Source organism: Sphingorhabdus sp., assembly GCF_040079335.1.
In the GTDB taxonomy this organism is placed as follows: domain Bacteria; phylum Pseudomonadota; class Alphaproteobacteria; order Sphingomonadales; family Sphingomonadaceae; genus Sphingorhabdus_B.
The window spans coordinates 1-56309 of sequence record NZ_JBEBKL010000010.1; the positions used below are offsets into that span (position 1 = coordinate 1).

Genomic DNA, 56309 nt, shown 5'->3' on the forward strand with positions numbered 1-56309 from the left:
CCCCTAACCCCTCCCGCAAGCGGGAGGGGAAAAACAAAGTCGTTGCGATCGATTATGGCATAAAACGCAATATATTGCGGAACTTAATTGATGCCGGTTGTGAAGTAACCGTCGTCCCCGCGACCGCGAGTTTTGAAGAGATCATGGCGCATCAGCCCGATGGCCTGTTCCTGTCGAACGGCCCCGGCGATCCGGCGGCGACGGGGGTGTATTCGGTGCCGGTGATCAAGGCGTGGCTGGAAACGAAGAAGCCGCTGTTCGGCATCTGCCTTGGCCACCAGATGCTCGCGCTGGCGGTGGGCGCGACGACCGAGAAGATGCACCAGGGCCATCGCGGCGCGAACCATCCGGTGAAGCGCCTGTCCGACGGCGCGGTCGAGATTACCAGCATGAACCACGGCTTTGCGGTCGATGCCGACACGCTGCCCGCCAACGCCCGCGCAACGCACACCAGCCTGTTTGACGGCTGCAATTGCGGCTTTGAACTCACCGACCAGCCCGCGTTCAGCGTGCAATACCACCCCGAAGCGAGCCCAGGCCCGCAGGACAGCCATTATCTCTTCGAGAAATTTGCGGGGATGATGGGGTGATTGATCTGCCTCCAGAACAGGTGATTGAGGAACGGCTCGTCGAATGCGGACTCAATCCGAGTGGCTTGACGGTGAAGTATGAGGATTATTTGCAGAGCATTGAGATCAATATCAAGCCGGAGGCGGGTGCAACTCCCGATAAATTTGGCTGTATTCACAAGGCAGCAGATTTAGAAATTGTCACTTTTTCCGATCTAGAAATGTATCGGAAATACAGCGACTTCACGATGGAATTATACAGACCAAAGATGCTGGAAGATGCACGCCGGTCTTTGGAGAAAATTGGGAAACTTGAAGGTTTTCCAGTCCGCTCTGCCTTTGCAGACGACAAGCGGTTCGCCGAGGCGGTCGAGGTTCACTGCGGAATACCGGCAGGTGAAGCCCTTAAGGAATTTGGCGATGGCATCGTGTTTATGCCACCACCAGAGGAATATCAGGATCATGTGAAATTCATGAACAGATACTCCTGTATCACCTCAGCGATAATGTTTTTAGCGGCCAAGCGTGAGCTAAGCATTGGCTTCGTTGGCAACGAAGCCGTCCGGGAAGAAGAGCAAAAGTAATGTCGAATTATATCAGAATATTTTCGATGTTGATCGTAGCCGCTTTGTCGTTGGGCGGCTGCAACGTTGGCAACAAGGATGATGCTGCCGAAATAAGTAGAATCGAAGAAAAATGTGGTGTGAAGAATGGTACGTTGCGCCTCGATGCGAGTGCAGGCCTGACGACCGATATTGATCCAAACGAAAAATATGAAAACGTCGACTGCCTGCTTGCTGAATTACGATCATCCAGCCTCTCACGTCATATGAAATATGGCTTTGTCGGCAACGAGCAGCCTTCGCCTAAGAAAACGAACAACTAATGCCCAAACGCACTGACATTCACTCCATCCTCATCATCGGCGCTGGCCCGATCATTATCGGCCAGGCGTGCGAGTTTGACTATTCGGGGACGCAGGCGTGCAAGGCGCTGCGTGAGGAGGGCTATCGCATCATCCTCGTCAACTCCAACCCCGCGACGATCATGACCGATCCGGAAATGGTCGGCGAAAATGGCTCTACCTATGTCGAGCCGATCACGCCCGAAGTGGTCGCCAAGATCATTGAAAATGAGCGCGCAAAATACCCCCAAGAAAAAATGGCCGTGCTCCCCACAATGGGCGGGCAGACCGCGCTGAATACCGCGCTGGCGCTGGAGGCCAATGGCACGCTGGCGAAATATGATGTCGAGATGATCGGTGCGACCGCCGAAGCGATCGACAAGGCCGAAGACCGGATGAAATTCCGTGAGGCGATGACTAAGATTGGCCTCGAATCCGCGCGTTCGGGGATCGCCCATACGCTTGAAGAGGCGCTAACCGTGCTCGAACGCACCGGGCTGCCCTCGATCATCCGCCCCAGCTTCACCATGGGCGGCACCGGTGGCGGCATTGCCTATAATCGCGACGAATTCATCCAGATCGTCACCGGCGGCCTTGATGCCAGCCCGACGACCGAGGTGCTGATCGAGGAGTCGCTGCTCGGGTGGAAAGAATATGAGATGGAGGTTGTCCGCGATAAAAAGGACAATGCCATCATCATCTGTTCGATCGAAAATGTCGATCCGATGGGCGTGCATACAGGCGATTCGATCACTGTCGCGCCTGCGCTGACGCTGACCGACAAGGAATATCAGATCATGCGCAACGCGAGCATCGCGACATTGCGTGAAATCGGAGTCGAAACAGGCGGTTCGAACGTACAGTTCGCAGTCAATCCGAAGGATGGCCGCCTGATCGTGATTGAAATGAACCCACGTGTATCGCGGTCCTCGGCGCTCGCCTCAAAGGCCACCGGCTTCCCGATTGCCAAGGTCGCGGCCAAGCTGGCAGTGGGCTATACGCTCGACGAGATCGATAACGACATCACCGGCGCGACGCCCGCCTCGTTCGAACCGACGATTGACTATGTCGTCACCAAAATCCCGCGTTTTGCCTTTGAAAAGTTCAAGGGTTCGGAACCTTTGCTGTCGACCGCGATGAAATCGGTTGGTGAGGTAATGGCGATTGGCCGCAACATCCACGAATCGATGCAAAAGGCGCTGCGCGGCCTTGAAACCGGATTGTCGGGCTTCAACTATGTCGACGCGCTGAAAGGTGCGCACAAGGATGAACTGGCGGCGGCATTGACACGTGCCACGCCCGACCGGCTGCTGGTCGCGGCGCAGGCGCTGCGTGAAGGCATGTCGGTTGCGGATATCCATCAATATTCGAAATTCGACCCCTGGTTCCTCGAAAGGCTCGCCGAAATCGTCGAGGCCGAAAATGAGGTCAAAACCAACGGTCTTCCGCAGGATGCCGAAGGCATGCGCCGCCTGAAAGCGATGGGCTTTTCGGACAAACGCCTCGCCTTCCTCGCGCTCGAATCGGCGCATGTTCGCCCGGGCATGGAATCGGCGATCCGCCGCGGTTCGGGCCTGATCCGCGAAGCCATCGTCGCGATGACTGGCGGGATTACCGAGGCAGAAGTGCGCAAGGCACGCCACAAATTGGGCGTCCGCCCTGTTTTCAAGCGCATCGATACCTGCGCAGCCGAATTTGAGGCGAAAACGCCCTATATGTATTCCACCTATGAGGCCCCGACCTTTGGAGAGCCTGAGTGCGAGGCGCAGCCCAGCGACCGCGAAAAAGTCGTCATTTTGGGTGGTGGGCCGAACCGGATCGGGCAGGGGATCGAGTTCGACTATTGCTGCGTCCACGCCTGCTTTGCGCTGGCGGAGGTTGGTTATGAAACGATCATGGTCAACTGCAACCCGGAGACGGTTTCGACCGACTATGACACCAGCGACCGCCTTTATTTCGAGCCGCTGACCGCCGAGGATGTGCTGGAAATCCTGCATGTCGAGCAGCAGAAGGGCACGCTGAAGGGCGTGATCGTGCAGTTTGGCGGGCAGACGCCGCTCAATCTGGCCAAGGCATTGGAGGATGCAGGCATCCCGATCCTCGGCACCTCGCCCGATGCTATCGATTTGGCGGAAGACCGCGAGCGTTTTGCCGCGCTGATCAACAAGCTGAAGCTCAAACAGCCCGAAAATGGCATTGCGCGCAGCCGTGAGGAAGCGATCAAGGTCGCCGAAACCATCGGCTATCCGGTGCTGATGCGCCCCAGCTATGTTCTGGGTGGCCGGGCGATGGAGATTGTCGACACACAGGCGCAGCTCGAAAATTATATCGAAACCGCAGTGCGCGTGTCAGGTGATAGTCCGGTCCTCATCGACCGCTATCTGCGCGACGCCGTCGAGGTCGATGTCGATTGCGTCGCCGATGGCGATGACGTGGTGGTCGCGGGCATCCTGCAGCATATCGAAGAAGCCGGCGTCCATTCGGGCGACAGCGCGTGCAGCCTGCCGCCTTACAATCTGCCCGAAGACATCATCGCAGAAATCCGCCGCCAGGCCGAAGTGCTGGCGCGCGCGCTGAAGGTCAAAGGCTTGATGAACGCGCAATTCGCGGTGAAGGACGGTTTGGTCTATCTGATCGAAGTCAACCCGCGTGCCTCGCGCACCGTGCCTTTCGTCGCCAAGGCGATTGGTGCACCGATAGCCAAGATTGCCGCACGCGTCATGGCGGGCGAGAAGCTGAAAGACCTGCCGACCATCGATCTCGACATCGATTATATCGCAGTCAAGGAAGCCGTTTTCCCGTTCAACCGTTTCCCCGGGGTCGATCCGGTGCTCAGCCCCGAAATGAAATCGACCGGCGAAGTGATGGGCATCGACAAGGATTTTGCGATGGCCTTTGCCAAGGCGCAGTTGGGCGCCGGTATGGTGCTGCCGCAATCGGGCAAGCTGTTCGTTTCGGTGAAAGACAGCGACAAGCAGCATATCGTGCCTGCGGTCGCCAAGCTGATCAAGATGGGCTTTACCGTGTGCGCCACCGGCGGGACTGCCGATTATCTGCAAGGGCAGGGAATTGCAGTCGAACGCGTCAACAAGGTTGCGCAGGGCCGGCCGCATATCGTCGATAAGATAATCGATGGCGAAATCGCTTTGGTGTTCAACACCACAGAGGGTTGGCAGAGCCTGAAAGACAGCGAAGACATCCGCCGTTCGGCGCTGGTCAACAAGGTCAGCTACTTCACAACGGCGAGTGCATCGCTTGCCGCGACAGAGGCGATTGAGGCGCTCAGTGTGAGAAAACTTGAAGTTTGCACGCTTCAGGACTATCATAAGCTCTGACAGCACTTCCCCAAATGCTGAAAATCCGTGGGCTGGCCCTCCAGCCTGCAAGGAAGTTTTGACTACGAAGGACGTGAATACGCATGGCGACAATGGATAAAATGCCGATGCTGGCCGAGGGCTTTGAAAAGCTGACGACCGACCTCAAGCGGCTGCGCGAAGAGCGCCCGACCATTATCGATGCGATCGAAGAAGCCCGTGCGCATGGCGATCTTTCGGAAAATGCGGAATATCATGCTGCCAAGGAACGTCAGGGCCAGGTAGAGGCCTCGATTTCGGATATCGAAGACCGGATCAGCCGCGCGCAGATCATCGATCCGACCACGCTTTCGGGCGACAAGATTGTTTTCGGCGCGACCGTCACCCTGCTCGACGAAGATGATAAGCCGGTGCGCTATCAGATTGTCGGCGAGGCAGAGGCGGACGCCAAGGTTGGCAAGATCAGCTATAACTCGCCGCTCGGCCGTGCGTTGATCGGTCGTCAGGTTGACGACGAGGTCGAAGTGACCGTGCCGTCGGGCGACAAATATTATCTCGTGCAGAAGATCGAGTTCATTTGAACCCGATTATCTGGCAGGGATAGGCGATGCAGGTAGCCGCCGGACCCGTGACCAAAACGATAGCCGCGATCAACATCGCATTGGCAGTGCTCGTGCTGATTCCGGGGCTATATGCGCCGGTGACGGTGGCAGGTGCGTTGATCCCTGCGCGTTTTTCGCTGAGTGACGGTGTGTTCGGCGAAGTTGGCTATATGTTGCCTGTCTGGCTTACACCGTTGAGTTCGGCCTTTTTGCACGGCGGGATTATGCACGTTGCGCTCAACATGCTGATGCTGTTGATGGTCGGGGCGAACCTCGAGCGGGTGCTAGGCAGCAAGAGTTTTGCCATTCTCTATGGTGCGGGGATCATCTGCGCTGCCATCGCCGAGGTTGTAGCGCATCCGCAATCGCCCATGCCGGTGGTTGGTGCGAGCGGCGCTATTTCCGCGCTGTTTGCCGCGCATATGCAGCTTTTCCCGCACAACCGGCCCAAGGATTGGGGGCGGGTTTCGGGCAAGCTGGTTCACGCGGCGCAATTGCTCGTCGCGTGGGTTGCCTTCAACCTGATGCTGGGCTTTGTCGGGCCGGGGATTGGCGTCAATATCGCCATATGGGCGCATATTGGCGGGTTTATTGCTGGACTGGCGCTGACCTGGCCGCTGCTGAATTGGCGCTATCGTAAGGCTTGAAGATCAGCCTTGCTGATCAGGCTCGAGCAGCTTGTGCAGATGCACGACGACATATTTCATTTCGGCATCGTCAACGGTGCGTTGCGCCGATCCGCGCCATGCTTCCTCAGCCTCGGCATAGTCCGCAAAAATGCCGACGATATCGAGCTTGTCGAGTTCGCAGAAATCGACCGTTTGCGGGTCCTTGACGCGACCACCGAATACCAGATGCAATTTGGCCTGAGCCATTGCCAATTTCCTTGCCAGAGAGAGGGTGCCGTTACGGCTTGGCGGCGCCCTTAGCGAGTTCGGCAGGGAAAGGCTAGCGCGAATTAGTCGCGTTTGCGGGCTTCGCTGGCTGCGGCCTGACCGGCGGCTTTTACCGCCTCGCTCGCCTTGCTGACCAGATCGCGAAACTGATCGCGAATGGCGTCACTGCCAAGGCCTACCTCGGCTACCTTGGCCTTGCCGGCATCCTTTGCAGCATTGGCGGCGCGCTTGGCGGTATCGTTGATCGCTTTGCCAGCCTTACCCAACACCTTGGTTTCACGTTCGGTCTTGGGGAGCAGCATACCGATGATCGCGCCTAGGGCGATACCGCCTGCGACAATGGCGAGTGGGTTTTTATCGATGCCGTCGCTGGAGGCTTTGCCGGCCTTCTTTGCGAGTTGCCTCGAGCTTTCGACACTGCGTGCTGCGGCAGCCTTGCTTTTTTCGGCGGCAGCAGCGGCTGAACGCTTGGCTGCAGCACTGGCTTCGCGCGCCTTTTCGCCAGCCTGAGCGATGTTTTCGCGTGCAGTGTCAGTCGCGGTTTTCAGATTGTCGCCAAGCTTGCTCATCACTCATCGCCTTCTTCATGCGGCTTCCGATTGCGGAGCCGCTCTATCCAGTTTGAAATGGGTTTTCGCGCAGCAAATAGCAAGCCAGCGGCAGCCACAATCCCGATAAGCGGTGCATTTTTTGCAACATTTTGCTTTGCCGACGCGCCTGCGTCCGCCAGCTTCGATTTCTGCTTTGCCGTCCAGCGCGTGGTTATGGTGCGCGGGTGCAGATCATGTTTGGCCTGTTCGACATCGGAGACAAGCGTTTGGCGCAACTGCTTGCGCGCCTGATCGCGCTGCACAATGGTTTCGCGCTCCGGATCAGTCATGATCTTCGCCTTCGTCAAACTTCAGATTGTTGGCAGTGCGTCGGGCAGCCAATCCAGCGCCCCAAGCTGCGAGGGCGAAACCGACCACCACAATCGCGGTTGCCAGCCAAGGTCCGATATAATGATTGAGGATCAATAACAGGCCGAGGATCAGCGCGATGATCGCTCCAGACAGGAAAAAGATTGCCAAAAAGGCCCAGATCCCGGCCTTGCGGATGATCCCACCGCTATAGGTGAGCCGGGCCTTGGCATAGTCGATTTCGGCCTCTGCAAGCGCGCGCACATGGGCCACCAGCGTGCGAACCTGTTCGGCGGGCGAGGGGGGCGCGGTATCTAAGTCGCTGGCGGGAGAGGTGTCTTTTTCCATCACTCCCCCGCCTTTAATGCGGCATGCGGCTTTATAGAAGCCGTTTCAGCGTCAGTCGCGTCCCGAACGCACGAGGCGTGCCAGTACAAAGCCGATCGCGGCTGCGGCGCCAATCGCGACACCGGGGCTCTTGCGGATGAACTGGCGCGTATCTTCGAGGATATCGTCGACCTGCTTGGCATCCATCTTGCCTGCAAGATCATCCACTGCATCGGCGGCCTTGCGGGCATAATCGCCGTATTGTGCGCCGACTTTTTCATCAATCTGCCCAGCACTGTCGCGCAATATCTTGCCAAAGCCGCCAAGGGCTTCACTGGCTTTGTCCTTGCCGCTTTCGGCGGCTTCGCGAGCGCGATCGGTAGCTTTGTCCTTCATGTTTGCAAATTCGGTCTTCATCTTGGTTTTGACCTCTGTCTCGACCTTGCCAGGATTGGGCTTGGCCTTTGTAACAGCCGTTTTGACGGCGGTCTCTTTGGGCGTTGCTGTTTTTGCAGTGGCAGGTTTGGGTTTGCCAGTAGGCTTCTTCGCTGCGGCAGCGGGTTTCTTGGGAGTAGCCATTTCAATCCTCCTTTCGGGACCATTTCAACACATATTGGTATTGCAGGTGCTTTAGTCAACTAGGACAGCATGATTTTGCATCTCTGACCATGCATTCATATTCCATCGTCGGAAACGGACCCACCGATTGCCAGCGCCAGAAATAGCGATTAAGGGCGCGGCGAACCATTCTCCCGGGAGCCAGCCATGACCGCCATCATCAATATCCACGCCCGTGAAATCCTCGACAGCCGTGGCAATCCGACGGTCGAAGTCGATGTATTGCTCGAAGATGGCAGCTTTGGCCGGGCCGCTGTGCCTTCGGGCGCGTCTACGGGCGCGCACGAGGCGGTTGAAAAGCGCGATGGTGACAAGGGCCGCTATATGGGCAAGGGCGTGCAGCGTGCCGTCGAAGCCGTGGTCAATGAAATCGAGCCTTTGCTGACCGATTATGAAGCCGAGGATCAGGAAGATATTGACGCCGCGATGATCGCACTCGACGGCACCGAGAACAAGTCGCGTCTGGGTGCCAACGCTATCCTTGGTGTTAGCCTTGCCGTTGCCAAAGCCGCCGCAGATGCACGCGGCCTACCGCTCTATCGCTATGTCGGCGGCGTCAACGCCAAAGTTTTGCCGGTGCCGATGATGAACATCATCAATGGTGGCGAGCATGCCGACAACCCAATCGACTTTCAGGAATTCATGATCATGCCGGTCGGCGCAGACAGCCTTGCAGAGGCCGTGCGCTGGGGTTCGGAAATCTTCCACACGTTGAAAAAAGGCCTGCACGAAAAGGGCCTCGCGACTGCAGTAGGCGACGAAGGCGGCTTTGCTCCTAATCTGTCATCGACCCGCGCAGCGCTCGATTTCATCATGGCTTCGATCGAAAAAGCCGGTTTCAAGGCTGGCGAAGAGGTCGTGCTCGCGCTCGATTGCGCAGCGACCGAATTCTTCAAAGGCGGCAAATATGAAATCAGCGGCGAAGGCCTTTCGCTCGATCCGCACACCATGGCGCAATATCTGGCAGATCTGTGCGCCGACTATCCGATCAAGTCGATCGAGGACGGCATGGCCGAGGATGATTTCGAAGGCTGGAAGGCCGTCACCGATCTGATCGGCAACAAGGTTCAACTGGTCGGCGATGATCTGTTCGTTACCAATCCGAAGCGTCTGGCGATGGGCATTGAAAAGGGCCTCGCCAATTCTTTGCTCGTCAAGGTCAACCAGATCGGCACATTGTCTGAAACGCTTGCAGCCGTTTCGATGGCGCAGCGGGCGTCCTACACCGCCGTCATGTCACACCGCTCGGGTGAAACTGAAGACACGACCATTGCCGATCTCGCAGTCGCAACCAACTGCGGACAGATCAAGACGGGCAGCCTTGCGCGTTCGGATCGTTTGGCAAAGTACAACCAGCTCATCCGCATCGAAGAAGAGCTGGGATCGAGCGCAATTTACGCAGGCCGTTCGATCTTCAGGTGATTGCACCGGTTGACGCCATGATGGTATAGACCCTTATGGCCAAGGCAAAGCGCAAGACGAATCCGGAAGAATTTCGCGCCAAATTGGTGACAGCAGCGGCTTTGGTGGCGCTTTTGCTGATTGCTTCTTATGCCCTGCTCGGCCCGACAGGAATTCTTGCCTGGGCGGAGTATCGGCAGGCTATTAATGAGCGCGGCAAGGAACTTGCCAAATTGGAAAAGGAACGCGATGCGCTGCGCAACCGCCAGCGACTGCTCGATCGCGACAACGTCGATCCTGATCTGGCAGGCGAATTGATGCGCAAAGAATTGAATGTCGTTGCACCCGACGAAATTGTTATCCCGCTGAAGGATAATGAATAGCTATGTCTTATGGATACGTCGCATAAAGGCACTTCCATCTGTTCGCGCGATTGACTAGGCGCTTTCCCTAACGTCAAACAACATGCCCGTGAGAGGACGACGCATTGGCCAAATCCCCAGCAAGCAAGCCGAGCAAGGCAAAGGCTGTTTCGGTCTCTACCGACGCCATCGCAAACCGCGAGCGTCCGGCAACACCGGTGCCGTATAGGGCGAGCAAGGAAGAGCTACTCGAATTCTACAAGCAGATGCTGCTGATCCGTCGTTTCGAGGAAAAGGCTGGGCAGTTATATGGGCTCGGGCTTATCGGCGGTTTTTGCCACCTGTATATTGGACAGGAAGCGGTCGCCATTGGCCTGCAATCGGCACTGACGCCGGGCAAGGACAGTGTGATCACAGGCTATCGCGATCACGGCCATATGCTCGCTTATGGTATCGATCCGAACATCATCATGGCCGAACTGACGGGCCGTGCTGCAGGCATTTCGCGCGGCAAGGGCGGGTCGATGCATATGTTTTCGACCGAGCATAAATTCTATGGCGGCCACGGCATTGTAGGGGCACAGGTTTCGCTCGGCGCTGGGCTCGCTTTTGCGCACAAATACAACAATGACGGCGGTGTGTGCCTTGCCTATTTCGGTGACGGAGCCGCGAACCAGGGGCAGGTGTATGAGAGCTTCAACATGGCGGAACTCTGGAAACTGCCGATCATTTTCGTGATCGAGAATAACCAATATGCGATGGGCACCAGCGTCAATCGTGCCTCGGCCGAAGACCAGCTTTATCGCCGTGGTGAGAGCTTCCGAATTCCCGGCCTGCAGGTTGATGGCATGGATGTGCTCGCCGTTCGCGGGGCCGCCGAAGTTGCGCTTGATTGGGTGCGCAGCGGCAAGGGACCGATCCTGCTCGAAATGAAGACCTACCGTTATCGTGGCCACTCGATGTCCGATCCGGCAAAATATCGCAGCCGTGAGGAAGTGCAGTCGGTGCGCGAGAAGTCCGACCCGATCGACGGTTGCAAGGAAGATTTGCTCGCTATGGGTGTCAAGGAAGATGATCTGAAAGCCATCGAAAAGGAAATCCGCGCAATCGTGAATGCGTCCGCCGAATTTGCCGAACAGGCGCCTGAACCTGATCTTTCCGAACTATATACCGACGTGTTGGTGGAGACATACTGATGGCAATCGAGCTCAAAATGCCCGCTTTGTCGCCCACCATGGAAGAGGGCACGCTGGCGAAATGGCTGGTGAAGGAAGGCGATACTGTGTCGTCTGGCGACATCCTCGCTGAAATCGAAACCGACAAGGCGACGATGGAATTTGAAGCGGTCGACGAAGGCACCGTTACGCAAATTCTGGTGGCCGAAGGCACAGATGGCGTGAAAGTTGGCACAGTGATCGCATTGATTGCTGGTGAAGATGAAGCCGCCTCGCCCGCGCCAGTTGCAAAAGCTGAACCAGCGGAAGTCGCAGTCGTCGAAGCACCAAAGCCTGTCGTTGCTCCTCCAAAAGTTGCAGTCGAACCCTCAGTTCCTGCCGGCACAGCTATGGCGACGGTTACGGTGCGTGAAGCGCTTCGTGATGCGATGGCCGAAGAAATGCGCGCCGATGACCGCATTTTTGTGATGGGTGAGGAAGTCGCCGAATATCAGGGTGCCTATAAAGTCACCCAAGGCTTGCTCGAAGAATTCGGCCCGCGTCGCGTCATCGATACGCCAATCACCGAATATGGCTTTGCCGGGATCGGCACGGGGGCCGCGATGGGCGGCCTGCGCCCGGTGATTGAATTCATGACCTTCAACTTCGCGATGCAAGCGATCGACCACATCATCAATTCGGCTGCGAAAACCAATTACATGTCGGGCGGCCAGATGCGGTGCCCGATTGTATTTCGCGGTCCTAATGGTGCGGCGGCGCGCGTCGGTGCGCAGCACAGCCAAAATTATGCGCCGTGGTACGCCAGCGTACCCGGCTTGATCGTGATTGCACCTTATGATGCAGCCGACGCTAAAGGCTTGCTCAAAGCCGCTATTCGCTGTGACGATCCGGTCGTCTTCCTCGAAAACGAATTGATGTACGGGCGCAGTTTTGAAGTGCCCGCAGTCGACGATTTCGTCCTACCGATCGGCAAAGCACGCATCGTGCGTGAGGGCCGTGATGTCACCATCGTGTCCTATTCGATTGGCGTCGGATTTGCGCTTGATGCTGCTGAGAAATTGGCAGGCGAGGGGGTTGATGCCGAAGTCATTGACCTGCGCACCATCCGTCCGCTCGACAAAGCGACAATACTCGCCAGCCTTGCGAAAACCAATCGTTTGGTCATCGCAGAAGAAGGCTGGGCTACTTGTTCGGTTGGTAGCGAGATTGCAGCAATCTGTATGGAGGAAGGCTTCGACGACCTCGATGCACCTGTGGTCCGCATCGCCAACGAAGACGTACCAATGCCCTATGCGGCCAATCTGGAGCGCGCCGCCCTGATCACCGCCGACAAGATTGCAGGCGGTGTCAGGAAGTTATTGGGTCGCTGACGTTTTTAAATTGTCAGGAGCAACTCGACGCGGTTACGCTGGTCGTCGGATAGACGCCGTCGCCGCCGGTCGGCCCGGTTAAATCGCGCGAGTCACGAACGATCATTGCCGACGTTGCGATAATGTCTTTGGCTACCAAATTTGAAAAGCCGATGTCGAGCATCGGTGTGAAATGGTAGTGCATTTCGGCAAACATCACCGCACCATAGTCCGGCGCTGTAATTTGACGACCTGTCGGGCCGATTCCATTGACATTCCCGTGTGTGCCGGGTTTGCCGTAAAGTGGTACAAAATGTGTACCAGGGCCCGAGCAGCGCTGCCACTTTATCTTGAACTTGTTTGAATTATTTGGGCTATTTACCGGTTCCACACTGGACAGGAAAATCCGCGCATTGCCGCGTGAAACTGTCTGGTGGGTGCCGGGATCTACATAGGGGTGAAAACCATCGAGCAGCAATCCGCGCCCTTCGTGACGGGCGCCGGTAAACACATCGTTGATGTCGATTTCCTCAACACGTTTTCGACCCTCGAGATTGCTGGTCCCCATTCGCGCAGCGTTGTCAGCAACGTGCACAACGATCTGGTTAACTTGCATTGTTGTGGCCGCAAAATTTGCGGTCTCGACACTTGCGATCGCCAGCCCCATGAAAAATGGAAGCGAAACCGCAAATTCGACCAGCGCCAGACCGCTGCGATCCTTGCCAATATCCGCTGCAAAGCTGCGGATTTTTTGGAAGCGTTTTGTGGTATCAATCATCGCAGTTCCTCGTCTGTGGTGCTGCATAGCTGGCCTGTTCTGCATAGGGCTGGTTCGCCAGAACGGTGTTTGCGGAAATGGTGATCTGTTCGGGAAGCCCGATCAACCCAGCAACTGGAAACAGGCGATCATAGGTCACCGTGACGGTAACAATCGATACGTCCTTTGCGCCGCCCTGGCCTTCGTCACCACCGTCGGAGTCCCAGCTTTCGTTCAAATTGGCATCGATATAGGGTTCGCCATTGTCGCAGACACCATTGTCATTCGTATCGGTATAGTCCTCTTCATCGGCATTGAACGCACCTGTGAAGTTGCGATAATATCGACGCTTAATAACGATATCACTAGCAGGATTGATGCTTTTATTGAGGTTGCGAATCTGCCTTTTGATGCGGGCATCAATCGCCTGTTGTTTCGCCAGAATGCCGCCGTCTTCAAGCGATGAATCGCGCGCCACTTCCTGAATGGCACCATCGATAACGGTGCGCATATACAAGGTGTGGCCGACGTCCATCGTCCCAAGCAGCATGGTGAACAACGCAGGGGCGATCAGTCCGAATTCGGTGACAGATACGCCGTCTTGATCGGCGAATATCTTGCCAGGATTGACGTGTTTCATTGCAACAATCCTTATGTGGTCAGACGAAGAGCTGCGATCTTGCCAGCGATCTGTTTGAACTGTTCGGTCAGACTGACGTCGGGGTCATAGGCGAAGAATTTGCCGGGTGAGGCGCACTCCTCAAGACGCTCGTTGGTCGTGCTGTTGACGTCCTCACCGTAAGACACCACCCACAAGGATATGTTCATATTCTTGATGGCCGTGCAAAGTGCAGCAGTACGTGCATCGGTCAAAGCATTCAGATCTGAAGTGGTTGGCACACCGTCAGTCTGAAGTCGATCGAACCACGGAACATTGTAGGCCGAAAGTGCTGACCAGTTAGCATTCGTGTCACCGTCGGTCATGAAAATCAAATGCCGCTGCACATTGTCATTCGCGACTGCATTGTGCGTGGCGAAAATTCCCGTAGGTGAAATCAGACGGGCACCCCACAACATGCCAATATCGTGGAAAGTGTAACCATCGGTGGTCAGGCCGTTGATATAGTTTTTATAATCGGTCGGCGACCAGACGTTCAAAAGTTTTGCAGGCGACGGGCATGCGGTGGTCGTGTTTCCTGAGGTCGGGCGACCAAAATTGTCTGTTGTCGTGACAGGATCCAACGTCCAGTCTCCGTTGCTATCTTCGCGCGCATACAACACGTCCTTCAGACGAGGGCCCCACAAGGTAGCTGGATTCGACGCATCGGGAATCAGGTCGATTGCCATGTCTTTCTGAGCCGACGTATTAGACGTATCCCAAGTCGATACATTTTTCTGGGTTTCACGTTCCAGAATGCAGCCATCCCAGTTAATCGTCGTGTTGGCCCCGTTTGCGCCGATCGGAACCTGAAGCGAGCTGTTCCAGCTGTTGTTTGCCGAATTTTTCAATCCTGCAACGTTCAATTCAATGCGATCATAGGTCCAGTCATCGAACGTCCTGCGCGGGGTCCAAGTGACCGGACGGGTTGCAGTATATTGAGTTGTGGTAACAGAAGAGTCGGTTTTGCGTTGCAAATAACACTTCTTGTTCTTTGTCACGTCCGTCTTGTCGGGGACATATCGATATTTGACAGCACCACTTGTTACGGTCGATTCATAATCGACAGTAATTGAAGCCGCCGGGTGAACCGGAGTAGGACTATTTGTGACATAGGGCCCATTCGTCGTCGGGCCAGACGACTGATCAGGCGGCGCTGATATGGTAGTGCAATCGAGAGGCGCATTTTTGACCTCCACCGTTTTCAAATATTTGGTGCCGTCAATGGTGATGCTGTTGGACATATAGTTCCAATCACCGGTCGAATCATCGACAGATGGATCTCCGACTTGCGTCAATTCGCTCGGTTCACCAAGTGTATAATCATATCCGGTAGCGTCGGAGAAATTGGCGCGGCGTGTCTGATAGAACCAGGTGTTCGCCATATAGTCCAGCGGCAGCAAACGACCGACATTGACGTTGATCGAATAGGGCACGAAGCCAAACCGTATCTGCGACGTGTTGGACGATGTTTCCGAAGGATCGGTTGTCTGGTCGCACTGTTCTTTAGTTACGTCCGTGATGTTTTTCTGCGTCAGTATCTCATAGAAACACTTGGTGGCGATCCTCAGTTCCGTGATTTTTGCAGGATTGGAAGAGCTCACACTTTCACCATTGGCCGCAGAATCCATCGACCCCGTGGTATCGAGCACAAACATGACGTCCGAATTCGGGATGCGCATTTCGGCGCTGCAGTTGACGCGGATTGTTCGCTGGTTCTGGCCGAGGGCCTTCATCAATGTCATCGGGATAGGGACCGAAGCCGTGCCCGTCACTTTGCCCCCTAACTCCGTGAATGATTTTGTGACCGCTCCCGTCCCATAAGCGCCGTTTTCAAAGTTTGCGGTAAAGGCCTGAACGGCTTTTGTGTTCGCCAGTCCGCTATTATCTGCCCAAGCGCCGCCGGCCATGACTTTCCGGCCCATCAAGGCGCCCGCATCGCAGGCGGACTGAAGGCGCGACTGCGTTAGATAGATCCGGCTCATATCGACACTGCCGCCAACAAGACCGATTACCGGAATGACAGCCGCCGCCATGATCGCGATGGTATTGCCAGCCTCGTCCTTGCACAGTCGTGAAAGCACGCCAGTGAGACTTTTGGTCTCCAGATTTTTCCTCACGGTCACTATCCCCTGTCAAATCCATTTGGACTTATCGTGTCGTTTACGAGCACGGATGTAACCGTCACTTGAAGAAACAGGGTTAGGAACACGTTAATTTGGCAACGCATAAAGAATGCTAAGCATTGAAAATTTGTAACTTCTCTCAAATTGCAGCGCCTCCGCGTTAACCTTCCGGTTCCATAGCGACAATTCGTGCAGCAAAATCTTCGCACTTGTGCGGCGCTGCATTTACGTGTTTTGGAATGCTCGGAATGGATGCCAAACGAAATCTTTCTCCCCCGCAACGCTTGGCTGTCGCCTATGCCCAACGAGATCTGCGTGAAGCATTTTCGTTGCTGCTTGAATTCGACAACCGCTTGATGGCGATTGCTGCAAAGGGGCAGGAGAGCTTGATCAAGCAATTGCGGCTCGCTTGGTGGCGTGAGCAAATTGGAAGGCACCGCGATGTCCGCCCGACTGGAGAGCCATTGCTGGCAAGATTGTCGGCTTGCGAGAATGCCGAAGGGTTGGATTCTGCGCTGCAATCTCTGGTTGATGCGTGGGAGCGGATTGTTTCGGCAGAAGGCGATCCGGCAAGCCCGGAAATCGCTGCCGCCAACCAGACGCGTGCCGATGCCATTTTCGGTAACTATGCGCATTGGGCGACCGACAGTTGCAATTCGCCAGAAGCTGTCCGTGTTGCAGGAGAATGTTGGGCTAGAGGAAGTCTGGGGCTCTTGATGTCTGACAATGACGCAAAACTTCTTCCGGGCCTGAAACCGTTGAACCTGCTGCAGCTCGCATATACAGTCGACGGCAATGCAAATGGGCTCGCACGTTTTCGAATATTTCTCCGGATGAGCTGGCACGGCTTGACGGGAATGTGATTTTTCGCACAATTGCAGTCTTCACACAGGGTGGTGCCGGAGTGTTGAGCCATGCGGAAGCTTTTGGCTGGCGCGGGGATTGCCCTGATAACCTCGTCATTGGGATATTGGTTCTGGCAGAGTTGGGCTGCTGACGACCCTATCATCCCGCAACCACCGCCTGAGGAGCCAGCGCCTTTGGTGCTGCCTGTTGCGGGCAAGGATGCACCAGCATTTGGCGCGCCGCCGCCCGAGCCGCCCAAGGCGGCGAAGCTGAGCCGCGAGGAAGTGCGTTTCAACCGATATGATCGCAACCGAGACGAGCTGGTTTCGCGCATCGAGATGATGTCGAGCCGCACCAAGGATTTCAAAAAACTCGATCGCGACGGCAATAATTTGCTGTCGTTCGAGGAATGGGCCGCGGCGACTGGAGAGCGCTTCGCAAAGGCAGATGGCAATCGTGACAGCTTGCTGACGCGCAAGGAATTCCTGTCAACGCGTCCCAAGCAAGCAGCCAAGCCTAACTGCCGTTGTTGAGGCCAAATTCGGTCATCCAGCGTTCCAGATCAGACCGCGCCCGGTTGGTCATGAAAGCCTTGCGCTCCTTCTTGTGTACCTTTCCCTCGGGCGGCGGGAAGAGGCCGAAATTGATGTTCATCGGCTGATAGCTTTCGGCCTCCGCGTCGCCAGTGATGTGGTGCAGCAAGGCGCCAAAGGCGGTCGTTTCGGGCGGCGGCGTGAAGTCGCGCCCAGCCAACTCGCTCGCCGCCATGATGCCCGCCATCAGGCCGACCGAAGCACTTTCAACATAGCCTTCGCAGCCGGTTATCTGCCCGGCAAAGCGGATATGCGGCGCAGATTTCAGCCGCAACTGGCGGTCGAGCAATATCGGCGAGCGGATGAAGGTGTTGCGGTGCAATCCGCCCAGCCGCGCAAATTCGGCATTCTCCAGACCGGGGATGGTACGGAACAATTCCACCTGCGCGGCATGCTTCATCTTGGTCTGGAATCCGACCATGTTCCACAATGTGCCCTGCTTATTATCCTGTCGCAATTGCACAACCGCATGCGGCCAGCGCCCGGTCTTGGGATTGTCGAGCCCGACTGGTTTCATCGGCCCAAAGCGCAACGTATCAAACCCGCGTTCGGCCATCACCTCGATCGGCATGCAGCCTTCGAAATAGGGGGTGTCGGTTTCCCACTCCTTGAACTCGGCCTTGGGAGAATCGAGCAGGCCTTGATGGAAGGTGAGATACTGGTCCTTATCCATCGGGCAGTTGATATAATCCTTGCCGTCGCCCTTGTCCCAACGCGAGGCGTACCAGGCGACGTCCATGTCGATGCTGTCATGGTAGACGATCGGCGCGATGGCATCGAAAAAGGCGAGGCTATCCTGCCCGGTTGCGGACAACACGCTTTGCGCGAGCGATTGCGCGGTTAGCGGACCGGTCGCGACAATGGTGAGCCCCTCTGTTGGCAGCACATCTACCCGTTCGCGGACAATTTCGACATTAGGCAGTTCGGAAAGCAGCCGCGTAACTTCACCGGAAAACACATCGCGGTCGACAGCCAGCGCTGAACCGGCGGGTACCTTCGCCACTTCCGCCGCGCGCATTACCAGCGAGTCCAGCTTGCGCATTTCCTGATGCAACAGGCCAACCGCATTATTATCGGCATCGTCCGAACGGAAGCTGTTCGAGCAGACCATTTCGGCGAGGCCATCGGTCTGGTGGGCGGGAGTCATATCGCCGCCGCCGCGCATTTCGGACAGACGTACCCGTACCCCGCGCTTGGCAAGCTGCCACGCCGCTTCGCTTCCGGCGAGCCCGCCGCCGATGATATGAACCTGATGATTAGACATAGGCCGCGCCGCTATCAAAAAAGCATGGCGATGCACAGGCAAAAGCGGCATGCTTTGCAGCATGAGCTTTCGCTGCACCCTTTCCGACGAGCATGTGATCGAGCGACCGGTGCTGCTGGTTCCACCCGCCGACACGCACAAATATGCGCGGGGGAGCGCTATGGCGTTCAGCGGCCCGGCCTTGCGCACCGGCGCATCGCGGCTGACGGCGCAGGCAGCGCTGGCGGTTGGTGCCGGGCTGGTGACATTGGTAGGCGAGTATGAAGCACTCAAAGAACATGCCGCGCATGTCACCGCGATCATGTTGCGTGAGGCGGATGCGGATCTGACCGTGGTGGATGATCGGGTGCGCGCGGCGGCAATCGGTCCCGGCGCAGGGATATCCAGCGAGACGCGCGAAACGGTGATGCACCTGCTCACGAAAGGGCTGCCGCTGGTGCTCGATGCCGATGCAATCACCAGCTTTGCCGATAATCCGGCCGAACTGTTTGAGCAGATCCACGACCAGGTGGTGCTGACGCCGCATGAAGGCGAATTCGCCCGGTTGTTTCCCGCCATCGATCTGGCCGACCGGCTGACGGCGGCGCGCTTGGCGGCGGACGTCAGCGGTGCCGTTGTGCTGCTGAAGGGGCCGGAAACGGTGGTCGCCGCACCCGATGGTCGGTTGGCGATCAACCGCCATGCATCGCCTTGGCTGGCGACCGCCGGTTCGGGCGATGTGCTTGCCGGGCTGATTTGCGGCGTGCTGGCACAAGGCAACACCGCGTTCGAGGCGGCGTGCATCGCGGCTTGGCTGCATGGTGATATTGGCGTTCGTGGCGGGCCGGGGTTGACCGCGGACCGGATGGCGGATTTGATTCCGCTTGTATTGGCTGGATGCCTCGGCGATGGGAATGCGCATGACACAAGACCTCGCCCATAAACGCCCCTGGCTGTTTGGCAGCCTGCTGTTCGGGCTGACCTATCCATTGTCATGGCAGCTCCAGATGCCTGAAATGGCCGCGATTGCGTGGAAGATGGGCGGGGTGGGGTTGCTCACCGGATTTGCCTTGCGCAAACATCACACTGGCGAATTTCTGCTGCTCGCGGCGGTCATGGCCTTTTGGGCGCTGGGCGACGGCTTGCTCGAGATCGACATGATCTGGGGCGCGATTGCCTTTGCCATTGGCCATGTGATTGCCATTGCGCTGTTCCTACGCCACCGGCGGGTGCATCCGGTGTTCAGCCAGAAATTGCTGGCCATCATGGTTTTCATTCTTGCGCCGGTTATTGCCTATTACTTGCCCGCCGAGCGGGAACTGGGAATGCAGGCGGCGGTCTATACCTTGTTTGTTGCGGGCATGGCGGCGTGCGCGTGGAATAGCAATTTCCCCCGCTACCGCGTCGGCCTCGGCTCCATGGCCTTTGTCGCCTCTGACCTGCTGATCTTCGCGCGGGCAGGGACCTTGGCCGAGGTGGGCTGGGTTAGCCTTGCGATCTGGGTACTGTACTATGGCGGCGTGCTGATGATCGCGACAGGGGTGGTGACGACCTTGGTCAAGCGCGGGCATTTCGCCGAGGGGTAGGCTTTTCCCTCTCCCGTTGGGAGAGGGTTGCGCAGACTTACTGCCTTTGGCGGTTAGGCGTAGCTGGGTGAGGGGCTGTGCACTATCGACAAGGCAGAACCCCTCACCAACTCCGGCTAGCTCCCCCGGATCAAGTCCGGGGTCCCAAGCCTTCATATCCTCTCCCAATGGGAGAGGGGACAATGGTGTTGTTGGCCCATCCATCGACTTATACTCGATCGGGGCTTCGTCCTCTTGATCCTCCTCCTCCTCAAAACCCGCGGATTCTTCACAAAGTAGAAGCGATTGGCGTACCCTTGCCCGGGTCTCGCGGTCGCTGGTGGGCAGGGCTTCGTTGAAGAAAAGCTGCCACAGTTCCTCTCCGTTCAAGCCTTCGTCGATCATCTGCAGAAAACAGTCGAAGCGCACCGCCACGGCCAGCACTTCGGGTGCGGCCAAGGCGGGATTGACGCGGTCGAGCAGGGCGAGTGAAAGTTTCGTATTTTGGCGCGTATAGGTGGTGACATTGTCCTCACGCACCCAGCGCGCTTCTTCGCCCTTGATCGCGGCGGTCATCAGCCGGTCGGAAATCACCCGCCGTGCGATAATCAGCGCCGCCTCCCACCCCAGATTGAAGGCATAGCCGCGCGATGTGCGGCGCAGCGAATAACCGCCCGATACGCTCATCCCGACACTGCGCGCCGCATCCTCGACCAGACCATTGTCGGCAAGATGCGACAAAAACGCCGCCTGCCGCCCGGGGCTCCAGCCATCGGCGCGGCTTTCGTAGCGGAGGTAAGCGGCGGCGGGCAGTTTGGCGTCGGTATCTTGGTGGAGGGGGGAGGGGTGGTTCATGGCATGCGTCCTTTTTCGAAAAGGCACAGGGCATAAGCGAGCGAGGGGCGTGTAGGACAGAATAATTGTCTTCTCTGTAGTTGACCCACGCTCACACTAGCGTCATGTCTATTGCTACTGGAAAGCGACCTCAGATGTTTATCAAGAGCTTCAAACTTAAAAATTGGCGAAATTTCAGGGAAGTCGATGTTCCAGTCGGCGACACAACCTACATTCTTGGTGCTAACGCATCAGGGAAATCTAACTTGCTAGATGTGTTTCGCTTTTTGCGTGACATCTGCAAGACTGAGGGCGGAGGCCTTCAGAAGGCTATCGCGCAAAGAAGAGGACTCTCGAAATTACGATGCCTTCATGCTAGAACAGACCCTGAAGTCGCGATAGAAATCACGCTAGAAGACTCCGATGGCATAGATTGGCGCTACGCATTAGCGTTCAAATCAGAGGGTAAAGGGGCTCAACGAGTTTTGATCTCTAAAGAAGAGGTTTGGCGAAAGAAGAAACTGTTAAGGCAACGCCCTGATAAAGAAGATAAAAAGGATGTGGCAAGGCTAACGCAGACACACTTGGAGCAAATTCAAACCAACGAGCCTTTCCGCGAAATCGCGGAGTTCTTTTCAGATATAAACTATCTTCATCTGGTGCCGCAGCTCCTAAAGTTCGGCGATGAGATCGGAGGACGTCGGTTAGAAGATGACCCCTTCGGTCAAGGTTTCTTGGAGCGTCTTGCTCGTACCACGACGCGCGTAAGAGATTCTAGACTGCGGAAAATTAGAGATGCTCTCCAAAAGGCTGTGCCGCAGTTTGAAGAACTTGATTTTGAAAAGGATGATATCACAGGGCGACCGCACTTGAAGGCGCTTTACAAGCATCATCGACCTCGCGGTGCATGGCAACGGGAAGATCAGTTTTCCGACGGAACACTTCGTCTTATTGGGTTACTTTGGTCGTTGTTGGAAGGTGACTCACTTCTCTTGATAGAAGAGCCGGAATTGTCGCTTAATCCGGCTATAGTTGCAGAGATACCATTGATGATTCAACAGGTTCGAAAGTCTGCGAAACGACGTAGACAAGTTTTTGTTACGACCCATAGTGAATCTCTATTGAGCAATCCGGGGATCGACGCCAATAGTGTGCTCATCATCGAACCAGGACCTAATGGATCAACAATTCGTGGCCCGAGTGTTCGGGAAAAACAAAGTGTTGAAGACGGCTTTTCAATCGCGGAAATAATTTTGCCTGTAACAAAACCTAAATTAGCTGAACAGTTGGCATTGGCGCTGTAACTTTGTTTGTTAACGTTGCCACGGAGGATGAGCTGAGCGAAGCCGTTGCAGTGCGACTGGTAACGGAGGTATTTGGAGATGGAAAAATTGGCAACCGTTTAGGACGCAAAGGAAACGGATACCTACGTACCAAAATTGGTAACTTCCGGCAAATGGCAAATCGCGAACCTGTGTTAATTCTAACCGATTTGGACGACACGAGTTGTGCACCAAATTTAATCGAACAATGGTCGGGCGGGATAGCCAATCCAGAAAATTTGCTTCTCCGTGTCGTTGTTAGAGAGACCGAAGCATGGCTATTGGCTGACAGAAAAGGGATTGCCGACTTTCTTGGAGTAAGTCCAAACAGGATACCTCTCAATCCAGAAAGTATACAAGATCCGAAACGATTTTTACTCAACCTGGCGCGCAGTGCAAAGCGCGATGTTCGCTCAGAACTTATTGTTTCTAAGGGCGTTGTCGCATCGCAAGGGCTCGGTTACAATCGCTTGCTGTCGGCGTTTGTTTCGACGGATTGGGGGCTAACGAATGCAGCCGAGAGTTCGAATAGTCTTTACAGGGCAATGACTAGACTTGTCGAACTCGCAGCCCGAATACCTGATTGATCATTAGCTATTTCTGGGCCGCTTACATATTCGGTTCAATGCATCTACTTTTCTATTCAGCTGACCGCTCCATTTGACGCAACAATGTCATCTTCATTCATTGGTTCGCCATCCTCATCACTCTCCTCAATCCGCGCAGCGCCAACGACATGTTCATTGTCATCAACATTGAACAACCGCACCCCAGCCGTCCCGCGGCCCAGCACACGCAGGCTATCCAATGGCATGCGGATCAGTTTGGCCTGGTCGGTTACCAGCATCAACTGATCGCCCTTGGTGGCAGGGAAGCTCGCCACTACCGGGCCGTTGCGTTCGATGTTGTCGATATTGGTGATCCCCTGACCACCGCGACCCGTGCGGCGATATCCGTAAGCCGACGACAGCTTGCCATAGCCATTGGCGCAGACGGTGAGGATGAACTGCTCGCGTTCCGCCATTTCGGCGAGGCGTTCTGCGGACAGCGTCGGTTCGCCTTCCTTTTCGGGCTTCCACGGAGCAAAGCGCAGGTAATCCTCGCGCTCCTCGGGCGTGGTGCCGACGCGTTTCAGGATCGAGAGCGAGATGACCTCGTCACCCCCTCCATCCTTTTGGGCGCCGAGCTTCATTGCACGCACGCCGGTGGAGGCGCGGCTCTGGAATTCGCGGATGTCGTCGGCGGCAAAGCGGATCGCCTTGCCCGCGCGGCTTGCCAGCAGCACATCATCATCAGGGGTCAACAGTTCGACGCCGATCAGCTTGTCGTCGGCATCCTCGCCCTCAAACTTCATCGCGATCTTGCCGTTGGACGGCACATTGGCAAACGCGTCCATGCTGTTGCGGCGGGCATAGCCTTTGGCGGTGGCAAAGACGACCGAAAGGCCGCCCCATTCGGCTTCATCCTCGGGCAGGGTCAGCACGTTGGAGATGACTTCGCCTTCGCCGAGCGGCAACAGATTGACCATCGGGCGGCCCTTGGTTGACGGCCCGCCTTCGGGCAGGCGCCAGACCTTGAGGCGATAAACCTTGCCGATGTTGGAGAAGAACAGCACCGGTGTGTGCGTGCTCGTCACGAACAATTCGGTGACGGCATCCTCATCCTTGGTCGCCATGCCGGCACGGCCCTTGCCGCCGCGATTTTGCGCGCGGAAGGTGGCGAGCGCGGTGCGCTTGATATAGCCGCCATGGGTCACGGTGACGACCATCTCTTCGCGTTCCATCAGGTCTTCATCGTCAAGACCATCCCAGCTCGGCGCGATTTCGCACAGGCGGGGGGTTGAGAATTCGCGGTCGATAGCTTCGAGCTCCTCGCGCATCACGGCGTAGAGTTTGACGCGATCACCCAGGATGGCGAGATATTCTTCGATCTCGATTGCCAGTTTCTTCAGCTCGTCGCCAATCTCATCGCGGCCCAGCGCGGTGAGGCGGTGGAGGCGCAGGTCGAGGATGGCGCGGACCTGGATTTCGGACAGCTGATAGCTGTCGCCCTCCACCTCGGTCTCGATCGCTTCGACCAGCTTGATATATTGTGCAATCTCCGCAACCGGCCATTCGCGTGCCATCAACGCAGCGCGCGCAACTGGCGGAGAGGATGACCCGCGAATGATCTTCACGACCTCGTCCAGATTGGTCACGGCAACGACAAGGCCGAGTAAGATGTGCGCGCGATCACGGGCCTTGTTGAGCTCAAACTTTGTGCGGCGGGTGATGACTTCTTCGCGGAAGCGGATGAACGCTTCGATAAAGTCACGCAGCGTCAACACTTCGGGACGACCGCCACGGATGGCGAGCATGTTTGCGGGGAAGTTCGACTGCGCCGGGGTGTGCCGCCAGAGCTGGTTGAGCACGACTTCGGGGGTCGCATCACGCTTCAGTTCGATGACGACGCGGACGCCTTTGCGGCTCGATTCGTCGCGAATGTCGGAGACGCCCTCGATCCGCTTGTCCTTCGCGGCCTCGGCGATCTTTTCGACGAGGCCGGATTTGCCAACCTGGAAGGGAATGGCGGTCAGCACGATCGAGCGGCGTTCGCCTTTGCCTTCCTCGATAATATGCCGCGCGCGCATCACAATCGAACCCTTGCCTTCACGATAGGCATTGCGCGCGCCGGTCTGGCCAAGGATCAGCGGGCCGGTCGGGAAATCGGGGGCAGGGATGATCTCGACCAGTTCGTCGATCGTGATCGCGGGGTTTTCCATATAGGCCAGACAGGCGCGGATAACCTCTCCCAGATTGTGCGGCGGGATATTGGTCGCCATGCCGACCGCGATGCCGCCAGCGCCGTTGACGAGCAGATTGGGGAAGCGAGCAGGGAGGACCTGCGGTTCCTGACGCGAACCATCATAATTGGGCTGGAAATCGACCGTGTCCTTGTCGAGATCATCGAGCAGCGCATTGGCGACTTTTTTCAGGCGCGCCTCGGTGTAACGCATTGATGCCGGTGGGTCGGGGTCCATCGAGCCGAAATTGCCCTGACCGTCGATCAAGGGAACGCGCAGCGACCAATCCTGCGTCATGCGGGCGAGCGCATCGTAAATTGCGCTGTCGCCATGCGGGTGGTAATTGCCCATCACGTCGCCGACGATCTTTGCCGATTTGCGATAGGGGCGGCCCGCGACCATGCCGCCTTCCTGCGACGCAAAAAGGATGCGGCGATGCACCGGCTTCAACCCGTCGCGCACGTCGGGCAGCGCGCGGGCGACGATCACCGACATGGCATAGTCGAGATAGCTCGACTTCATCTCGTCGACGATATCTACTGGGGAAATATCAGTGGGTTCGATCGGTTCGATCTCTTCGCTCACGCCGCAAAAATCCTTATGTTTTTATCTAGGCGGCAACCCTAGCCCAGCGGGGTGGAAATAGCCACCCGAGCGCCCCTGAAATGCGCGTTTTTCACCAGTTTATCCACAGATTCGGCAGGCCAAGACCAGTTTACAAAGGCATTCAACCACAATTCATCTAAACACCGCTATCCCGATTGCGAAACAGCGGTGAGGCGCGTAAGGATGGCGGCAATTCAGGGCCGCCTTTTGTGCGATTGGCCGGTCTGTTTTCTAGTTGGAGAGTAGAATGAATCGCATTTCTAAATTTGCCGCTGCGCTTGCTCTGGGTGCTTTTATTGCTGTTCCTGGCGCTTATGCCGCAAAGGAAGATAAGAAAAAGGCTGAGGCTGCCAAGCCGGTTAAACGGAACTTTTCCAAGGAATTCCAGAAGGCTTATGCGCCCGCCGTTGATGCGTTCGCCAAGAAAAAGGATATGGCTGCAGCAGCAGCCGCGTTCCCGGCGGTTGAAGCTGCGATCATGAATGCGGACGATCGCTATGAAGCCGGTGTTTTCGCTTTCAATCTCGGCGGCCAGATGAAGGACGCCGCGATGCAGCGCAAAGGCGTCAACCTGATCGTTGAAAGCGGAATGGCACCAGCCGAGGTCAAGCCGGCATACGCCTTCCAACAGGCGCTCTATTTCTACAACGACAAGGACTATCCCACCGCCACCACCAAGATGCTCGAAGCCTATAATATGGGATATCGCGGCAACAATGTTGAGGTGCAGATCTCGAACGCCTACCGCCTGCAGAACAATTATAGCGAAGCGATCAAATGGCTCGATACTGCTGTCAAGGCAGCCAAAGCGTCTGGGACCAAGCCGGATACGCAATGGTACGCACAGGCTCTGAACTATGCGACCCGGGCCAAGGACAATGCCCAGATCCTCTATTGGGGCAAGGAAATGATCAAGGTCGATCCGCGTCCCGAAACCTATCACGACGCGCTTTTCCAATATCAGCGCATCGCCGACCTCGATAATCTGGAATCGCTTTCGGTGTTGCGCCTCGCGCGGCTGAACAAAGCCCTGATGTTTGAACATGAGTTCAAGCAATATGTCGAATATGCGGACCCCCGTCGCTATCCCGCCGAGGTTGCAGCCGTGCTCGATGAAGGCTTCGCCAAAGGCACGATTTCGAAGAGCAACCTGACTTTTTCGGAAATCTATTCGAGTTCGCAAAAACTGATCCCCGAATTGTCGGGTAGTTGGGCGCAGGATGAAAAGGCGGCGCTGGCGTCACCCAAAGGCTATTCGGCGATGTTGACCGGCGATGCATTACTCTCGTTCGCCCAATATGGTCGTGCAAAGGCGATGTATGAAGCGGCGCTTTCAAAAGGCGGGATTGTCGATCGCGATGGCATCGACCAGACCGACCGCGCGCTGACCAATCTTGCCATCGCAAATGTCTATCTGAAAGATTATGCCGGTGCCAAGGCTGCGCTCGCGAAAGTCGCAAGCGCAAAGCGCAAGGGCATTGCCGAATATTGGACGATCTACATCGATCAGCAGACAGCAGTGCCAGCCGCTTAATCAATATGGTTGATCGACGCTAATCAGGGCCTGCGCAATGCGCGGGCCCTTTTTAGTCCGAGATCGGGACGCCCGGCTGATCCTTGGCTGTCCTGATCGTCAAGGATGTTTTGACGCTTGATACATTGGGGGCAGAGGTCAGCTGCGAAGTCAGGAACTCCTGAAATGACTGCAGGTCATGCGCGACAATTTTCAGGATGAAGTCGATTTCGCCGTTGAGCATATGGCATTCGCGCACATTGGGCAGCGAACGGACATGGTCTTCAAACGCCCGAAGATCGGCCTCGGCCTGGCTCTTCAGGCTGACCATCGCAAACACCATGATCGAATAGCCAAGTGCTGCAGGATCGATCTCTGCGTGATAGCCTCGGATTGCGCCCGATTGTTCCAACGTCCGCATCCGCCGCAAGCAGGGCGGCGCAGTCAGCCCAACCTTGCCAGCCAGCTCGACATTGGTGATGCGGCCATTTTCCTGAAGCTCGGCCAAAAGCTTCAAATCGATCGAGTCGAAACTAATTGCTGCCATATTATGTTATTTCCCTAACCAGATCACAGCTAACCATAAAATAAAATTATAGGCAATTGCAATTGTTCCAAAGCCGGACAGGCCCTTTTGTCAACCTTGTGGATAAGTGCTGTCCCATAGTGTGACGCAGCGAAAATGCTGCTTTTGCGGCTTCTCTACCCCCGCTATCGATAGGCCGGACCAAATCAATTTTGATCAGAAGAAGTTCCTTGCGCGTAGATGATCGCCTTGCCACTGCATTGCAGAATATTGACGCTTCTTCGGAGCCGGCACGCATTGGACAATGGCGCCAGCTGATCGACATATTGGCGCAAAATCCGCGTGATTTTGCAGGTGAGCTGGTTGCCAAGGGCTTGGTCAATGCGCATGCGCTGGGAAGAACGCTCGACGTCAACGAAAGACTGGCTGGGGTCCATGCGCTGGCAGGACGCATTCGTTCAGCACCGCTGGTGCAATTACTAGCCGGAGATGTGCCAGCGATTGCGGCTGCCGCCATTTTTGGCGCCGATCTTTCTGACACCGAATGGAGCGAATTGGTTCCCGAGCTTCCCGTTCGGGCGCGCGGCTTTCTGCGCAGCAGGTCGGATTTGGGGCAGAAGACCCGACTTGCCTTGTCCAACTGGTCAGGGGCAGATTTCCGCATCGCAGGAACGATCGCACCGACAGTTGAAACGGCCATTCCAGAGATTGCGCCATCGGGCGAAATTGGTGCGATTGTCCGTCGAATCGAACAATGGCGAAAGGACCGCGAGGCTGGCGATTCACCGCGTCTTCCGCTGGGCGACGATTTCGTCGACAGCGAACTGGCACCGCCGAGCGAAATCAGTTTCGAAACCGACGACAATGGAACGATCATCTGGGTCGACGATGTGCCGCGCGGTGCGGTCGTTGGCGTCGATATCGCAAGGGCGGCCTATGATGACGGTCCGGGGCCGGATGCTTATGGTGCTGCTGCCTTCCGCCAACGCATGCCACTCGAAAATGCGCGCATGCGGCTTCGGGGAAGCCCGCTGGTCGATGGCGACTGGCGGGTCAATGCGGCGCCATTTTTCGATCCATTGACCGGGCGTTTCCGTGGCTATCGCGGAATCATGCGCAGGCCGCGTCTGTACGAAAAGCCCGAAGCCGGTGCCGCTGGCGAAGAATGGCGGCGCCAGCGTGGCGAAGGCATGCAGCAGGTTGTGCATGAACTGCGAACGCCGCTGGGCGCAATCGCCGGATTCGCCGAAATCATCGAACAGCAGCTATTTGGTCCGGTAACCGAGGAATATCGCCAGATGGCCGGCGCCATCCTTTCCGATGCGCAGCGGCTGTTGGCGGGATTCGAAGATCTCTCGGTGGCATCGCGTCTCGATGCGGGCAATTTTGAGGTTGAACCGGGAGTGACCGATTGTCGCTGGCTGGCCAACCGGCTTGCCGAACGACTTGAGTCTGTCAGCGATGAAAACCGGATCGTGCTTAATCTGGCGATTGCCGATCCGGTCAGGGCCTTTGCCATTGATCGTGCACTGGCCGAGCGCATTTTTTCGAGGTTTCTGTCAGCGGTTATGATGGGGTGCGAAGAAGGCGAAAGCCTCAACGGGCGCTTCAAGACAGAGCCCGGCGTGTCGACGTGCAATCTGTTTCAACTCGAGCTGCCCGCCAAATTGAAGCAATGTTCGGATGATCAGTTGTTCGGGACAGATCCTTCATTCAACGAGTTTGAGACATCTGCCGATACGTCCTCACCGCTGCTCGGGCTCGGCTTTTCACTAAGGCTGGTCAGGAATTTGGCGCGAAAAGCAGGTGGTGATTTACGCTTTCAAAAGGAAAGTCTAGTATTGGCTATCCCGGCCGTTCAGGACGGCGATATGGATTTCAGGGATATCGGGGGCGACTAGCATGGGACAGATTGGGGAGGCGGCTCGATTGTCCGATCCTCAATGCTTTCCCAAAAGCGGACCATCGGTCGATATTGCGCAGCAGGCCACACCCTGTTTTCTGGTGACAGTCGATACCGAAGAAGAATTTGACTGGTCGGCTTCATTTAGTCGCGACCGTCATGGCCTGACGCATCTCAAGGCTATCGAACCCTTTCAAAAATTGTGCGAACGCAACGGCGTTAAACCCGTCTATTTGCTCGACTATCCAGTTGCACAAGACGGCTTTGGTGCCGAACTGTTCGCCGACTGGATTCGCAGCAATGTTGCAGAAGTCGGGCTGCAATTGCACCCTTGGGTCACGCCCCCCTTTGATGAGGAGGTCAATGTCCACAACAGCTATGCCTGCAATCTTGCGCCCGAACTGGAACGGGCCAAGCTGTTTGCGCTTTATGAACTGGTCGAAAAGAAGATCGGCTGCCATCCGGACAGTTACCGGGCTGGCCGTTATGGGGCAGGGGCGCACACCCCGGATATTCTTGTTGAACTCGGGATTCGGGTGGATTCATCGGTTCGGTCGTTGTTCGACTATCATAGTCAGGGTGGCCCGAATTATGCGCGTTGCCCGCTTAAGCCCTATTGGGCACGCCCGGGCAAGCTGATCGAATTGCCGGTAACTTCGCTTTTCGGTGGTGTCTTCCGGTCGATGGGGCCTCTGCTGTTCGATCAGGTATTTGGTTCGGAAACCATGCGGTCGTTGCTCGCCCGAAGCGGAATGCTGGAGCGGATTGCGCTCACGCCAGAGGGCATACCCGTCGATAAAGCGATTCAGGCTATCGACCTAGCAGTGGAACAAAATCTCCCGGTGCTGACTTTCTCATTCCACTCTCCGTCACTGGCCGTCGGGAACACACCCTATGTCCGGACAGAAAAGGAACTGGAAGATTTCTATCTCTGGTGGGAACAGGTGTTTGCGCATCTGGCAAAGCGGAACATCACGCCATCGTCGATAAACGAGGTTGCGACAGCGGCCTTTGAAAAGTGAATTGCAGGGCAAGTGATTTGTTGCTTGCCATTCGCGTCGTGCATCCGCTATCGGCGCGGTGCTTAGGGGGCCTGTAGCTCAGTTGGTTAGAGCTGGCCGCTCATAACGGCTAGGTCGGGGGTTCGAGTCCCTCCGGGCCCACCACCTTCAAAACCCGTCGGGTTTTGAACAACGAGTAAACTTGCTCCACGTCGGGGAGTAGCGCAGCCTGGTAGCGCATCTGCTTTGGGAGCAGAGGGTCGCAGGTTCGAATCCTGTCTCCCCGACCATTTTCCTACTTTGCCTGATCTGCCTTCATTTGCTCAATTTCTTCGCGAGTCTCTTCCTCAACCAGTTTCGCGGCGGCATCCGCAGCTTCTTCGATGCTTTTCTGTTCGGCTTTTAGTGCAGCAGCATCGTCTTCGGCAGCGACGACGGCAGATGCCTTTTCATTCTCTTTGGGTGTCGTCTCTTCGACGCACCCCATCAAACAAAGCGGCAGGAGGAGGAGCGGAGCCGGTTTCATGGCTTGGGTGCAACGGTCAGGTCGCCCTCATAATTGGCCAGTTCGGACAAGACGGACGTCCATGCCGCGACATTTTGCCGCAACTGCGCCTTGTCGATCATGCTGAGCGTATCGTCGGGGGTATGGTGCAGATCGAAATAGCGGGTGCCATCCTGCTGCAGGTCGATAATGCCCAGATTTTGCGCGGCAATAATCGCACCGACATCCGCCCCGCCGCTGGCTGGGTCTTTGCCGCGAGCGATGCCCAGCGGCGCGAGTTTTGCCGCGATCCGGTCGGCCAGCGGTTTCGCACTATCAGGCAGTTTGAAATCGACACGCCAGACGCGATCCGCGCCGAAATCGGATTCCATCGCGAGCGCGTGAGGGACGGATTTATGGGTTTCGGCATAAGCCTTGCCGCCCCAGATGCCTACCTCTTCGGCCCCGGCCCAGAGCAAGCGGATGGTCCTTTGGCGCTTCATGCCCTTGATGGCGCTGGCTGCCGCAGTGATAATCCCGCAACCGGCTGCGTCGTCAATCGCACCTGTGCCCAGATCCCAACTGTCCAGATGGCAGGCGATGACGATCGGGGGAAGGGCAGGGTTGCTACCCGGCAGTTCCGCAACGACATTGCCCGATTTTTGTGTGCCGATATTTTGCGGTGTCAGCAGAAGGCGCAGCTTGACGGGTTTTCCGCGCTCGATCATCCGCACCAGATTATCGGCGTCCGGGATTGAAAGCGCGCCCGCAGGGATGGGCGTTATCCCGGCTTCGAAGTTGGTGTTGCCTGTGTGCGGATTGCGGTGGCTATGGTCTGTGCCGACCGAACGGATCACGATCGCCGCCGCACCTTTTTTGGCGGCAATATTCGGGCCGACAAAGCGGGCTGGCCCGAATGCACCATAGCTTGAGCCATCCTGCGTCGGCTTCATCGCGTGGCTGACAAAGGCGATCTTGCCCACAAGGCTGCCATCGGGTGCGGCGCGCAGGGCTTCGATTGTCGGGAAATAGACCACCTCTGCCTCAAGGCCAGAGGCTCCTGTGCTGCCGCTGTTGCCCAGTGCAGTAATCGCCATTTTCTGCGGGAAGGGGCTGACGACCGAGGCGCGTTCCTCTCCGCGCACCCAAGTCGGCATGTCGAACGCTTCTTCGCGAACATTGGCAAAGCCTGCCTTGCGCAGATAGTTCAGCGCCCATGCCCGCCCGCGCGCTTCGGCCTCGGTCCCGCCCTGACGCGCGCCGACTTCGGTGGTTAGTCCTTCGGTGATCTCCCAAGCTGTGGGGTCATGGTCCAGCGCCCACATCGCCGGATCGGTCTCGGCAGGAGCGGCTGCAAAAGCGGTTGTGGAGAGGATTGTCGATGCGCCCAAGGCTAGCAATAGTCGTTTTGTCATGATGCGGGCTTAGCCATCGCAAAGCCGCTTGCCAATCCTGCCTTGCGACAAATGCACAGCTTGGCTAGTAGGCGCGTCGAATTCCGCATTTATTGCTTTTTGAGAAAGTGACCATCGATGGCCGCCCAATACGCCTTTGTCATGAAGGGGATGACCAAGACTTTCCCCGGCGCGCAAAAGCCCGTGCTCAACAACATCCACCTTCAATTCTATCAGGATGCCAAAATCGGTATCGTCGGCCCAAATGGTACGGGTAAGTCGACGCTGATGAAGATCATGGCCGGTATCGACAAGGATTTCACCGGCGAGGCATGGCCAGGGGAATATATCACCGTCGGCTATCTGGCGCAGGAGCCCGAGCTTGATCCGACAAAGACGGTCAAGGAAAACGTCATGGACGGCGTCCGCGAGGTCGCCGATCTGGTCGAGCGCTTCAATGAAATCAGCATGATCATGGCCGACCCGCCCGAGGACGTCGATTTCGACGCGCTGATGGAAGAAATGGGAACGCTGCAGGAAAAGATCGACGCGGTTGATGGCTGGACGCTCGATAACCAGCTCGAAATCGCGATGGACGCGCTGCGCTGCCCGCCGGGTGACTGGTCGGTCGAAAATCTGTCGGGCGGTGAAAAGCGCCGCGTTGCGCTCACTCGCTTGCTGCTTGAAAAGCCGGACATCCTGCTGCTCGACGAACCGACCAACCACCTTGACGCTGAGTCGGTGGCGTGGCTCGAAAAGCATCTGGTCGACTATAAGGGGAACGTCATCCTCGTCACCCACGACCGTTACTTCCTCGATAATGTGGTGAACTGGATCCTCGAACTCGATCGCGGCCGCTATTTCCCCTATGAGGGCAACTATTCGACCTATCTGGAAAAGAAGGCGAAGCGCCTCGAGCAGGAAGCGCGCGAAGATGCCGGTCGCCAGAAAGCGATCAAGGACGAGCTGGACTGGATTCGACAGTCACCAAAAGCGCGACAGACCAAATCCAAGGCGCGTATCAAGAGCTTTGAGCAATTGGTTGAAGCGGCCGAAAACCGCACAATCGGTAAGGCCCAGATCGTCATCCAGAACCCCGAACGCCTTGGCAGCAAGGTGATCGAGGTCAACAATGTCACCAAGGCCTATGGCGACAAGCTGCTGTTCGAAAACCTGTCCTTCACTATCCCGCCCGGCGGCATTGTTGGCGTGATTGGCCCGAACGGTGCAGGCAAATCGACGCTGTTCCGTTTGATAACCGGGCAGGAGCAGCCCGATAGCGGCGAAATCGTGATCGGCGATACCGTCCATTTGGGCTTTGTCGACCAGAGTCGCGATGCATTGGACCCCAACAAGAATGTCTGGGAAGAAATTTCGGGCGGTGCTGACTTTATGAAGGTCGGCAAGCACGAAACGCCGACCCGCGCCTATGTCGGCGCGTTCAACTTCAAGGGCACCGACCAGCAGAAAAAGGTCGGCCAGCTATCAGGTGGTGAACGCAACCGCGTACATATGGCGAAGATGCTCAAAGAAGGTGGCAACGTCCTCCTGCTCGACGAACCGACCAACGACCTCGACACCGAAACGCTGGCGGCGCTTGAAGAAGCGCTGGAAAGCTTCGCCGGTTGCGCCGTGGTTATCTCGCACGACCGTTTCTTCCTCGATCGTCTGGCGACGCACATCCTTGCGTTCGAAGGCGACAGCCATGTCGAATGGTTCGAAGGAAACTTCGAATCTTACGAAGAGGACAAGATCCGTCGTCTGGGAGAAGAAGCCACCCGTCCGCACCGGACGAGCTATAAGAAGATGACGCGGTAAGCGTCAGGCGGGTCTGGCGGCCTTGGTCGCCAGACTCACCAACATAATCGTAGCAAAACTGGCCAGAAAGCCGGGTACGATTTCATACATCGCGCCGCTCCACCCCAGCGCGATCCAGCCAATAACCACCAGCGCGCCGGTCACCATGCCGGCAAAGGCACCGGCGAGCGTCATGCGCTGCCACGTCAACGCGAGGATGATGACGGGGCCGAAAGCTGCACCAAAGCCTGCCCATGCGTTGCTGACAAGGCTCAACACGCTGCTTTCCGGATTCTGGGCGAGCACCATCGCGATCGCTGCGACCGCGACGACCGAAAGCCGACCAACGGTGACCACTTCCTTCTCGCTCGCATCGCGGCGGATGAAGAGGCGATAGACATCTTCGGTCAGTGAAGAGCCAGTCACCAGCAGCTGCGCCGAAATCGTGCTCATGATCGCAGCGAGGATCGCGGCGAGCAGGAAACCGACAGCGACCGGCGCGAACAATTCACCAGCAAGCAGAACGAAGATGGTTTCGGGGTCGGCAACGGTCAGGTCTTTGCTTTCCGCATACACCCGCCCGATCAGCCCGACCAGTAAGGCACCGCTAAGTGTGATGGCCATCCACACCATACAGATATTACGCGCAATCGGCATTTCCTTGACCGAACGAATGGCCATGAAGCGCACGATGATATGCGGCTGTCCGAAATAGCCGAGGCCCCAGGCAGCGGTCGAGATGATGCCCAAAGCAGTGGTGCCCGCGAACAGGCTGGTCATCTTGGGATCAATGCTGTTGAGCGCTGACGTTACCGACACGCCATCGGGCAAGCCTTGCCAGGCCATAAAAGGCACCACAACCAACGCGATGGCCATGATTGTACCCTGCACAAAATCGGTCAGGCTGACCGCGAGAAACCCGCCCAGCACGACATAGGCGACGACAACCGACGCCGTGATCCAGAGACCGGTCTGATAATCTGCACCAAAGGCGCTTTGAAACAGCTTGCCGCCCGCGACGAGGCCCGAGGCCGAATAAAGCGCAAAAAAGACTATGATCACAATGCTGGCGGTGAGGCGAAGCAGATGTTTTTCGTCATTGAAGCGATTGCCAAGAAATTCAGGAATGGTCAGGGCATTGCCATAGCGCTCGGTCTGCTCGCGCAGGCGCGGGGCAACGATTATCCAGTTGAGCAATGCGCCGATAAACAGCCCGATCGCAATCCACGCCTCTGCCAGACCCGAAGCATAAAGCGCGCCGGGAAGGCCAAGCATCAGCCAGCCGGACATGTCCGACGCACCCGCAGCGAGTGCCGTGACGGCAGGTCCAAGTTGTCGTCCGCTCAACATATATTCACTGCTGTTCGCGGTAGACTTGCGCCAGGCGTAGATGCCTATGCCGAGCATCAGCGCGAAATAAACCGAAAGGCTGGCAATCACACCCGGTTGCATCATGGCTTCCCCCTCTTGTTCGATAGCGCCGCGCTTCGGGGCTGTTATCTCATCGGCAATGCTATAAGCAGTCGGCATGCGCATTGCACCCTATCTCTTTGCACTGGCACTTTATTGTTTCGCTCCAGCGGGTCAGGCGATGGAATGGCGGTCGGTCGACAAAGCGATGCTGGCCGCGCTACAAGACGATGATATCAATCGGTACAGCGATGACTCCGCTTTTCTGGAAGGTATCAGCGTTAGCGAAATTCGCTTTTCGGAAAAAGGTTTCGACTGGCATCTGATCCGTTTTTCGAACAATGCCAAAAGCGACGGCCCGTTATGGGTCGTGCCGCATGATGATGAAAATGCGGCGTTCGAATCGATGATCGCGGCACTCCGCCAGCATGGCGGTGTCGGAATTGCGGTGAATACAGGGCCAGCCAGCACAAGGCGACAGGCCGGCTATGGTCTATGCGGCGTACGTTCGGCGATGGTCTCGGCCTGTGATCCCAACCGCAATTTCGATGCACGCACACCAGTCTTCACACGAGCCATCCTTGACGCGTGGAAGCCGGGACGACCCGTGATCGCCTTGCACACCAACAGCCACGGCTTTGGCGGCGATGGTGCGGGTGGGCGAGGGGATATCACCATGCTCGATGCGAAGGCCTATGCGCGCGGTGAAATCATCGCACGTTCCGATGGCTATTTCGGTACCCGCAGCGTGGCCATATTGGATAACCCGGATGTTTACGCGATCCTGCCATATTCTGCGACCAAGGCTGTCAGCGACGGCGAAACCCTATGTCGCAATGCGATGAACGAGGCGGGCATCAATGTGTGGCACGAACGGGTAGGGCTCAGCGACGGGTCGCTTTCCAACTTTGTGGCGTTGCAGCGACCCGAAATTGCCTATGTCAATTTTGAGGCGAAGCGCGAAGATGATCTGTCGACAGCAGCCAAAGCGCACGGGTTGATGATCGACCCTTATCTGCAACAATGTGCTGCAAAATGGATGGCTCCATCGGCCAACACCGATGCTGGCAAATGAGGGCTGCCGGGGCCCTAAATTACATCAACGAACCGTCAAAAATCAGGCCAACCGGCAGCCCTGACCGGTCGAACGCCGCCAGTGCAGTGAGATCGATATAGCATTCGAACCCGCACTCGTTTCCGGCAGTTTCTAGCAAAGCGGTAACCTGATAACGGTCAGTAGCCTGACGGCAGCCGTTCTGGGCTGCGTTGCGTGCCAGCTTTTTGCTGAAATCCGCCTCCTTCGCTTGCTCCATGCCCTTCATGCCGGACACCACCAATTTGGCAGCTTCGGGGGTTTTGCACCGATAGAATGTCGCCACAGTCTGAGCTCCACGGGCATCGAGCCAGCCATTGCTGGTGCGCTCCGACAGCCAGCGGGCCAGATCGGTTCTGGGGAAGCTGTTATTGCCATCTTCACTGACAATGCCTGCAATGATTTTGCCAGTTTCGTCGCGGCCTTCATAACGCAGCATCCGTTCGGTGCCGCCAGCCAGTTCCACGGTTGCGCGCGACTTGGCTGAAAGGATCGTAACCACGCCTTTGCGTTCTGCATCTTGCGAGCAGCCAGTGGCGCGAAGACCGGCAAAGAAATGCTCGATATCGATGGTGTGGTTGTTCGGCGCGGGTTGCACCCGGTAATATTGGTTGAGCATGGTTTGCGCTGCCGCTTGATTGGGGCAAATCACGGTCGAATGCTCGTTCGGAATGTCGACATGCTCCGGCAACGGCTCGGCGGTTGCGGCGAGAAACAGATATGCGAGCAGCGCGTTCATTAATTGTCCTTAAACCGCGGAAAAGTCGCCAGATGTCTCATCCAATACGCGCAATAGCCCGTCCGAAATCGCGAACACCGCCCCGTGCAAAGTCAGTTCGCCCGACTTTTCCTTTTGCCGGACGCAAGGGAAAGTTCGCAGATTGGCAAGGCTGACCTTGACGGCTTCCATCTCCATCGCTCGCTCTGCGGCATCGCCATGCGTGCCGTGGCTATGCGCGACCTTTGCTTGTGCTTCATCGAGCAGGCTGATCCAGTTGGCGATGAAGCCGCCTTCGCCGGGCTCCATTCCATCCATCGCCCTGCTGAGTGCGGCCTGGCAGCCGCCGCAATAGCCGTGGCCCATGACCAGGATCTCCTCGACCTTCAGGAACTGCACCGCGAACTCCAACGCCGCCGAAACGCCGTGGCGACCGGGTGTCGTTTCAAAGGGCGGGACTAGCGCCGCCACATTGCGCACGACGAAAATCTCGCCGGGGCGTGTGTCGAAAATCTGCGTTGGGTCGACTCGGCTGTCGGAGCAGGCAATGACCATCACCTTGGGGCTTTGCCCTTCTCCCAATTTCTCCCACTGTTCGCGTTCGGACACCCACTCGCTGGAGCGGAAACGGGCATAGCCCTCAAGCATGTCTGAAAAGTGGGTCATGGCGCTTCCATAGCAAGCAAAATGGGGGTGGCAAGATACAGGCTATCGTCCTAAGGGCGGCGCATGAACAATCCCACCCCTGTTCGCACCGCGCCGCGTGAGCGCAAGCCTGACTGGATTCGGGTTAAGGCGCCGACCAGCGCCGGTTTCAACGAAACCCGCAAGCTGATGCGTGACTTGAAACTCAATACGGTGTGCGAGGAAGCGGCTTGCCCGAATATCGGTGAGTGCTGGACGAAGAAGCATGCCACGGTGATGATCCTTGGCGACGTCTGCACCCGCGCATGCGCCTTTTGCAATGTGAAGACCGGCATGCCGCGCGCGGTCGACCCGCTGGAACCCGAACATGTCGCGATTGCGGCCGCCAAGATGGGGCTTGAGCATATCGTCATCACCTCGGTCGACCGCGACGACTTGCCAGATGGTGGCGCGAGCCAGTTTGTGAAGGTGATACAGGCGCTGCGCAAGAATACGCCGTCGACAACGATAGAGATTCTGACCCCTGATTTCCGCAACAAAGTGGAAAGCGCGGTGGAGTCGATCATCGAGGCGCGGCCCGATGTGTATAACCACAATCTCGAAACCGTGCCGCGGCTCTATCCGACGATCCGCCCCGGTGCGCGTTATTATGCGTCGCTGCGGTTGCTTGAGTCGGTCAAGCGCCATGATCCGTCGATTTTCACCAAATCGGGCGTGATGCTCGGGTTGGGCGAGGAGCGGATGGAGGTGCACCAGGTGATGGATGACATGCGTTCGGCCGACATCGATTTCCTCACTATGGGCCAATATCTGCAGCCGACGCCCAAACATGCCAAGGTTGCCGAATTTGTGACGCCGCAAGCGTTTGATGCCTATGCCGCAATTGCGCGCGCCAAGGGCTTTCTGCTGGTGGCGGCCACACCGCTGACGCGGTCGAGCTATCATGCGGGTGACGATTTCGCAAAGATGAAGGCGGCGCGCGAGGCGCAACTCGCCAAGGCGGTTTGATCGAAAAAGCGGGGTAGGGGCATGCCGCATCATCACGAACGCCGGTCGCTGCCCTATAGTGCAGACCAGATGTACGAACTTGTCGTCGATATACGCCGTTATGGGGAGTTTTTGCCTTGGGTGGCGGCGGTGCGCGTCCGGACTGACAGCGAAACCGAAACAATGGCCGACCTCATCGTCGGTTTCAAATCGCTGCGCGAATCCTTCAGTTCAAGGGTGCTGAAAACGCCCAAGTCAAAGATTGAAGTCGACTATCTCGACGGGCCTTTGCGGCATCTGCATAATCAATGGCTGTTCGAAGAAACCGCAGACGGCTGCATCGTCGACTTCACCGTCGATTTCTCCTTCCACAACCGCGTGTTCGAGGCTTTGGCCGGGCAGTTTTTTGATCACGCACTGCGCAAAATGACCGACGCCTTTATCGAGCGGGCAGGCGTGCTTTACGGAGATGGTATCAGAAGCTGAAGCGCGTGTAGCGTAGCCGCCTTGCGGATTTCAGCGCGGCTTTTGTCTTCACCAAAGTGGATCTTGTCGGCCACGACATCTTCGGGGTCTTTGCCGCGTTCAGCGACCGCAAAGACCACCGTGCCGACGGGCTTTTGCGGGGTGCCGCCATCTGGCCCTGCAACGCCGCTGATCGCGACCGCTATATCGGCGCTGCTGCGTTTTAGAGCGCCCTGGGCCATCGCCCATGCGACCGCGATGGACACCGCGCCGAAGGTGTCGATCAATTCTTCACTGACCTTGAGCGTCTTGATCTTGGCTTCGTTCGAATAAGTCACAAAGCCCGCCTGCAAAACGGCGCTGCTTCCCGCGATTTCGGTAATCGCCGACGCGACGAGGCCCCCGGTGCAGCTTTCGGCGGTGACGATCATCCGGCCCGCCGCCTTGTTTGCCGCCACGACCTCGGCTGCCAACTTATAGACTTCTTTGGGAAGCATGCTGTTCACGAACCGGGTGCCTGCGCGGTTGCGACATAGGGGCAAACGGCAAAATCGTCGAAAGAACGGCGGTCCGATTTGTTCTTGCTATCCTTTGCTTTGTCTTTCGATGCGGCCAAAAGGATCGCACCCAGTGTCGAAGCAATATTCTCGGGCGGCAACGGCGCAATGGCAGTCCATATGTTGTTCGCGACTTCGCAGGCTTCTGCGTCAATCTCTTGCGCCAGCATGGCAGGCACCATGCCTTCGATAAAGGGCAGTATCGCCGAACCGGACATGGGAACCGGCATTTCCTTGGCCAGTAACCGCGCCAATATGTCGCCGGCAGCGGTGCGTTCACGTTCCGCCGACGTCGCATAGCGCGCGGTTAGCTCAGCGGATTGGACCAGCAGGCCTGCATTGGCTGGCAGAAACGCCTTGCAGCTGGTCACCGCTTGGCTGTGGAGCGCAGGTAGCAGCACAACAGCTACGCTCTGAAACTCGCTGTTGGTCATGCATGGTTTGGTGGCTTGAGCAGCCAAGGCACCTTGATGGCTGCACATGGCAACCAAAGCAGCGGCACTTGCGAGAAGTTTTTTCATATCAGGCCTTTCATTTGACCAAAGTGGCTATTGCCTGCGCCGCGATTCCTTCGCCGCGACCGGTAACGCCGAGTTTTTCAGTTGTTGTGGCTTTTATCGAAACCCGGTCGGTTTCGATAGCCGCGATCTCTGCAACACGCGTTTTCATCGCCTTTTTGTGCGGACCGATTTTCGGCGCTTCACAGATGATAGTGACGTCAAGATGCGCAATCCGGAATCCTTTGTCCGCCGCCAGCTTGGCGGCGTGGGCGAGAAACCGTTCGGAACTGGCGCCTTTCCACTGCGCATCGCTGGGCGGGAAATGGTCTCCGATATCTCCCAGCGCTGCCGCCCCCAATATGGCGTCGGTCAGGGCGTGGAGCGCAACGTCGGCGTCGCTATGCCCGGCAAGGCCATATTCATGGTCGATACGAAGCCCGCAAAGCCACAATTCCTCACCTTTGGCGAGGCGGTGGACATCATAGCCGGTGCCGGTGCGGACATCATGCATGTTTTCCGATTGGCCCAACTGGCGATCAAAGTCATCGGCAAAGGTGAATTTGGCGAGATTTTCGTCGCCCTCGACAATTTTGACCTGATGCCCAGCGGCCATCACCATCCGGGCATCATCGGTGGACACCTGACCTATGTTCCAGTCTTTATGGGCCTTTGAAATGACGTCATGACGGAAGGCTTGGGGAGTCTGGATTCGATAAAGTTGTTCACGATCAACAACTTCTGTCAAGCTGCCTTCGGCGTTGCCGCGCGAGAGGCTGTCGACGACAGGCAGTGCGGGAACCGCGCCCTCGGATGACGCCAATGCTGCAAGCAAGCGATCAATCACCTGCCCCGACAAAAATGGCCGGGCAGCGTCATGGATAAAAGTGTTGCCACTAAAACCTATCTTATCAAGATAATGGATCGCACATCTAACACTATCTATGCGCTCTTTTCCGCCTTCGACCAAAATCACGTCTGGAATGCCCAACAATGCATCGCGGGCAAGTGTATCCTGACTCTTACCAATCACTACAATGATGTGCTGGAAAGCCGGATGCGTGACAAAGGCCTCGACGCTGTGTCGCAGCATCGCTTTGCCGCGGACCAGCCGGTATTGCTTGGGAATATCGCCACCTGTGCGGCTGCCCGCCCCTGCGGCAACGATGATCGCGGCTGAAGGCAAATCGCTTTGCATGGCGAGCGCCCTAATCGCTGCAGACTTGCGCGCCAAGGCGAATATCGCTAGGGCGCTGCCTAAATTTTAGGCAGCTTTGTGCTGTACGACATATTCTGAGACGCAGATGAAACTTAAACCCATCCAGATCGGTCCGCTGGAAATCGCATGCCCGGTGGTGCTCGCCCCGATGACAGGCGTGACCGATATGCCGTTCCGCACGCTGGTCCGCCGTTTCGGTTCGGGCCTGAACGTTACCGAGATGATCGCCAGCCAGGCGATGATCCGCGAGACGCGCCAGTCGCTGCAAAAGGCGGCCTGGCATATGTCCGAAGAACCGGTGTCGATGCAACTTGCCGGTTGTGGCCCCAAAGAAATGGCCGAGGCAGCCAAGCTCAACGAAGATCGCGGCGCTGCGATTATCGACATCAATATGGGTTGCCCGGTGAAGAAGGTGGTCAATGGCGATGCCGGATCGGCGCTGATGCGCGATCTGCCACTTGCTGCCAGCCTGATTGAGGCGACGGTGAAGGCGGTTTCGGTCCCTGTCACGGTCAAAATGCGCATGGGCTGGGATCATAGTAGCCTGAACGCCCCCGAACTCGCGCATATCGCCGAAGATCTGGGCGCCAAGCTGGTCACCGTCCACGGCCGCACGCGCAACCAGATGTATAAAGGCCATGCCGACTGGGCCTTCGTCCGCAAGGTCAAGGACGCCGTCAACATCCCCGTGATCGTCAATGGCGATATCTGCTCGATCGAGGATGCCGACAAGGCGCTCGCCGATAGCAGCGCCGACGGTGTGATGATTGGCCGCGGGGCCTATGGCAAGCCGTGGCTGCTGGGGCAGGTGATGCACTGGTTCAACACCGGCACGCGCCTGCCTGACCCGTCTATCGATGTGCAATATGATCTGATCGTCGAACATTATAAGGCGATGATGGATCATTATGGGCGGCAGGTCGGCGTACCTTGCGCACGCAAGCATATTGGCTGGTACACCAAAGGGCTGACGGGATCGGCCGAGTTCCGCAATATGGTCAACCGCATCGATGACGCCGACCAGGTGCTGGGCGAACTCGCGCGCTTTTACGAGCCACTGTTGATGCGCAATGCCGCCTGAGGCGACGACGATCGCGGCGAACCGCCCGCCCGACGGGCTGTTGCTGTCAACGATATCCCTGCCATTGCTGTTGTCCGGCGCGGACAATCTTATCCTCTATGCCAATGAAGCAGCCGAAGCCTTTTTCGGTAGGAGCAGCCGTCGTATCATCGGTGAACCCTCGCAATCGCTGCTGCGTTTCGCAAGCGAACGCCTCAACGGCGCGGTTGCGGTGCGCGAGAGCGATATCAGCGCACAGAATATGCGCTTCCTGACGCATGGCGCGCAGACAAATTATGTCGATCTGAATATCACCACACCGCTGGGCTATCCGGACTGCCGCCTCTACATCCTCGTGCCGAGGCAGGCCGACCGTGACCAAATTGGCGAACAGACCGATGGCGGCAAACAGCAGGCAATGGGCGCGCCCGCCATTCTTGGTCATGAAATCAAAAACCCGCTGGCGGGCATCAAAGGCGCTGCCCAATTGCTCGCGCGCAAGGTCGATCCCAAGCAGGCACCGCTCACCGACTTGATCGTGCATGAGGTGGATCGCATCGCACGATTGCTTGACCAGATGCAAAATCTGGGACGCGTGATGCCAGGCCAGATGCAGGCCGAGAATATTCATGAGCTGATCGAACGGGCTATCCGCTCGGTTCGTGCGGCGAACAAGGCGATGCCCGCAATCGACATCAACTATGACCCCTCGCTGCCCGATGTGCAGATAGAGGCTGACGCCATGGTGCAGGTTTTGATCAACCTGATCCAGAACGGCATCGACGCGCTGGCGCATACCGAAGACCCGCAAATCGGCATCTCCACCCGTTTCGTGATGGGGGCAGCACTTCGCAGCGAAGGCGACAAGGGTGTGCGCCTGCCGGTTGAGGTGGCGATCAGCGACAATGGGCCGGGTATTGCGCAACATATAGAAAATGAACTGTTTTCGCCCTTTGTCACCACCAAACGTGAAGGGCAGGGGCTAGGCCTCGCCATTGTGCGCAAATATCTGTCGCAGATGAACGGTCGCATTTCCGTGGAACGCGACCCTGAAAGCCAGCGGACGATTTTCCGCATTTTCCTTCCTGTAGCCGAAAGAAAGACCAGCGCATGAGTGCCGACAAGGTATTGATTGTCGAGGATGATCTCTCGATCGGCATGGTGGTGCGTTCCGCGCTTGAGGCGGAGGGTATTGAAGTTGATGTCTGCGAAAGCGCGAACGCGCGCGACGCCGCGCTCGCCGGAAACCGCTATGATCTGATGCTGACCGATGTCGTGCTGAAGGATCGCGACGGCATTTCGAGCCTCGAAGAAGTGATTGCAAAATCACCCGACATGCCGATCATCATCATGTCGGCACAGAATACACTCGATACCGCGGTGCGTGCGAGCGAGATCAACGCCTTCGAATATTTCCCCAAGCCATTCGATCTGGATGAGCTGGTTCTCGCGGTCAAACAGGGGATCGAGAAGCGACGCTCCGACAACCAAGGCGAGAGCGGCACGCTGCTGGAAGCGACCATGCCGATGGTTGGGCGCAGCCCGGCAATGCAAGATGTCTATCGCATGGTCGCGCGGCTTTTGCGCAACGACCTGACCGCGCTCATCCTCGGTGAATCGGGCACCGGCAAGGAACTGGTCGCAGAAGCGATCCACAATCTGGGCCACCGCAAGACCGGCCCCTTTGTTGCGGTTAACATGGCCGCTATTCCCTCAGAACTGATCGAGGCTGAATTGTTCGGCCATGAAAAGGGCGCTTTTACGGGCGCAGTCGGACAGGGGATCGGCCGCTTTGAGCAGGCGCAGGGTGGCACGCTGTTCCTCGATGAAATCGGCGACATGCCCTATCATGCGCAGACCCGCCTGTTGCGCACGCTGCAGAGCGGAACAATCAGCCGCATCGGCGGCAAGGCGAGCATCCGTCTGGATGTACGCATCATCGCAGCGACCAACCAGGATCTGGAGGCGCTGATCGCCGAGGGCAAATTCCGCGAGGACCTATTCTACAGGCTCAACGTTGTGCCGGTGCACCTGCCGCCACTCCGTGCTCGACCAGAAGACATCGGATTGTTGACCCGCCATTTCCTCAATCTTGCTGCAGGGGAGGGGTTGCCTTCCAAGCAGATTGACGAGGATGCCATCGCGCGCCTCACGCAGATGCCGTGGCGGGGCAATGTGCGCGAGTTGAAGAATTTCATTTATCGGCTCACGCTGACCGCGCGCGAGGATTGTATTTCAGAGGCAACCGTCATGCAAATAGCGGGGTCAGCCGATGCCGAGCCCATGCTTGCGGGTGGTATGTGCAGTTTCGAAGCTGCGGTGGCGCAATTCATGGCCGAGCAGCGACAGCGTGGTCATGGGCGGGAGCGCATTTATGTGCGCGCGCTGGCGGCCTTTGAAAAACCCTTGCTGCAGGCAATCATGCAGCAGGCGCGCGGCAACCAGTTGCAGGCAGCGGCGATATTGGGGATCAACAGAAATACGCTGCGCAAAAAGCTGAATGACTATGGTCTGGCGAACAGCAAGTTAGGCGAAACGCGTCGCTAATGCGGCCAACTGGTTAGTTTGCCGACTGATTGTGCTTTTCTTGCCACGTTTTGCATGGCACAAGTTGCTCAATGGCAACAGTCCCAGACTCTCACGCCGACGGCAACGTTTCTATCAGCGCATCGCGCTGGGTTGAGGCGATACGCTGGCTGGGCAAACCCAATGTCGTCAGAATATTAGAATATGGCTACGCTCTCATCCTGTTGGTCATGGCAGGGTTGACCGCGTGGATCCTTATTGGGCAGGGTCCGGAAACCGAGCCCCTTTCTCCCCCATTTGCCGCCGCCTTGCTGATCGCCAATCTGTTGCCGGCCACCACTTCGATAATGCTCGCCGGGCGACGTATTGCGATCAAGCGGGCATCGACCGTCGGGGAAAGCGAAGGGCAGTTGCACGTTAGACTCGTAGCGATTTTTTCCTTGCTCGCTGCGGTCCCGGCTCTCTTGCTGTCGATATTCGCATCGGTGCTGTTTCAAAGCGGGGTGCAGTTCTGGTTTTCCAATTCCGCGCAAGGCATGCTCGAAAATGCGGGTGCGTTGGCAGAAGGCTATTATGAAGAAAAGCTGCGCGATGTCGGCGATGAAACGATTGTCATGGCCGGTGATATCCGCTTCGCTCTTGAGCAGGCGAGCGCAACCGATCCGCAATTTCTGAGCTTTTATTATGATCAGGTTTTGCGACGGAAATTGAGCGAGTCGGCAATTGTTTCCGTGACTGGTGGAGGCGAGCAACGGACGGCTGCGCTCGTTTCGCCCGAAGAAAAGCCAAAGCCGCAATGGATCAGTGCCGTCGATTTGAAACGGTTGCGTGGCGGGCAGGACCTTGTGGTGACGGCACAGTCAGACAGGATTGTGGCCGTTAGCCGACTTTTCGACAAGCCCGAAACCTATCTCTACGCAAGCCGCACCGTCAGTGTTCCTTCGTTCATGCTGGGCGAAAAGGCGCAGAGCGTATTGGAAGACTATAAGGCGATGGAATCGCGTTCGCGAAGCCTGCAGTTGCAGTTCAACGCCTTGCTCTACATTGTTTCGCTGCTGATTATCGGTGTCGCCGTGTGGGTGGCACTGTTTGTGGCCGACAGGCTTGTTCGCCCGGTCAACAATCTGGTCGATGCGGCGCAGCGTATTGCCAATGGCGACCTCTCAATCCGCGTTGCCGAAGAGGGGCTTCGCAAGGATGAAGTCGGTTTTCTGTCACGCTCGTTCAATCGGATGACCGAGCGGCTGCAATCACAAACTGAGACTCTGCTGGCGGCCAACCGGCAGCTCGACGATCGCCGTGCCTTTATCGAAACGGTGCTGGAATCGGTTTCTGCCGCTATTGTGAATGTGGATCGTGATGGCACGATCCGCCTGGCCAATGGCACAGCCGATCGGTTGCTTTCGAAAGGGGAGGGCACAATTGTTGGCCGCAAACTGGCCGAGGTCGCACCTTTTGTGAAGGACCTGCCAGCCGATGGCCGCTCGCACGCCATTTTGCAGGTGGGCGATGGCACCGAACCGCAGACGCTGGCGATCAAGATTTCGGATGGCGAAGGCGGGCAGGTTGTCACCTTTGAGGATATCACCCAGCAGCTTTCGGACCAGCGGCGCGCGGCATGGTCCGATGTGGCGCGGCGGATCGCGCATGAAATCAAAAACCCGCTAACCCCGATCCAACTGGCAGCCGAACGGCTGCGCCGTCGCTTTGGCAAACAGATCGATGACGGCGCCGACGTTTTTGAACAACTGACCGGAACGATCATCCGGCAGGTGGGCGATCTGCGCAATATCGCCGACGAATTTTCATCCTTCGCACGCATGCCCAAACCGGTTTTCCGCGACGAGGATATGGCCGATATAGTTGGCCATGCGGTGTTCCTGTTCGAGGTCGCGAATACGGATATTGAATTTGACTATCAGCCGCCAAAGGGCCCCGTGTCGATGCTGGCAGACCGGCGGCAACTTGGCCAGGCGGTGACCAATATCCTCAAAAACGCGGTAGAATCGATCAAGCAACGCGAGGCGGCAGCCAAAGGGCGTGTCGAAGTGCGGATCGAGACCGGCGACGGAAAAATATCGGTGCAGATCGCGGATAATGGCATCGGCCTCCCCCCCGAGCGCGACCGGATTGTCGAACCCTATGTTACCACGCGGGCGACCGGATCGGGGCTGGGGCTGGCGATCGTCAAGAAGATCGTCGAGGAGCATCAGGGCGTGCTGATGTTCGACGATAATGGCGAAGGCGGTGCGACGGTGACCATGAGTTTCGATCTACTCCGGCTCGATGCAGTTCTCTCCGGTGGCGCTGGGGCGCGATCTGACAGCAAAAATGATAAGACAGAATAGGATCTGACGATGGCACTCGACATTCTCATTGTCGACGACGAGGACGATATTCGCGAACTGGTGGCCGGTGTCCTGTCAGACGACGGCTATGAAACCCGCACCGCGGCAACCGCCGAAGCGGCGCTGGAAGCATTTGACGACCGTTTGCCCTCTCTGGTCTTGCTCGACGTCTGGCTACGGGGGTCGAGCATGGATGGGCTCGAATTGCTCAAACTGTTCAAGGCGCGCGATGCCAATGTGCCGGTGATCGTCTTTTCCGGACATGGCAATATCGACACGGCTGTTGCGGCGATATCCTCGGGCGCTGTGGATTTCCTCGAAAAGCCGTTTGAGGCTGAAAAGCTGCTCCATCTGGTCGCGAGAGCAACCGAAACGCAGCGTCTACGGCAGGAAAATGCCTCGCTGAAGGCGCTTGTAGGGCAGGCAGAGGAGCTGACCGGCACATCGGCAGTGATCAATGCGGTGCGGGCAACGCTGAAAAAGGTCGCAGGCACTGGAAGCCGCCTGTTGATTACCGGACCTGCCGGGGTGGGGAAGGAAGTGGCCGCGCGTTTGCTTCATAGCTGGAGCCCGCGGATGGATGATCCGTTCATTTCGGTCAGTGCCGCGCGTCTATCGCCTGACAGGTTTGAGGAAGAATTGTTCGGCGTCGAAGAAAATGGGCAGTTGATCCAGGCAGGCATGCTCGAACGCGCGCATGGTGGCACGCTGTTCCTTGACGAAGTGGCTGACATGCCCTGGACGACGCAGGGCAAGATTTTGCGCGTGCTGACCGAACAAAGCTTTGTTCGCGTAGGCGGCAATCGCCCAGTCAGGGTCGATGTGCGCTTCGTTTCGGCGACCGCGCGTGATTTGCAGGACGAGATAGCCAATGGCCGGTTCCGCGAGGATTTGTTTTACCGGCTCAATGTCGTGCCAGTCGCCATCCCGCCACTGGCGGAAAGGCGGGAGGATATTCCCGCGCTGGCCAGTCACTATGCCGCCCGCTTCGCAGTCGAACATCGCGTCCCGGCGCCGACCATATCGGACGATGCCGTTGCTGCCCTGCAGGCATGTGACTGGCCCGGAAATGTGCGGCAGTTACGCAATATCATCGAGCGGACAATCATCCTCGCCCCAGCAGACCGGTTACGCCAGATCGATGCGGATATGCTGCCTGTGGAAATCAACGGCATCAATCCGGGCTATAGCAACCAGATGACGTCGATCATGGGGTCACCTTTGCGTGAGGCGCGCGAAGCCTTTGAACGTGAATATCTGCAAGTCCAGATACGCCGCTTTTCCGGCAATATTTCCAAAACGGCTACCTTTGTCGGGATGGAAAGATCAGCGTTGCACCGCAAACTCAAGCTGCTCGGCATCGTTGTGCGCAAGGGCAGCGAGGGTGGAGAAGAGGAGGAGTTTTGAAGCGCACGCGCACGCGCAATGATGCAACTTTGTGAACTGGTGTAGCACAATTTTCATATTCGCGGCGCAGAAATATCATGTTATAGATTGCGAAAGTCGCCAATTTGGCGGCGTTGGTACGTTCTCCCGACCCAAAAACATAACAGGAAAGCATAATGACTGAAAAAAATAACGGCCTCCAGGACCTGTTCCTGAACTCTCTCCGCAAATCCAAAACACCGGTCACAATGTTCCTTGTCAAAGGCGTCAAGCTGCAGGGCGTTGTCACCTGGTTCGACAATTTCTCCGTGCTTCTCCGCCGCGACGGCCAGTCGCAGCTGGTGTACAAGCACAGCATTTCGACGATTATGCCCTCGCAGTCGCCCGATCGTTCGATGTTCGATGCGATGATGTCCAATGTGCAACACCGCCCGGGCATGCTGCAGGATGTGTTCCTTTACGCCATGCTCGACAAGAAGGAGCCGGTGACGACCTTCCTTGTCAACGGCGTGATGTTGCAGGGAACCATTGCCGCTTATGACCTGTTTTCGCTGTTGCTTGAGCGCGATGGCACAATGCAATTGGTCTATAAGCACGCAGTATCGACGATCCAGCCTTTGCGCACGGTCAACCTTGCCGAATATAACAAGGAAGCCGACGGAGGGGATGATTGAGCGTCTTCAACCGGAATGAAGATGACGGTTTTTCCCGCGATACACCGACTATAATTGCCTATCCCGAATTGCCCGGCACCGCGTCGGGCAATGCTGAATACCGGCTTGAGGAATCGATCGGGCTCGCGGCCGCCATTGGTCTCGACGTGATCGAAGCACGCCATTATCGCGTTCGCTCCCCGCGCGCAGCGACGCTGTTGGGGGGAGGGCAGGTTGATGAACTCGCCGCTCTGGTCGAGGATAAGGGTGCGGAACTGCTGATCATTGACGGCGCTTTGTCGCCTATCCAGCAACGCAACCTGGAAGACAGGGTGAAGGCAAAGGTGATCGACCGGACCGGCCTGATCCTCGAAATTTTTGGCGAACGAGCGGCAACGGCGGAAGGGCGGTTGCAGGTCGAACTGGCGCATCTCGATTATCAGGCAGGGCGGCTTGTGCGCAGCTGGACCCACCTTGAGCGCCAACGTGGCGGCTTTGGTTTCCTTGGTGGTCCCGGCGAAACCCAGATCGAGGCAGACAGGCGGATGATCCGCGACCGCATGGCGCGGCTTCGCAAGGAACTGTCACAGGTGCAGCGCACACGCGGCATCCACCGGGCGCGTCGCAAAAAGGCCCCTTGGCCCACAATCGCGCTCGTCGGCTATACCAACGCCGGAAAATCTACGCTTTTCAACCGTCTGACCCACGCTTCTGTGCTCGCCGAGGATCTTCTATTTGCCACACTCGATCCGACGATGCGGCAGGTCAGACTGCCCGGCGTCGAAAAGGCGATCCTGTCCGACACGGTGGGCTTCGTCTCAGATTTGCCGACGCAGCTGGTAGCGGCTTTTCGGGCGACGCTCGAGGAAGTCACCAGCGCTGACTATATCGTCCATGTCCGCGATATCGCGCATCCCTCTACCGAGGGGCAGCGCGCCGATGTGCTGTCGATCCTGCGCGAGCTTGGCATCGGGGAGAATGGGGAAGGGGATAGCCCCCCAATCATCGAAATGTGGAACAAGTGCGACAAATTGCCTTTTGAAGAAAAGGCGCAATTGTCTGAACTGGCCAAACGTACTCCCAATTGCTTCCTGATATCGGCGCAAATGGGAGAGGGCGTCGATCAATTCATCGAGCAACTGGCCGCCCGGATCACGGCGGAGGGAATAGAGCGCGAACTGGTGCTCGATGCTGCACAAGGCGATGTATTGGCGTGGCTGCATTCAAAGGGGCAGGTTTTCTCGGTCGAGGAAAAGGCAGGGAAGCTGCATATCATTGCCAACCTGACCCCGCGTGGCTGGGGCAAGTATGATAAGCTCTACCCCCACGCCTAACCGCGTTCGGCTGCCTTTACCTGCTGCCACAGGCCTTCCTTGGCATCCAGATCCAGTTGTTCGAATTGATCGCCCGCGATCGTTTCCATCGCACGGAAGCGGCGTTCAAATTTGAGGTTCGCCGCCTTGAGCGCGGTTTCTGCATCGACGCCAGCCAAACGACAGACATTGACGGCGGCAAACAGCAGGTCGCCGGCCTCTTCGGCTTTATCAGCAGCCGAGGTCGCTTCGCGCAGTTCGACGACTTCTTCTTCGAGTTTTGCGATAGCATCTTCGACATTGTCCCAGTCGAAACCGGTGCGCGATGCGCGCTTTTGTAGTTTCTGTGCGCGCAGCAGCGCTGGTAGCGCGTAGGCGATATCGGCAAGCGCTGATGCATCCGGCGACTTACCCTGCCGCTCGGCAGCTTTGATGGCCTCCCAATTGGTCACGACCGCATCGGCTGTATCGGCATCTGCATCTGCAAAGACATGCGGATGACGACGGATCATCTTGTCGCTTATGCTGTCGATAACGTCCTGCAGATCAAACAGGCTAGCTTCTTCGGCCATGCGGCTGTGGAATACGACCTGCAGCAACAGATCTCCAAGCTCATCCTTGAGCGCTGCCATGTCATTGCGTTCAATCGCGTCGGCGACTTCATAAGCTTCTTCGATTGTGTACGGCACAATCGTGGAGAAATCCTGCTCCAGATCCCATGGGCAACCGGTTACCGGCGTGCGCAGCTTTGCCATGATTTCCGCCAGTTTCATGATTGAAGGGGGTGTCATAGCTTATCCATCTTTAAGTGCGATAATATATATTATGTTAAATCGAGTTTAATACGTATTCGGAGAAGACCCCCTCAGGGCTTGAGCTCCATGATATCGCCCTTCACCGTCCAGCTATCAAAGCTATCCAGGAAGTTCATGCCGACGACATTGGTGTCGCCAAAATTTTCGGCGATGACGACGCTATGATTGTCAATCTGCAACTCGCCAATGCGGAGCGCACGGACTTCACCGAGTTTCGCTTCGATTACACCATTGGCGGTTTCCAGTTCGGTCGACCGACCGTCCAGCTGCACTTTGGCTTCTTTGGCCAAGGCTGCGCCGACTGCTGTTGTCGATGCTCCGCTGTCCACCATGAAATCGGCTTCAACGCCATTTATCGACGCACGAAGCCAGAAATGCCCGTCATCCTGCCGCACAAGGCGGAGCGTTTCGCCTTCAACGCTTTGCCGCGGCGCACCGGTCAGTTCGCCTTTGACGCGGTTCCAAGCCATCGACAGTTCGGGGCGGAAGCTGAAGCCGACAAAAAGAACTGCAAATATGCCGATCCAGGCTAAGATCATCTTGGCATATTGTTTAAACGGAAGCCGTCGTGCGATCAGGCCGCTGGCGATGACGATCAATATGATAATCGCATAAACGGCTTCGGGCGTCGCCAGCCTATCCATCGCGTGAGGCCTTGCTGAACAGATTGAAGAAGTTTTCCGTACTCTTCTCTGCAAGCTCTTCGACTGGAACGTTTTTCAGGTCCGCTAAAAACTGTGCCGTATTGCTCACAAAGGCTGGTTCGCAGGTTTTGCCGCGATGCGGAACCGGCGCGAGAAATGGCGAATCCGTCTCGATCAGCAAGCGGTTTTCGGGAATGGTCTTTGCAATATCCTGCAAATCCTTGGCATTTTTGAAAGTCACGATGCCCGACAGCGAAATATAGAGCCCCAGATCAAGTGCAATCCGCGCAAATTCTGCACTTGCGGTGAAACAATGGATCACGCCGGGATAGGCGCCCCGCTCCATTTCTTCACGCAGAATTTGCGCTGTATCTTCTTCGGCATCGCGCGTGTGGACGATGATCGGCAGTCCGGTTTCACGCGCTGCGATGATATGCTGGTGGAAACAGGCTTTTTGCTGTTCACGATCGCTATAATCATAGTAGTAATCGAGACCGGTTTCACCGATACCGATCACGCGTGAATTTCGCGATTTTTCGATGAGTTTTTCGCTGGTTATCTCGCCATGCTGATCAGCTTCATGGGGATGGATGCCAACAGAGGCCCAAACGCCCTGCTCGCGTTCTGCCAGACCAATCACCGCATCCCATTCGTTTTCGCGCGTCGAGATGTTGAGCATCGCCCCCACCCCTGCCGCACGTGCACGCTCCAGCACCCCCCTCTCCTGCTCGACAAGGCCTTTGTAATTGAGGTGGCAGTGCGAATCGACGAACATGGCTCAGGCCTCTTCGGGCAGTTCCAGCCGGGGGAATAGCCCTTGCGGTTGTTCAAGCCTGAAATCGGCCTCTGCAAGGGGTGAGTACCAGTGGCTGGCAATTCCCTTGAAATTGCGCAATTCAGCCGGAACACCCATGCTATCGAGCAGCTTTTCAGCGCCTGCCGGGATGATCGGCGAAATGGCGACCGCCAATTGCGCAATCGAGATATAGAGAGTCGCCAGCACGGTTTCCATACGGGCAAAATCGGTCTTTTTCAGCGTCCACGGTGCTTGCGCATCGATATAGGCATTGCAGGCAAAAACGGCTGAAATCCACGCCTCTACTGCCTGCGACAGAGCAAGATTTTCAAGAGCTGCCGGAATAGTCTCAGAAACGGTTTTGCCGACAAGTTCGAACAACGCATTGTCGTCCTCTGTATGGCCATGAATTGCGGGCAGATAGCCGTCGCAATTTTTGAAGATCTGGCTCAGTGTGCGTTGGGCCAGATTACCAAAACTGTTGGCGAGTTCGGCGTTTGACCGCGTGACAATCGCTTCCTCGCTCCAGCTGCCATCCTGCCCGAAATTGACCTCGCGGAGCAGGAAATAGCGAAACTGGTCCACGCCATAGCGTTCAGCCAGTTCGAGCGGATCGGCGGCATTGCCCGCTGACTTGCCCATCTTGGCGCCATCGCGGGCAAGAATGAAGCCATGCCCGAACACTTGTTTGGGAAGCGGAAGACCCGCCGACATCAGGAAGGCCGGCCAGTACACGGCGTGGAAACGCACAATATCCTTGCCGATGATATGGACATTTGCTGGCCAGTAGCGGCCGAATTCGCCTTCCATATCGGGATAACCGATGCCCGACAGATAAGTCGTCAGTGCGTCGACCCAGACATACATGACATGTCCTGGAGACCCCGGAACCGGCACCCCCCAGTCGAAACTGGTGCGCGAGACGCTGAGATCCTTGAGGCCGCCTTCGACAAAGCGCAAAACCTCATTCTTGCGCCTTTCGGGGCGGATGAAATCCGGATTGTCACGATATAGCGCGAGCAGTGCATCCTGATATTTGGAAAGACGGAAGAACCAGCTTTCCTCGACAGTCCATTCGACTGGCGTGCCCTGGGGCGAGAGTTTGACACCCCCTTCCCCTTCAGTCAGCTCTTCCTCGCCGTAGAAGGCCTCGTCGCGAACAGAATACCAGCCTTCATAGCGATCCAGATAGAGGTCATCGCTCGCTTCCATCGCCTTCCAGATGGCGATGCTCGCTTCGTGATGTTTATCGTCGCTGGTGCGCATGAAAACATCATTCGAAATGTTCAATTTCTCGCACATATCCCTGAAATAGGATGACATTTCATCGGCGAATTCGAGCGTATCGCGCCCGGCGGCACGCGCCGTCTGCGCCATTTTCAGGCCATGCTCGTCGGTGCCTGTCACCATCCGCACATCGCGGCCCATCAGGCGCTGGAAGCGGGCAACGGCATCGGTGGCAATCGCTTCGTAGGCATGGCCGATATGCGGGCGGCCATTGGGATATGCGATGGCAGTTGTGATATAATAGGGTTCCGACATGGTCTTTTCTGTTATCAGCAAGGAAGGCTTATCAGCCGCGCTTTTGCAGGCCGGCCAGCAGGTTGCCCATTTGGAGGAGAACCGCCTGTTTATCAAGTGTCAGCCCGATGGCGCGTGCCGCCAGCCTGTCGGCTTCATGAAAGGCGTCAACCGCCTTGATAGCAGCCCCGGTATCAAGAGTGCGGCCAATGGCTGCGATCCGCACCGGAACAAAGCGCAAAAAGGCCTCATAGCTTGCCTGTGCGTTCTTCAACGATAGAGTCTCGGCCAGCTTGTGGCGCAGCTTGTTGGTCGGATCCCCACTTCGTATGATCTCGTCAGCCATGTCTTCGATTGCGCCGAAATCCATGCCCGCGAGCATCATCGCCTGCCCGGGAAGCCCGCGGCCTGAACGGACCAGCGCATCGACCTCGCTTGTCGACGCCTGCGGCAATGCCTGCAATAGTGCTTGCTGCATTTCGGCATCGCCCAATGCTTCGAAGCGCATGACCTGACAGCGCGAGCGGATCGTGGGCAGCAACCGGTCGCTTGCATGGCTGACCAGCATGAAATAGGTGCCGACCGGCGGCTCTTCGAGTGATTTGAGCAGCGCATTGGCCCCACCGCGTTCCAGATCGTCCGCCGCATCGATGATGACGACACGTTTCGGCCCCATTGAAGGCCGCGTTGTCAGGCTATGCTGCACGCTACGTATCTGGTCGATGGCGATGCTGCGTTTGAGTTCGGCATCGGGATCGGCGGCTTCCCCCTCTTTGGGCACTTCCTTGGGCAAGCGTTGCACCCAGATGATGTCGGGATGGGTGTGGTGATCGACCATTGAGGCATAGCGGTTGTCTGGATCGACCAGCAACCGCGCGGCTTCCTGCGCAAAACCCGCCTTTCCTACTCCGCGCGGTCCCGCCAAAATCCAGCCATGATGCAGCCGCCCGCTCGCTATCGCCTTGGCGAAGCTTTGGAAATGCGTGTCATGGCCGAAAATGCGCGTCATGGCAGCAGGTCGGCTATCTCGGCAAAAATGCGCGCCGAAACCTCGTCCGGCGTGCCGCTGGCATCGATCAAGCGGACACGTTCGGGCTCGGTCTGCGCGATCCGATGGAAGGCATCGCGCACCCGCTGGTGGAACGCATCATCGCGTCCGCCGATGCGGTCCGCACTGTCCCCATCGCGCGCCTGTGTCCGCTGGCGCGACGCGTCGAGTGGCAAATCCAGCACAATCGTCCGATCAGGCAGATAGCCGCCGCTGCCGACTCGGTGCAGATCCATGATGAC

56 protein-coding genes and 2 tRNA genes (1 of these 58 running past the window's edge) are annotated in these 56309 nt (G+C 57.1%); 33 read left to right on the plus strand and 25 right to left on the minus strand.

Annotated elements, in window-relative coordinates; all coding sequences use genetic code 11:
• From ABL922_RS04695 to ABL922_RS04720, 6 genes are all read left to right on the plus strand, one after another.
• The coding region (locus ABL922_RS04695; RefSeq protein ID WP_349023051.1) for a carbamoyl phosphate synthase small subunit at window positions 1–590 on the plus strand (590 nt) is incomplete at its 5' end.
• Complete coding sequence (locus ABL922_RS04700; RefSeq protein WP_349023052.1) at window positions 587–1153, plus strand: hypothetical protein; 567 nt, start codon at window positions 587–589, stop codon at window positions 1151–1153. The genes ABL922_RS04695 and ABL922_RS04700, both read left to right, overlap by 4 nt.
• Window positions 1153–1455, plus strand: a complete 303-nt coding sequence (locus ABL922_RS04705) for a hypothetical protein (RefSeq protein ID WP_349023053.1) — start codon at window positions 1153–1155, stop codon at window positions 1453–1455. The genes ABL922_RS04700 and ABL922_RS04705 overlap by 1 nt, the downstream gene beginning before the upstream one ends.
• Window positions 1455–4808 carry a carbamoyl-phosphate synthase large subunit gene (gene carB, locus ABL922_RS04710; RefSeq protein WP_349023054.1) on the plus strand — a complete coding sequence of 1118 codons (3354 nt, stop codon included), beginning with the start codon at window positions 1455–1457 and terminating at the stop codon, window positions 4806–4808. Before ABL922_RS04705 ends, carB begins: the two co-directional genes overlap by 1 nt.
• Before the next feature lie 83 nt (window positions 4809–4891).
• The gene (gene greA, locus ABL922_RS04715) at window positions 4892–5368 is read left to right on the plus strand and encodes a transcription elongation factor GreA (protein ID WP_349023055.1); all 477 of its coding nucleotides are present in this window, start codon (window positions 4892–4894) and stop codon (window positions 5366–5368) included.
• Between the two features lie 47 nt (window positions 5369–5415).
• On the plus strand, window positions 5416–6036 hold the full coding sequence (locus ABL922_RS04720) for a rhomboid family intramembrane serine protease (RefSeq protein ID WP_349023056.1): 621 nt from the start codon (window positions 5416–5418) through the stop codon (window positions 6034–6036).
• A 3-nt stretch (window positions 6037–6039) separates the two neighbouring features.
• Here ABL922_RS04720 and ABL922_RS04725 read toward each other — a convergent pair whose 3' ends face one another.
• From ABL922_RS04725 to ABL922_RS04745, 5 genes are all read right to left on the minus strand, one after another.
• Window positions 6040–6264: a DUF4170 domain-containing protein gene (locus tag ABL922_RS04725; protein ID WP_349023057.1), complete on the minus strand. Its 225-nt coding sequence runs from the start codon at window positions 6262–6264 to the stop codon at window positions 6040–6042.
• Window positions 6265–6347: 83 nt separating this feature from the next.
• A complete protein-coding gene (locus tag ABL922_RS04730) occupies window positions 6348–6854 on the minus strand; it encodes a hypothetical protein (RefSeq protein WP_349023058.1) in 507 nt (168 codons plus the stop codon).
• Window positions 6854–7165, minus strand: coding sequence for a hypothetical protein (locus ABL922_RS04735; RefSeq protein WP_349023059.1), 312 nt, complete (start codon window positions 7163–7165; stop codon window positions 6854–6856). Before ABL922_RS04735 ends, ABL922_RS04730 begins: the two co-directional genes overlap by 1 nt.
• Entirely contained in the window at window positions 7158–7532 is a 375-nt protein-coding gene (locus ABL922_RS04740) for a phage holin family protein (RefSeq protein WP_349023060.1), read from the minus strand. Before ABL922_RS04740 ends, ABL922_RS04735 begins: the two co-directional genes overlap by 8 nt.
• Before the next feature lie 51 nt (window positions 7533–7583).
• On the minus strand, window positions 7584–8090 hold the full coding sequence (locus tag ABL922_RS04745) for a hypothetical protein (protein ID WP_349023061.1): 507 nt from the start codon (window positions 8088–8090) through the stop codon (window positions 7584–7586).
• A 186-nt stretch (window positions 8091–8276) separates the two neighbouring features.
• Between ABL922_RS04745 and eno the strand changes: the two genes are divergently transcribed.
• The 4 genes from eno to ABL922_RS04765 all read left to right on the plus strand — a co-directional run bounded on the left by eno (window position 8277) and on the right by ABL922_RS04765 (window position 12437).
• Entirely contained in the window at window positions 8277–9551 is a 1275-nt protein-coding gene (eno, locus tag ABL922_RS04750) for a phosphopyruvate hydratase (protein ID WP_349023062.1), read from the plus strand.
• Between the two features lie 35 nt (window positions 9552–9586).
• Entirely contained in the window at window positions 9587–9913 is a 327-nt protein-coding gene (locus ABL922_RS04755) for a septum formation initiator family protein (RefSeq protein WP_349023063.1), read from the plus strand.
• Window positions 9914–10017: 104 nt separating this feature from the next.
• On the plus strand, window positions 10018–11088 hold the full coding sequence (pdhA, locus tag ABL922_RS04760) for a pyruvate dehydrogenase (acetyl-transferring) E1 component subunit alpha (RefSeq protein WP_349023064.1): 1071 nt from the start codon (window positions 10018–10020) through the stop codon (window positions 11086–11088).
• Window positions 11088–12437 carry a pyruvate dehydrogenase complex E1 component subunit beta gene (locus ABL922_RS04765; protein ID WP_349023065.1) on the plus strand — a complete coding sequence of 450 codons (1350 nt, stop codon included), beginning with the start codon at window positions 11088–11090 and terminating at the stop codon, window positions 12435–12437. The genes pdhA and ABL922_RS04765 overlap by 1 nt, the downstream gene beginning before the upstream one ends.
• A 13-nt stretch (window positions 12438–12450) precedes the next feature.
• On the opposite strand, the gene ABL922_RS04770 is transcribed toward ABL922_RS04765, so the two are convergent.
• Genes ABL922_RS04770 through ABL922_RS04780 form a run of 3 tightly spaced genes read right to left on the minus strand, consistent with a single transcriptional unit; the run spans window position 12451 to window position 15951 of the window.
• Complete coding sequence (locus ABL922_RS04770) at window positions 12451–13194, minus strand: hypothetical protein (protein ID WP_349023066.1); 744 nt, start codon at window positions 13192–13194, stop codon at window positions 12451–12453.
• Window positions 13187–13813, minus strand: a complete 627-nt coding sequence (locus ABL922_RS04775; protein WP_349023067.1) for a TadE family protein — start codon at window positions 13811–13813, stop codon at window positions 13187–13189. Before ABL922_RS04775 ends, ABL922_RS04770 begins: the two co-directional genes overlap by 8 nt.
• An 11-nt stretch (window positions 13814–13824) precedes the next feature.
• The gene (locus ABL922_RS04780) at window positions 13825–15951 is read right to left on the minus strand and encodes a TadE/TadG family type IV pilus assembly protein (RefSeq protein WP_349023068.1); all 2127 of its coding nucleotides are present in this window, start codon (window positions 15949–15951) and stop codon (window positions 13825–13827) included.
• A gap of 254 nt (window positions 15952–16205) precedes the next feature.
• On the opposite strand from ABL922_RS04780, the gene ABL922_RS04785 reads away from it, so the two are divergent.
• Together ABL922_RS04785 and ABL922_RS04790 are read left to right on the plus strand one after the other, a co-directional pair.
• Window positions 16206–16820: a hypothetical protein gene (locus ABL922_RS04785; protein ID WP_349023069.1), complete on the plus strand. Its 615-nt coding sequence runs from the start codon at window positions 16206–16208 to the stop codon at window positions 16818–16820.
• A 51-nt stretch (window positions 16821–16871) separates the two neighbouring features.
• Window positions 16872–17336, plus strand: a complete 465-nt coding sequence (locus tag ABL922_RS04790) for a hypothetical protein (protein WP_349023070.1) — start codon at window positions 16872–16874, stop codon at window positions 17334–17336.
• On the opposite strand, the gene trmFO is transcribed toward ABL922_RS04790, so the two are convergent.
• Entirely contained in the window at window positions 17320–18660 is a 1341-nt protein-coding gene (gene trmFO, locus ABL922_RS04795; protein WP_349023071.1) for a methylenetetrahydrofolate--tRNA-(uracil(54)-C(5))-methyltransferase (FADH(2)-oxidizing) TrmFO, read from the minus strand. The two genes, ABL922_RS04790 and trmFO, sit on opposite strands and share 17 nt — an antisense overlap.
• 61 nt (window positions 18661–18721) lie before the next feature.
• On the opposite strand from trmFO, the gene ABL922_RS04800 reads away from it, so the two are divergent.
• From ABL922_RS04800 to ABL922_RS04820, 5 genes are all read left to right on the plus strand, one after another.
• A complete protein-coding gene (locus tag ABL922_RS04800; RefSeq protein ID WP_349023072.1) occupies window positions 18722–19582 on the plus strand; it encodes an NAD(P)H-hydrate dehydratase in 861 nt (286 codons plus the stop codon).
• Window positions 19560–20225, plus strand: coding sequence for a lysoplasmalogenase family protein (locus ABL922_RS04805; protein ID WP_349023073.1), 666 nt, complete (start codon window positions 19560–19562; stop codon window positions 20223–20225). The genes ABL922_RS04800 and ABL922_RS04805 overlap by 23 nt, the downstream gene beginning before the upstream one ends.
• A gap of 285 nt (window positions 20226–20510) precedes the next feature.
• A complete protein-coding gene (locus ABL922_RS04810) occupies window positions 20511–20696 on the plus strand; it encodes a hypothetical protein (RefSeq protein WP_349023074.1) in 186 nt (61 codons plus the stop codon).
• Window positions 20697–21193: 497 nt separating this feature from the next.
• A complete protein-coding gene (locus ABL922_RS04815; RefSeq protein ID WP_349023075.1) occupies window positions 21194–22342 on the plus strand; it encodes an AAA family ATPase in 1149 nt (382 codons plus the stop codon).
• Between the two features lie 2 nt (window positions 22343–22344).
• On the plus strand, window positions 22345–22947 hold the full coding sequence (locus ABL922_RS04820; protein ID WP_349023076.1) for a hypothetical protein: 603 nt from the start codon (window positions 22345–22347) through the stop codon (window positions 22945–22947).
• A 56-nt stretch (window positions 22948–23003) separates the two neighbouring features.
• Here ABL922_RS04820 and gyrA read toward each other — a convergent pair whose 3' ends face one another.
• Window positions 23004–25727 (minus strand): DNA gyrase subunit A, encoded by a 2724-nt coding sequence (gyrA, locus tag ABL922_RS04825; protein ID WP_349023077.1) that lies wholly within the window; start codon window positions 25725–25727, stop codon window positions 23004–23006.
• 268 nt (window positions 25728–25995) lie between these two features.
• Here gyrA and ABL922_RS04830 point away from each other — a divergent pair, with 268 nt between their 5' ends.
• Entirely contained in the window at window positions 25996–27282 is a 1287-nt protein-coding gene (locus ABL922_RS04830; protein WP_349023078.1) for a hypothetical protein, read from the plus strand.
• A gap of 52 nt (window positions 27283–27334) precedes the next feature.
• On the opposite strand, the gene ABL922_RS04835 is transcribed toward ABL922_RS04830, so the two are convergent.
• Window positions 27335–27808, minus strand: coding sequence for an Lrp/AsnC family transcriptional regulator (locus ABL922_RS04835; RefSeq protein ID WP_349023079.1), 474 nt, complete (start codon window positions 27806–27808; stop codon window positions 27335–27337).
• A gap of 209 nt (window positions 27809–28017) precedes the next feature.
• Here ABL922_RS04835 and ABL922_RS04840 point away from each other — a divergent pair, with 209 nt between their 5' ends.
• The 4 genes from ABL922_RS04840 (at window position 28018) to ABL922_RS04855 (ending at window position 30981) form a co-directional block, all read left to right on the plus strand.
• Window positions 28018–29688, plus strand: coding sequence for a histidine kinase dimerization/phospho-acceptor domain-containing protein (locus ABL922_RS04840; protein ID WP_349023080.1), 1671 nt, complete (start codon window positions 28018–28020; stop codon window positions 29686–29688).
• A 1-nt stretch (window position 29689) separates the two neighbouring features.
• Window positions 29690–30712, plus strand: coding sequence for a polysaccharide deacetylase family protein (locus ABL922_RS04845; protein WP_349023081.1), 1023 nt, complete (start codon window positions 29690–29692; stop codon window positions 30710–30712).
• Between the two features lie 67 nt (window positions 30713–30779).
• Window positions 30780–30856, plus strand: a tRNA-Ile gene (locus tag ABL922_RS04850).
• Between the two features lie 48 nt (window positions 30857–30904).
• Window positions 30905–30981, plus strand: a tRNA-Pro gene (locus tag ABL922_RS04855).
• A gap of 5 nt (window positions 30982–30986) precedes the next feature.
• On the opposite strand, the gene ABL922_RS04860 is transcribed toward ABL922_RS04855, so the two are convergent.
• Together ABL922_RS04860 and ABL922_RS04865 are read right to left on the minus strand one after the other, a co-directional pair.
• Complete coding sequence (locus ABL922_RS04860) at window positions 30987–31181, minus strand: hypothetical protein (RefSeq protein ID WP_349023082.1); 195 nt, start codon at window positions 31179–31181, stop codon at window positions 30987–30989.
• A 32-nt stretch (window positions 31182–31213) separates the two neighbouring features.
• Window positions 31214–32590 (minus strand): M28 family peptidase, encoded by a 1377-nt coding sequence (locus ABL922_RS04865; protein ID WP_349023083.1) that lies wholly within the window; start codon window positions 32588–32590, stop codon window positions 31214–31216.
• Between the two features lie 117 nt (window positions 32591–32707).
• On the opposite strand from ABL922_RS04865, the gene ettA reads away from it, so the two are divergent.
• Window positions 32708–34387 carry an energy-dependent translational throttle protein EttA gene (gene ettA, locus ABL922_RS04870; RefSeq protein WP_349023084.1) on the plus strand — a complete coding sequence of 560 codons (1680 nt, stop codon included), beginning with the start codon at window positions 32708–32710 and terminating at the stop codon, window positions 34385–34387.
• Between the two features lie 3 nt (window positions 34388–34390).
• Here ettA and putP read toward each other — a convergent pair whose 3' ends face one another.
• A complete protein-coding gene (putP, locus tag ABL922_RS04875) occupies window positions 34391–35896 on the minus strand; it encodes a sodium/proline symporter PutP (protein ID WP_349023085.1) in 1506 nt (501 codons plus the stop codon).
• Here putP and ABL922_RS04880 point away from each other — a divergent pair.
• Window positions 35895–36851, plus strand: a complete 957-nt coding sequence (locus tag ABL922_RS04880; RefSeq protein WP_349023086.1) for a hypothetical protein — start codon at window positions 35895–35897, stop codon at window positions 36849–36851. The two genes, putP and ABL922_RS04880, sit on opposite strands and share 2 nt — an antisense overlap.
• Window positions 36852–36870: 19 nt before the next feature.
• Here the strand turns inward: ABL922_RS04880 and ABL922_RS04885 are convergent, their stop codons facing one another.
• A complete protein-coding gene (locus tag ABL922_RS04885; RefSeq protein ID WP_349023087.1) occupies window positions 36871–37608 on the minus strand; it encodes a hypothetical protein in 738 nt (245 codons plus the stop codon).
• Window positions 37609–37617: 9 nt separating this feature from the next.
• The gene (locus ABL922_RS04890) at window positions 37618–38253 is read right to left on the minus strand and encodes a carbonic anhydrase (protein WP_349023088.1); all 636 of its coding nucleotides are present in this window, start codon (window positions 38251–38253) and stop codon (window positions 37618–37620) included.
• A gap of 63 nt (window positions 38254–38316) precedes the next feature.
• Between ABL922_RS04890 and lipA the strand changes: the two genes are divergently transcribed.
• Window positions 38317–39240, plus strand: a complete 924-nt coding sequence (lipA, locus tag ABL922_RS04895; RefSeq protein ID WP_349023089.1) for a lipoyl synthase — start codon at window positions 38317–38319, stop codon at window positions 39238–39240.
• Between the two features lie 21 nt (window positions 39241–39261).
• Entirely contained in the window at window positions 39262–39705 is a 444-nt protein-coding gene (locus ABL922_RS04900; protein WP_349023090.1) for a type II toxin-antitoxin system RatA family toxin, read from the plus strand.
• Here ABL922_RS04900 and ABL922_RS04905 read toward each other — a convergent pair.
• The 3 genes from ABL922_RS04905 to ABL922_RS04915 are packed head-to-tail and all read right to left on the minus strand — an operon-like array spanning window position 39681 to window position 41936.
• On the minus strand, window positions 39681–40181 hold the full coding sequence (locus ABL922_RS04905; protein ID WP_349023110.1) for a CinA family protein: 501 nt from the start codon (window positions 40179–40181) through the stop codon (window positions 39681–39683). The two genes, ABL922_RS04900 and ABL922_RS04905, sit on opposite strands and share 25 nt — an antisense overlap.
• 5 nt (window positions 40182–40186) lie before the next feature.
• On the minus strand, window positions 40187–40762 hold the full coding sequence (locus ABL922_RS04910) for a hypothetical protein (protein WP_349023091.1): 576 nt from the start codon (window positions 40760–40762) through the stop codon (window positions 40187–40189).
• Between the two features lie 10 nt (window positions 40763–40772).
• On the minus strand, window positions 40773–41936 hold the full coding sequence (locus ABL922_RS04915) for a bifunctional 2-C-methyl-D-erythritol 4-phosphate cytidylyltransferase/2-C-methyl-D-erythritol 2,4-cyclodiphosphate synthase (RefSeq protein ID WP_349023092.1): 1164 nt from the start codon (window positions 41934–41936) through the stop codon (window positions 40773–40775).
• Window positions 41937–42042: 106 nt separating this feature from the next.
• Here ABL922_RS04915 and dusB point away from each other — a divergent pair, with 106 nt between their 5' ends.
• From dusB to hflX, 7 genes are all read left to right on the plus strand, one after another.
• On the plus strand, window positions 42043–43038 hold the full coding sequence (gene dusB / locus ABL922_RS04920; protein ID WP_349023093.1) for a tRNA dihydrouridine synthase DusB: 996 nt from the start codon (window positions 42043–42045) through the stop codon (window positions 43036–43038).
• Window positions 43028–44131: an ATP-binding protein gene (locus tag ABL922_RS04925; protein ID WP_349023094.1), complete on the plus strand. Its 1104-nt coding sequence runs from the start codon at window positions 43028–43030 to the stop codon at window positions 44129–44131. Before dusB ends, ABL922_RS04925 begins: the two co-directional genes overlap by 11 nt.
• Window positions 44128–45564 carry a sigma 54-interacting transcriptional regulator gene (locus tag ABL922_RS04930; protein ID WP_349023095.1) on the plus strand — a complete coding sequence of 479 codons (1437 nt, stop codon included), beginning with the start codon at window positions 44128–44130 and terminating at the stop codon, window positions 45562–45564. The genes ABL922_RS04925 and ABL922_RS04930 overlap by 4 nt, the downstream gene beginning before the upstream one ends.
• Window positions 45565–45635: 71 nt before the next feature.
• Window positions 45636–47891 carry an ATP-binding protein gene (locus ABL922_RS04935; RefSeq protein WP_349023096.1) on the plus strand — a complete coding sequence of 752 codons (2256 nt, stop codon included), beginning with the start codon at window positions 45636–45638 and terminating at the stop codon, window positions 47889–47891.
• 9 nt (window positions 47892–47900) lie between these two features.
• On the plus strand, window positions 47901–49298 hold the full coding sequence (locus ABL922_RS04940; RefSeq protein WP_349023097.1) for a sigma-54 dependent transcriptional regulator: 1398 nt from the start codon (window positions 47901–47903) through the stop codon (window positions 49296–49298).
• 155 nt (window positions 49299–49453) lie between these two features.
• Window positions 49454–49951 (plus strand): RNA chaperone Hfq, encoded by a 498-nt coding sequence (hfq, locus tag ABL922_RS04945; RefSeq protein WP_349023098.1) that lies wholly within the window; start codon window positions 49454–49456, stop codon window positions 49949–49951.
• Window positions 49948–51264 (plus strand): GTPase HflX, encoded by a 1317-nt coding sequence (gene hflX / locus ABL922_RS04950; protein ID WP_349023099.1) that lies wholly within the window; start codon window positions 49948–49950, stop codon window positions 51262–51264. The genes hfq and hflX overlap by 4 nt, the downstream gene beginning before the upstream one ends.
• Here hflX and mazG read toward each other — a convergent pair.
• From mazG to tmk, 6 genes are all read right to left on the minus strand, one after another.
• The gene (gene mazG, locus ABL922_RS04955; RefSeq protein ID WP_349023100.1) at window positions 51261–52034 is read right to left on the minus strand and encodes a nucleoside triphosphate pyrophosphohydrolase; all 774 of its coding nucleotides are present in this window, start codon (window positions 52032–52034) and stop codon (window positions 51261–51263) included. The two genes, hflX and mazG, sit on opposite strands and share 4 nt — an antisense overlap.
• Before the next feature lie 74 nt (window positions 52035–52108).
• Window positions 52109–52702, minus strand: coding sequence for a TIGR02281 family clan AA aspartic protease (locus tag ABL922_RS04960; RefSeq protein WP_349023101.1), 594 nt, complete (start codon window positions 52700–52702; stop codon window positions 52109–52111).
• The gene (locus ABL922_RS04965) at window positions 52695–53477 is read right to left on the minus strand and encodes a TatD family hydrolase (protein ID WP_349023102.1); all 783 of its coding nucleotides are present in this window, start codon (window positions 53475–53477) and stop codon (window positions 52695–52697) included. Before ABL922_RS04965 ends, ABL922_RS04960 begins: the two co-directional genes overlap by 8 nt.
• Window positions 53478–53480: 3 nt before the next feature.
• Complete coding sequence (gene metG, locus ABL922_RS04970; RefSeq protein WP_349023111.1) at window positions 53481–55040, minus strand: methionine--tRNA ligase; 1560 nt, start codon at window positions 55038–55040, stop codon at window positions 53481–53483.
• Between the two features lie 31 nt (window positions 55041–55071).
• Window positions 55072–56028: a DNA polymerase III subunit delta' gene (locus ABL922_RS04975; RefSeq protein WP_349023103.1), complete on the minus strand. Its 957-nt coding sequence runs from the start codon at window positions 56026–56028 to the stop codon at window positions 55072–55074.
• On the minus strand, window positions 56025–56309 hold the 3' portion of the coding sequence (tmk, locus tag ABL922_RS04980; RefSeq protein WP_349023104.1) for a dTMP kinase. Its footprint extends 345 nt past the window's final position; only the last 285 of its 630 coding nucleotides appear in the window; its start codon lies beyond the right edge, outside the window — the gene reads right to left on this strand; the stop codon is at window positions 56025–56027. The genes ABL922_RS04975 and tmk overlap by 4 nt, the downstream gene beginning before the upstream one ends.

Coding starts and splice junctions, on each gene's coding strand:
- ABL922_RS04705 (WP_349023053.1), top strand. CDS start 1,153: ATGTCGAATTATATCAGAATATTTTCGATGTTGATCGTAGCCGCTTTG.
- carB (WP_349023054.1), top strand. CDS start 1,455: ATGCCCAAACGCACTGACATTCACTCCATCCTCATCATCGGCGCTGGC.
- greA (WP_349023055.1), top strand. CDS start 4,892: ATGGCGACAATGGATAAAATGCCGATGCTGGCCGAGGGCTTTGAAAAG.
- ABL922_RS04725 (WP_349023057.1), bottom strand. CDS start 6,264: ATGGCTCAGGCCAAATTGCATCTGGTATTCGGTGGTCGCGTCAAGGAC.
- ABL922_RS04730 (WP_349023058.1), bottom strand. CDS start 6,854: ATGAGCAAGCTTGGCGACAATCTGAAAACCGCGACTGACACTGCACGC.
- ABL922_RS04735 (WP_349023059.1), bottom strand. CDS start 7,165: ATGACTGATCCGGAGCGCGAAACCATTGTGCAGCGCGATCAGGCGCGC.
- ABL922_RS04740 (WP_349023060.1), bottom strand. CDS start 7,532: ATGGAAAAAGACACCTCTCCCGCCAGCGACTTAGATACCGCGCCCCCC.
- ABL922_RS04745 (WP_349023061.1), bottom strand. CDS start 8,090: ATGGCTACTCCCAAGAAACCCGCTGCCGCAGCGAAGAAGCCTACTGGC.
- eno (WP_349023062.1), top strand. CDS start 8,277: ATGACCGCCATCATCAATATCCACGCCCGTGAAATCCTCGACAGCCGT.
- ABL922_RS04755 (WP_349023063.1), top strand. CDS start 9,587: ATGGCCAAGGCAAAGCGCAAGACGAATCCGGAAGAATTTCGCGCCAAA.
- ABL922_RS04765 (WP_349023065.1), top strand. CDS start 11,088: ATGGCAATCGAGCTCAAAATGCCCGCTTTGTCGCCCACCATGGAAGAG.
- ABL922_RS04770 (WP_349023066.1), bottom strand. CDS start 13,194: ATGATTGATACCACAAAACGCTTCCAAAAAATCCGCAGCTTTGCAGCG.
- ABL922_RS04775 (WP_349023067.1), bottom strand. CDS start 13,813: ATGAAACACGTCAATCCTGGCAAGATATTCGCCGATCAAGACGGCGTA.
- ABL922_RS04785 (WP_349023069.1), top strand. CDS start 16,206: ATGGATGCCAAACGAAATCTTTCTCCCCCGCAACGCTTGGCTGTCGCC.
- ABL922_RS04790 (WP_349023070.1), top strand. CDS start 16,872: ATGCGGAAGCTTTTGGCTGGCGCGGGGATTGCCCTGATAACCTCGTCA.
- trmFO (WP_349023071.1), bottom strand. CDS start 18,660: ATGTCTAATCATCAGGTTCATATCATCGGCGGCGGGCTCGCCGGAAGC.
- ABL922_RS04800 (WP_349023072.1), top strand. CDS start 18,722: ATGAGCTTTCGCTGCACCCTTTCCGACGAGCATGTGATCGAGCGACCG.
- ABL922_RS04805 (WP_349023073.1), top strand. CDS start 19,560: ATGACACAAGACCTCGCCCATAAACGCCCCTGGCTGTTTGGCAGCCTG.
- ABL922_RS04815 (WP_349023075.1), top strand. CDS start 21,194: ATGTTTATCAAGAGCTTCAAACTTAAAAATTGGCGAAATTTCAGGGAA.
- ABL922_RS04830 (WP_349023078.1), top strand. CDS start 25,996: ATGAATCGCATTTCTAAATTTGCCGCTGCGCTTGCTCTGGGTGCTTTT.
- ABL922_RS04835 (WP_349023079.1), bottom strand. CDS start 27,808: ATGGCAGCAATTAGTTTCGACTCGATCGATTTGAAGCTTTTGGCCGAG.
- ABL922_RS04845 (WP_349023081.1), top strand. CDS start 29,690: ATGGGACAGATTGGGGAGGCGGCTCGATTGTCCGATCCTCAATGCTTT.
- ABL922_RS04865 (WP_349023083.1), bottom strand. CDS start 32,590: ATGACAAAACGACTATTGCTAGCCTTGGGCGCATCGACAATCCTCTCC.
- ettA (WP_349023084.1), top strand. CDS start 32,708: ATGGCCGCCCAATACGCCTTTGTCATGAAGGGGATGACCAAGACTTTC.
- ABL922_RS04880 (WP_349023086.1), top strand. CDS start 35,895: ATGCGCATTGCACCCTATCTCTTTGCACTGGCACTTTATTGTTTCGCT.
- putP (WP_349023085.1), bottom strand. CDS start 35,896: ATGCCGACTGCTTATAGCATTGCCGATGAGATAACAGCCCCGAAGCGC.
- ABL922_RS04885 (WP_349023087.1), bottom strand. CDS start 37,608: ATGAACGCGCTGCTCGCATATCTGTTTCTCGCCGCAACCGCCGAGCCG.
- ABL922_RS04890 (WP_349023088.1), bottom strand. CDS start 38,253: ATGACCCACTTTTCAGACATGCTTGAGGGCTATGCCCGTTTCCGCTCC.
- lipA (WP_349023089.1), top strand. CDS start 38,317: ATGAACAATCCCACCCCTGTTCGCACCGCGCCGCGTGAGCGCAAGCCT.
- ABL922_RS04900 (WP_349023090.1), top strand. CDS start 39,262: ATGCCGCATCATCACGAACGCCGGTCGCTGCCCTATAGTGCAGACCAG.
- ABL922_RS04905 (WP_349023110.1), bottom strand. CDS start 40,181: ATGCTTCCCAAAGAAGTCTATAAGTTGGCAGCCGAGGTCGTGGCGGCA.
- ABL922_RS04910 (WP_349023091.1), bottom strand. CDS start 40,762: ATGAAAAAACTTCTCGCAAGTGCCGCTGCTTTGGTTGCCATGTGCAGC.
- ABL922_RS04915 (WP_349023092.1), bottom strand. CDS start 41,936: ATGCAAAGCGATTTGCCTTCAGCCGCGATCATCGTTGCCGCAGGGGCG.
- dusB (WP_349023093.1), top strand. CDS start 42,043: ATGAAACTTAAACCCATCCAGATCGGTCCGCTGGAAATCGCATGCCCG.
- ABL922_RS04925 (WP_349023094.1), top strand. CDS start 43,028: ATGCCGCCTGAGGCGACGACGATCGCGGCGAACCGCCCGCCCGACGGG.
- ABL922_RS04930 (WP_349023095.1), top strand. CDS start 44,128: ATGAGTGCCGACAAGGTATTGATTGTCGAGGATGATCTCTCGATCGGC.
- ABL922_RS04935 (WP_349023096.1), top strand. CDS start 45,636: ATGGCAACAGTCCCAGACTCTCACGCCGACGGCAACGTTTCTATCAGC.
- ABL922_RS04940 (WP_349023097.1), top strand. CDS start 47,901: ATGGCACTCGACATTCTCATTGTCGACGACGAGGACGATATTCGCGAA.
- hfq (WP_349023098.1), top strand. CDS start 49,454: ATGACTGAAAAAAATAACGGCCTCCAGGACCTGTTCCTGAACTCTCTC.
- mazG (WP_349023100.1), bottom strand. CDS start 52,034: ATGACACCCCCTTCAATCATGAAACTGGCGGAAATCATGGCAAAGCTG.
- ABL922_RS04960 (WP_349023101.1), bottom strand. CDS start 52,702: ATGGATAGGCTGGCGACGCCCGAAGCCGTTTATGCGATTATCATATTG.
- ABL922_RS04965 (WP_349023102.1), bottom strand. CDS start 53,477: ATGTTCGTCGATTCGCACTGCCACCTCAATTACAAAGGCCTTGTCGAG.
- metG (WP_349023111.1), bottom strand. CDS start 55,040: ATGTCGGAACCCTATTATATCACAACTGCCATCGCATATCCCAATGGC.
- ABL922_RS04975 (WP_349023103.1), bottom strand. CDS start 56,028: ATGACGCGCATTTTCGGCCATGACACGCATTTCCAAAGCTTCGCCAAG.